Here is a 57,671-nt window from a genome sequence, read left to right as displayed (position 1 = left end):
AATTCTGCAGCCTCTAAATTGTATTTTAATTTCCGTAATTTATTTCCAGAAATAAAAGCGTGATTCATGTAGTCTTTTCTTACAAATAACTGGTTTTCAGCTTCAATTTTTATTTTATCAGTTAAACCGTTCATTTAATCGAGTAATTTATAGATAATTTGAAAAAAACTTTATTTTCGATAATTGCTATTTTTTTGTTAATAAATTATCAATCTTATGTTAAAAGATAGAGTAATATACATTAAATTGCATGTAACCCCCAAACCTATTATTTTCTTGGCTGAATAATGTCATTTTATTGATATTAATTTATGTTCCAAATTTAAAGTTTATGATGAAAAATTTACACCACCAAAAAAATATGAACTCCAATTTACTTTTGAACAGCGCCTCGATTAAATCGTTGACTCTATTTTTATTATTAAGTTTATTTTCTTTAACCAGTTTTGGTCAAACGCCTTCAGACTCTCCTTGTGGAGACCCTGCTGGAAGCGAACTCACTCCTGGAGCAACGTGTAGTTTAATTACATGGGATTCACTAACTGCTGGTGATTATTGGGATGGCTTTGATGGCTCATGTAACTCTGAAGATCGTGATGATATTTGGGGTTGGTTTGATGCAACCTCTACTTCTACAACAATTTATTATAACCCGTATCGTAGAAATGCTATTATACATTTATTTGACGCTGGCCCTTCTGCTAGTCCTACTGCATGTAGTCCTACAGCAGTCCCTGTTGCTTGTGTAGATGATAATGGTAATGGAGACAACGCAGGTGGTACGGCTGGTGAAGAAAGTCTAAACTATGGAACAATTGTTGGAAATCGATATAGAATAAGAATCCAAAGGAGAGGTTCTAGTGCTTCTATGACTGGTGAAATTTGTGTTTTTAATGATACTGTTACTCCTCCACCTGCCAATGATAATTGTAATAATGCGATAACCATTGATTGTTCAACTACAGGTCTAGCAGGAACAACCAACAATGCGACTTCATTATCTAGTGCTAATACGGGGTGTGTTTTAGGTGATGTCGGTGTTTGGTACACTTTTACTGGTGATGGTCAACAATGGACTATTACAACTACTGCATCTGGTGGATTTGATCACGAGATGGGAATTATGACAGGAACATGTGGTGGTCCTTTTACAAATATAGCTTGTGAAGATGTTGGATTCGCCAATGATCCAGAGACTTATACATTCAATACTGTTAATGGAACTGTGTATTACATGTATATTGCTGAATATGCAGATAATAGTACAACCACTGGTGATTTTACAATAGATGTGACTTGTGCTCCACCACCATCAACACCTCCAAATGATGACCCTTGTGGTGCGATAGCGCTTACAGTTAACCCAGATTATTTATGTGGTGTTGTTACTGGAGGAACCATTGCAGCAGCTACAGACACAGGTATTAATGCCTGCTTCGGAACAGAGAACAATGATGTTTGGTTTAGTTTTGTAGCAACAAGTACCGCTCACTCTATTGATTTATTAAATGTAAGTGGAGCAACAGATATGAACCATGCCTTATTTGGTCCTTTTCCAGATGGTTTACCACCAAACTGTAATGTGGCCAATGTTTCTGGCTCAAATATAATGTGCTCAGATCCTGATTCTAGTCTAACTGCGGGATTAATAATTGGTCAAACTTATTTGGTTCAAGTCAACTCTTATTTTGGAGGTGCTTCAGCGACAACATTTGACATTTGTATTGGATCTCCACCTCCACCTCCAGCTAATGATGATCCTTGTGGCGCAGTTGCTTTAACAGTAAATGCAGACTTAGCTTGCGGTGTTACAACAGCTGGGACAGTAACAAGTGCTTTAACTACGGGTATTCATTCTTGTCCTGGTGGGGAAGATGATGACGTATGGTATAGCTTTGTAGCGACGAGTACATCGCATGTTGTACAACTTTTAAATGTAGTTGGATCTGCCACAGATGTAAATCATACAATATATGGTCCATTTGCAAATGATAATTCTCCGAATTGTAATGTTCCTAATGTAACAGGAGCAGCACTTATAAATTGTTCAGATCTTAATACTAGTACTACAGGCGGACTAATTATTGGTCAAACCTATTTCGTTCAAGTATATACAGATACTACAACTGGTGGACAAAACACATCATTTGATATTTGTGTAGGAACACCTCCTACTGTTCCAAATGATGAACCTTGTGGTGCAATAGCTTTAACTGTTAATCCAGATTTCTTATGCGGTACAGTAACTTCTGGTACTGTAGAATGGGCAACCGATTCTGGTATTGATTCTTGTTTTGGTTTTGAAGACGATGACGTATGGTATAGCTTTGTAGCGACAAGTACAGCTCATAGTGTTGATTTATCAAGTGTTTCAGGGACAACACAAGACATGGCTGTTGGTATTTATGGTGGTTTTATAGCACCTGATTGCAGTGTTACCGTAGGTGATAACATAAACTGTTATGATGATCCAGATCCTGTGTCTATTAGTTTTGGTACAACCCCTGGTGAAACTTATTTTGTACAAGTCTTTACATGGACAGGAGCAGCCAATCAAACTACAACATTTGATATTTGTATAGGAACTCCTCCTCCTCCTCCAGCTAATGATGAGCCATGTGGAGCTTTCCCATTAACTTTAGGTCAATCTTGTAATGCATTAACTGGATCTGTAGCAAGTTCTACAAATTCAGGAATTGATGCATGTTTTGGAACACCTGATGATGATGTATGGTATAGTTTCGTAGCTACAAATTCTAATCTTACAGTAAGTATAGATAATGTTTTTGGAAGTGTTACTGATATGTATCATGCTGTTTATGGTGGATTTATAGCGCCAGACTGTTCAGTGGCTGTTGGTGATAATATAAGTTGTAGTGATGGTAATACATCTCAATTAACTTCTCTAACTGTTGGGCAAACTTATTTTATACAAGTTTTCACCTATACTGCAACAGGAGGACAAACGACAACATTCGATATATGTGTTACTGAACCTTGTGCCCTAACAGGAACACCTAGTCCGATACCTACAGTGTGCCCATTAATAGGTGCTGCAACAGGTTCAAACCCGTTTACAACAATACCATTTAATCCAGATCCTACAGCTAGTATTGATTGTAATACCGCTAATGTGACTCTCGAGGCATATACTAATGTAAGATTAACTACAGATTATAATGTAGAACAAATAGAAAACAATCTTGTACTTGCAGATTATAGCCCAGTAGGATTTAGTACACCACAAGTCATTACCAACGATGATGTTTGGGCTGATTCATGGACTTCAATTCCTTTCAACTTTTGTTTTTATGGGACAACTTATAATCAATTGTTAGTTGGATCTAACGGTATGATGACATTTGACACATCTAATACACCTGGTTCTGGCTGTGGATGGAGTTTTAATGATAACCTGCCTAGTACTGCAGGAGCATTGTTTAATGAAACTATTTACAGTGTTTACCAAGATTTAGATCCAAGAGGATTGACAAGCCCAATTAATAGCTGGGTTGAAGGATCTGTTGGTTGCAGAACATTTAATGTATCTTTTATTAATATTCCTATGTTTGGTGATTCATCTAGAGTGTTTACTGGAAAAACAGTATTATACGAAACAACAAACGTTATTGAAATTTATATTCACGAAAAACGTATTGAAAATGGTAATGTAGGTCCATGGAATAGTGGTAACGCTATTGCAGGGATACAAGGAAATGCTGCTGCAGGCGAAGCTTTAACTGGACAATGTAGAAATGGATTAGATGATAACTGGGAAACAACTACCGAAGCTTGGCGTTTTGTGCCTTCTGGCGCTGTCGTTACACCTACTATAAATTGGTATTCAACAGCTAGTGGTGGTACTTCTATTGGTACAGGTCCAACTCTAAATGTAACTGTACCTGATTCTTATTTTGCTGAAGCAACATTTACAACTTGTGGATCTACTGTAACTTTAACAGACGAAGTGGTAGTAACATTATCAACTAAAACTTGGACTGGAGCTTTAGACACAAATTGGTACGAAGATGCCAATTGGGTTCCTGCAGCAATACCAACTCCTGCTGATTGTGTTCTCATTCCTGACACTTCATTAGGAAGTAATCGTTACCCTATAGCTGATGTAACTAATAGACCAATACCTTTACCTCCACCATCAGCTTATGCTTTAAATCTAACTGTAGAAGCTGGTGCAACTCTTGAAGTTCTCGCGGATACTGAATTAGTTGTAACTGATTGGGTAGACTTAGAAGGTACAATTGATATTAGAAGTACAGGAAGTTTAATTCAAATTAATGATGGAGCAGTTAATGTAAACAACAACCTAGGTGCTGGTACTATAAACATGGAAAGAACAGTAGGTAGTGTGGCTCCATACGATTATATATACTGGTCTACTCCGGTTGAGAGTTTTGATGTATCAATGGTATCTCCTTCATCTACTCATATTTATGAATGGGATACAACTATTCCTGGGAATGGTGTTGGCGAATTTGGAGATTGGATTCCAGCCTCTGGAATTATGCAAACCGCAAAAGGCTATATTATTAGAAATATATCTGGGACAGCGCTGGCTAATACTCCTGTTTTTAGTGGAAAACCAAATAATGGAATAATCACTACACCTATAACTAGAGGAATATATAATGGAGCGCCTTACACTTTTGGAAGTACAACATCAGCCACACGCTATGATGATAACTGGAACCTTGTAGGAAACCCTTATCCTTCTGCTATTTCAGCAGACACATTTCTAGCAAGAAATGCTGGAGTGCTAGGTTCAGAAACAGCTCCCATCTTAAATGGAACTATTTATTTATGGAGACACAATACTGCTCCAAGTAATGGTCAAGCAGATCCTTTCTATAATGATTTTGTTTACAACTACAATCCAGGCGACTATATTGCTTATAATTCTACTGGAAGCACACCTTCAGGATACAACGGAGATATTGCTGCTGGGCAAGGATTTTTTGTTCAAATGGAGCATGGTGCACCTATTGCTAGTTCAGTTGTAAGATTCGATAATGCGATGCGTAATGAAACTTTAGATAATTCGCAATTCTATAGAACTGGGGAGCCTTCTAGCGAAACTAGAACAGAAGTTGAAAAACATAGAGTTTGGTTAGATTTAATTACACCAAGTAATACAGCTAATGCCATTTTAGTTGGTTATATCGATGGTGCTACAAATAATGTTGATAGATTATTTGATGCTCATGAATTAAGTGAAACAAATACACGTTTCTATTCAATTGTTGAAGAAGAAGAGTTTTCAATTCAAGGTAAAGCATTACCTTTTGATGATACCGATGTAGTACCTTTGGGTATAGATATTCCTCAAGAAGGTAATTACACTATTGCAATAAATACTGTAGATGGGCTATTCTTAGAATCAAGTCAAGCTATTTATTTAGAAGATATGTACAATGGAATTATACATGATTTACGTATTAATCCTTACAGTTTTAATGCTGAAGTTGGTATATATAATGATCGTTTTAGAATACGCTATAATAATGAATCATTAAGTGTTGATGAATTTAATTCAATTCTAGGCTTAGAAATATTAGCTCCTAATAACGACTATATTAAAGTGATTTCTGAAAACAGTCCTATTAATTCTGTTGTAGTTTATGATCTTTTAGGTCGAGTATTAATAGAAAAGAATACTATTAATTCATCTGAATTAAATATTGAAACTTCAAACTATTCTGATGGTCCTTATATTGTAAAAGCAATATTAGTTGATGGAAAACAAAAAATTCAGAAAGTAGTAATAAGACATTAATAATATTTTAAAAATTCCCAAAAAGACCTTGATTTTAAATAATTAAGGTCTTTTTCATTTTTATATGCTTCGCGCTCAAATGAAATATTTCTATAGGCCAACTTCCAATTTCTAAATTGAATTAATCGAAAAAGAAACTCAACAAAATATAATATATAAAAAGGAAAAATGAATAATTCTAACTGCTGTCTTAAATGAATTTTTTCATGATTAATTAAAACTTTATCCCACTTTAATTCACGATACTTTAAAAAAACAAATGGAAACACAGCAAGACCTGTGTAACCTCTTGGTACAAGATATTTAGAAATTAGAATCATACTTTAAACCTTTCAAAAATCAAACCAATTTACATTATCTTTGTTATATGAAGAAATTTGTCAAAATTGAAGAAGGCGATTTTTACTTAACTCCTGAAGGTTATAAATGTTTTACTGAGCAATACCACTTAAAAAGAGGATATTGCTGTGAAAGCAATTGTAGACATTGTCCTTATGGTTTTAATACAAAAACTAATACAGTAAAAAAATAAAGTCAGTACTAACTATGACATTTAAAGAACACATTTTAGAAGGTATTCCAGATGTTTTACCACAGCAAAAGGATTATGAATCATCTATAAATCATGCGCCAAAACGTAAAGATATTTTAACATCTGAAGAAACAAAATTAGCCTTACGCAATGCTTTACGCTATTTTGATAAAAAGCATCATTCAGAGCTTCTACCAGAATTTAAAAACGAGCTAGATACCTATGGCAGAATATACATGTATCGCTTGCGTCCAGATTACAAAATGTATGCAAGACCAATTGAAGAATATCCTGCTAAATCTAAACAAGCTGCTGCTATCATGCTCATGATTCAAAACAATTTAGATTATGCAGTGGCACAGCATCCACATGAATTAATTACTTATGGTGGCAATGGAGGTGTTTTTTCTAATTGGGCACAATACAGATTAACAATGAAGTATTTGGCTGAGATGAGTGACGAGCAAACATTGGTGATGTATTCTGGCCACCCAATGGGCTTATTCCCTTCGCATAAAAACGCACCACGAGTTGTAGTCACTAATGGGATGATGATCCCTAATTACTCTAAACCTGATGATTGGGAAAAATTTAATGCATTGGGTGTTACCCAATATGGACAAATGACAGCTGGAAGTTATATGTACATCGGCCCTCAAGGCATTGTTCATGGTACTACTATTACTGTTCTAAACGCTTTTAGAAAAATAAAAAAGGGCCCTAAAGGCAATCTTTTTGTCACTTCTGGTTTAGGTGGAATGTCTGGTGCTCAACCTAAAGCTGGAAGCATAGCTGGGTGCATAACAGTCTGTGCTGAAGTCAACCCTAAAATCACACAAGTCCGATTAGATCAAGGGTGGATAGACGAAAAAATTACAGATTTAGAGGAATTGGTTTTTCGAGTTAATAAAGCAAAAAAAAATAACGAGACAGTATCTATCGCTTACCTAGGCAACATTGTTGATGTCTGGGAAAAATTTGATGAAGCAAATATTCATATTGATATAGGAAGTGATCAAACATCACTTCATAATCCTTGGGCTGGAGGTTATTACCCTGTTGATATATCTTTCGAAGACGCAAACGATATGATGGCAGACAACCCAAAATTATTTAAGGAAAAAGTTCAAGAAACTTTACGTCGTCATACGGCTGCAATTAATAAGCACACAGCAAAAGGCACATATTTTTTTGATTATGGAAATGCCTTCCTCTTAGAAGCATCAAGAGCAGGTGCAGATATAATGGCTAAAAATGGAATAGATTTTAAATACCCAAGTTACGTACAAGACATTATGGGTCCTATGTGTTTTGATTACGGGTTTGGTCCCTTTCGCTGGGTTTGTGCTTCAGGAAAAGCAGAGGATTTAGCTAAAACCGACGCTATAGCTTGCTATATTTTAGAAACCATAAAGAAAAATTCACCTAAAGAAATTCAACAACAAATGGCTGATAATATTCAGTGGATTAAAGGCGCTCAAGAAAACAAACTGGTTGTTGGGTCGCAAGCCAGAATATTATATGCAGATGCAGAAGGTCGCATGAAAATTGCTCAAGCCTTTAACGATGCTATTAAAAGAGGTGAAATTGAAACCGTGATTTTAGGTCGAGATCATCATGATGTATCTGGAACAGATTCGCCGTATAGAGAAACTAGTAATATATATGATGGCTCTAAATTTACTGCTGATATGGCTATACATAATGTCATTGGTGATAGCTTTAGAGGAGCCACTTGGGTAAGTATACATAACGGTGGTGGCGTAGGCTGGGGAGAGGTTATAAATGGTGGTTTTGGTATGGTTCTTGATGGTACTATTGAAGCATCAAAACGTTTAAAATCAATGCTTTTCTGGGATGTAAACAATGGAATCGCAAGACGAAGTTGGGCTAGAAATTCTGGAGCAGAATTTGCTATTAAACGTGCTATGGAAGTAGAACCAAATTTAAAAGTAACTCTTCCAAACAAAGTAGATGACTCACTTTTAGACTCGTTATAAAAAAGAAAAGAAAAATGAAACAAAAAAAAAATACTCGACAACATCTAAACGGTTTTAGAGTTGTGAATAGAAAATTATTGACGCTTATCTCATCACTACTACTTATCCTTTTTTTGGTAAGCGCTTGTAGTAGTGTAAGGGTTGCATCAGATTATGACAAACAAGTAAATTTTGATGATTATAAAACGTTTGCTTTCTATAAAACAGGAATTGATAAAGCAGAAATTAACGACCTCGATAAACGAAGAATTTTACGTGCTATAGAGTCTAACCTTCTAGCTAAAGGATTTATAAAATCTGAACAACCTGATTTATTGGTTAGTATTTTTACAAAATCAAGAGAAGAAATTAATGTTTATAATAATGGCTTTGGCCATTACGGTTATGGATGGCATTGGAGTCCTTGGTATTGGAATAGTTTTAATTCTGTGTCTCGATCTACTGAAGGTGAACTATATATAGATTTGATTGATGCAAGAAAAAAAGAATTAATATGGCAAGGACAAGGCACAGGCTATCTTTCTCAAAACAAGAAAGAAGAACGAATCCAAGAGTTTGTAACTAAAATCTTGGAAAAATACCCTCCAGGCAGTCAACAGTAATAACAAAAAAACCACTCTAATTAGAGTGGTTTTTTTATGAGAGCAGAAATTTAGTTCTTAGATTTCTTTTCTAAATGTTCTTTATAGACAATAATTTGTTTATCATCCAAAACTTTAATTATTTTTTGATTAGCTTCTTCAATTAAGGGAGCTTTAGCTTCTCGCACCTTTTTAGTATCCTCATCTCCATATAACAACAACTTAAGGTTTAAGTCTAAAAGTACTTTATGCATTGCATTTTGTTGATCTGCTGATAATGAAAGAACCTCATCTAACTCTCTTACATCATCTTTAGTCTTCGTTGTAGCTTCAATCATTCTTAGTTTTGCCTTTTTTTCAATTTGATCAGAGCTTTGAGGACCATTATGTTTTTGAATTAAATTATCATGGTGTTCTTTTTTCTGTTTTTCTTCAGTATTGTCTAAGCTTCTTCTTTCTAGCTCTTGAGCTTGAGTGTGTTGCATTCCAATAAAAAAAACAGCAATTAAGCTAAAGAGTGAAATGTATTTTTTCATAATAGTTAGTTTTAAATTATTTGTAAATTATAGCATTTCAATATACAATTTTTTTTAGAAACATCAACGCCAAAGAAAAACCATATATTGCCAGCTATAAAATAAAAAAACCACTCATAATTTTGAGTGGTTTTTATAAGATTTAGAATAACTATGTTATTGCTTTGGCTTTTCTAAAGACTTTAAATATAATTGGAATTGCTCTGGAGTTAAAATAGATTTCATTCTTGTTTTAACATTTTCCATCAATGCTGCTCTTGATTTTTGGACAGCTGCAACATTATCATTTCTATTTAGAGCTTTTGTGTTTTGCTCATAATCAACTAGAACTTTGTACACATCTCTTTGTTGATCTCCAGTTAACTCCATCATTTGGTGTAATTCATGAGTTTGTTTTTTAGCAATTGCTTCAGGCATTTCTGCCTCTACAACTCTATTAGAATCTTGTGCTTGAGATTGTTGAACGCCAACAAAAAATAAAGCAATAAAGCTAAAAAGTGAAATATACTTTTTCATGGTAATTATTTTATACAGTTTAAATTTTATGTGATACAATATACAATTTTTTTATGATTCTCATTAAATTAATTACATAACGATATCATTCTTCCATTCATAAGGTTGAGGGATGTCTGTATCATCTATTAGTTGCCTAATATCAATTTCAATACCTCTACTCAAATCTGTAATAGGCACATCATTTGGCCCTCCTTCAAACGGATTTTCAGTATTCTCTCCAATCTTTTCCATGGTGTGAAATACCCAAGCAACTAATGCACTAAACGGAATAGAAAACCAAACAAAATGCCTTGCAATAAACTCTTGCAATAAATGTCCCCAAGAAGTCTGAGAGGTATGTTGTGCTAAATCCTTTATGATATCATGCCCAATAGTTTCAAAACCTGCCATAATACCAAAAGGCAATAAAATTATAAATATCCAAACAAACATATAATTAAGTGTTGCAAACTGTCTTGGATAAGGAAAGTTCTTTATACGCTCACTTTGCCCTTGAAGTGTATAAAACTCGACGAGCATATTTGCCATTTCCATATGTCTAAAATCCTCAATTAAACCCTTTTGCATTAATTCTTTTAACCGTCGTGATTGAATTCCAAGTAATTGAGAAGCCTTATTACCTTTGGCAAATACCTCTTCATACTCGGTTCGAGAAATATACGGCTTTATTGCTTCTTCAATTGGAATTGTGTCTTCGCAAACAAGAAAATAAGTGTCTTTAAATTCTGTATTAGACTTATCAGTCATAAGTTGTTCCCATGGCTTATTCATTCGCATTTGATACCGCAAAGCGGTTAACCAAGCAACATGTCGATGTACTAACTCTTTGTGAATTTGATGCAACTCATTATCTGATAATGTCTCTTTGGCGTGATCATTATTAATAAAATCTTTAACCATGATGGTCCAAGATCTTGACATATTAACAATGCCTCCCCAAATTTTACGACCTTCCCACAAACGATCATAGGAAGCATTATTTTTAAATCCAATAAGAAATGCCACTGCTGTACCTAAAACACCTAATGGCAACCAAGGCACATGTAGCCATTTCATTCCTAATACATCAAACAAAATAACTGGAATTGTTGCTAGTATAAGAAATGTTAAAATACTTCTACGTGTCCATTTTAAAACAACTTTTATGGGAAAAATACGTTTTGTATACATATTATAGATTTATTTATTGAAGATACAAAAAGCTAATAATTCAACACGTTTTCTATTTTAATTTTCACTTTTTCTGTGGAAGGAATCATCGTTTCTTCTAAAGTAGAATTTAAAGGAATCGCAGGCATATTTTCACTTCCTATAGTCATTACAGGAGCATCTAAACATTTAAAGCATTCCTCTTGAATTTTTCCAGCTAAGGCTCTAGCAAAACTATTATGAGATGGCTCTTCTGTAACGACTAAACACTTACCTGTTTTCTTAACTGAAGCCATAATCGTTTCTTCATCTAATGGGAAAAGTGTACGCAAATCAATAATTTCAATTTGATCCCTCATCCCTTTTGTAGCATTATAAGCCCAATGCACTCCCATTCCATAAGTCACTATTGTTAAAGTTTCTACATCATCTTGTTTCCAGATTTCTTGTAGCAGCCATGCTTTTCCTAAAGGTAAGACATAATCTTCACTTGGCTCTATTGAAGTTGCTCCTTCTGTTCCTTTTACTTTGGACCAGTACAATCCCTTGTGCTCTAAGATTACTACAGGATTCGGGTCGTAATAGGCTGCCTTAATCAATCCTTTTAAATCGGCTCCATTACTAGGATACGCTATTTTAATGCCTCTAATATTAGTTATCACACTTTCAACAGACGACGAATGATAAGGTCCTCCACTTCCATAAGCACCAATAGGCACACGAAGAATCATGCTTACTGGCCATTTTCCATTAGAAAGATAACAGCTTCTACTCACTTCGGTAAATAACTGATTCAGTCCAGGCCATATATAGTCTGCAAACTGCACCTCAACTATAGGTTTTAAGCCAACGGCTGACATTCCAACTGTAGAGCCTACAATAAAAGCTTCTTGAATTGGCGTATTAAACACACGATCGTCTCCAAATTTTTGCGCCAAAGTTGCAGCTTCTCTAAACACACCTCCAAGTCTGCCACCTACATCTTGACCGTAAAGTAAACACTCTTTATGTTTCTTCATCAACTCTTCAACAGCAAATAAAGCGCAATCTACCATCACGACCTTATCGTTTCCTTCTGGTGAACGCTTTCCAACTTCTTCTGTAATTGGGGTTGACACAAAATCATTAGTAAATAAATCTTCTGGTTTAGGGTCTTCGGCTTGTAATGCTTTTTGAAAATCGTTTTCTACCGTTGCTTTCGCAGAAGCTTCAATGGAATCAATCTCTTTTTTAGTGAATCCGTTATCCATTAATTGTTGTTTTATTACTGGATAAGGATCACGTGAACGTGCTTCCTCTAAATCATCTCTATACCATTCCATACGAACCCCAGACGTATGATGATTCAGCAAAGGAACCTTAGCGTGTACTAAAAACGGACGACGTTCTTTACGTATAATTTTTATGACGTTTTCGATAGCCTCATAACTTTCTATAAAGTTAGCGCCATCAATAGAGATGGCTTCTAAGCCATGAAATCCTTGTGCATATTCAAAAGCATTTTGCGCTCGCGTTTCTTCTGCATTTGCTGAAATATCCCAACCATTATCTTGTACTAGGTATAAAATTGGCATTTGCTTTAAAGCTGCCATTTGAAAAGCTTCTGCAATTTCACCTTCGGTTACTGACGCATCTCCTAAAGAACACACAACTAATGGTAAGTCTTTTATTTTTTCATCATGTAAGCCTTGTAATTCTTTATACTGCATGCCCATAGCTGCTCCTGTAGCTGGAATAGCTTGCATTCCTGTGGCTGACGATTGATGTGGAATTTTAGGCTTATCATCATCTTTTAAACTTGGATGGCAATAATACGTACGTCCACCAGAAAATGGATCATCTTTTTTAGCTAACAACTGTAGCATTAAATCGTAAGGTTGCAACCCAAACGACAATAACATTGCATCGTCACGATAATAAGGAAATGCATAATCTTGCGGCAACAGCTGCATCCCTAAAGCAATTTGAATGGCTTCATGACCTCGAGATGTAGCATGCACATATTTAGAAACTTGTTTAAAATTAGCTTCATATAATTCTGACATTGCCTTAGCAGTGCATAACTTTAAAAATCCTTTTTCTAATACTTCTTTTTTCATACTTGTCATTCCTGCAAAGGCAGGAATCTCTTTTATTTATTATATCATTCCGCCCTACGATGCGGAATCTATTATACTTTCTTCTGTACTAAATGAATCCCAAATCAAGTTTGGGATGACAGAGCTTTAATTATATTTTTCTTTGAGTATCAAATTGTTCTAAATAATCTGCAACACGTCTTAAAAAACTACCACCTAAATAACCATCAACAACACGATGATCAAAAGATAAAGACAAATACATCATGCTTCGTATTGCAATTTCATCGCCTTGTTCAGTCTCCATAACTTCTGCTCGCTTTTTAATAATTCCTAAAGCTAGGATAGCCACTTCTGGCTGATTAATTATTGGCGTTCCCATCACACTACCAAAAGTTCCAACATTGGAAATGGTAAATGTACTTCCTTTAATATCTTCAGGTTTTAAGTTATTATCTCTTGCTTTTGCTGACAAATTATTAACATCAGCTGCAAGTTCTTTTAGCTGCTTTTTATCTGCATCTTTAACAACAGGTACAATTAGATTACCACTAGGTAAAGCTGTTGCCATTCCTATATTAATATGTTCCTTTACAATGATATTTTCACCATCGACAGAAACATTAATCATTGGAAAATCTTTAACCGCTTTAGCAACAGCCTCTACAAATAGAGGTGTAAATGTAAGTTTACAATTATGTTTTTTTTGAAATGGGATTTTATTTGCGTTTCTCCAATTTACCAAATCTGTCAAATCAGCTTCTACATAAGCCGTTACATGAGGTGATGTATGTTTAGAATACACCATACGATCGGCAATCATTTGACGCATTCTATCCATTTTAACAATCTTTCCTGTGCCTTTATCAAGGTTTAGTTGTGGAATGCGATAAGCTGTTGGATCCTGTTCAGCTGTTGGCTGAACAAACTGAAATGGTCGTCCGTCGTTTATATAATTAAATATATCGCTTTTGCGCAAGCGTCCATCTTTACCTGTAGCTGGAATTCGCGCTAATTCTTCATAACTGATGTGTTGCGCTTTAGCAATTGAAATGATTAATGGTGAAAAAAACGTGTTGTTATTTTGTTGTGCAGTAGCCAGCTTCTTTACTGAAGGTTTTACTTTTTCTTTCTTTTTTGAAGTCTTCTCGACTACGTTCGAGGTGACCTTCTCTTTTGTTTCTTTATTTGCAATTGAAGCTTTGCCATCTGTTTTAATAATTGCAATAGTTTCACCAATCTTAATAGTATCATTGGCTTTATATAATATGCTTTCTATAACTCCAGAAACTGTTGATGGCACTTCAGAATCGACTTTATCTGTAGCGACTTCTAGCAGCATTTCATCTACTTCAATTGTATCGCCAACATTTTTAAACCAAGTAATTATGGCTGCTTCTGTGATACTCTCACCCAGTTTGGGCATTTTAAATTCATAATTTCCTGCGTAGGCAGGAATCTGTTTATCTTTCATTTCTAAACTTATTATAGTTTAAATTCCAGTTTATTGATATATCTGTCCAACTTGGATTCATATCTTCTATTAATTTGATTTTCCATTCTCTTTTCCACTTTTTCATTTGTCTTTCTCTAATTAAAGCATCTTTGTCATTACTATACTCTTCAAAATAAACCAGTTTGTCACAATTGTATTTAGCAGTAAATGATTTTGGCCTAATTTTCAACTTATGCTCTTTTATTCTTTCTTGAATTTCGTTTGTTATTCCAATATAAATAGTTCCATTGGGTTTATTTGTCATTATGTATATATACCAAAATTGCATTACATTTTATAATGAGATTCCTGCCTGCGCAGGAAGTTGGCTGCTTCTGTGATACTCTCACCCAGTTTGGGCATTTTAAATTCATAATTTCCTGCGTAGGCAGGAATCTGTTTATCTTTCATTTCTAAACTTTTTATAGTTTAAATTCAAATTTTGACCTTCTTTAACTTTTTATCTTAATAGATTTCGCATCAATAGTATAATGACAACTCGCTTTTTTAATGTTTGTTATTCTGTTAACTATAACCGTAATCTGCGTTAGCGATTGAAACGGCATCCTTTTTTATTTTTTTTAAAAAAGATATAGTGAAAAGCGCGACCCTTGTGGTAACGCCCAACTACTTCTTCATAAAATCCCGAAGTGTTTTATAAACATCTTCCTGCATTTTCATATTTTGAGGCACCTCTCTTAAAGGCTCGACCTCTTTTAAACTTTCATGGCAATCGGCTGGTAATTGTTGATACAATTGCGTGCCTTTTGTTTTCCAAGCAATCATTTCGTCACTAACTTCTTTAACCACTTTTGCTGGGTTCCCTACAACTAAACTACGTTTAGGGATGATTGTTTCGGCTTTTATAAATGCCATTGCACCAACAATACTTTCGTCACCTATGTTGGCATCATCCATAATGACTGTATTCATTCCAACAAGCACATTGACACCAATATTAGCACCATGAATAATGGCACCATGACCAATATGTGCACTTTCTTTTAAAGTTATTGATTTTCCAGGAAACATATGAATTGTACAATTTTCTTGGACATTAACACCATCTTCTAAAATGATTTGTCCCCAATCTCCTCGAATGGCTGCGCCTGGACCAATATAGCAGTTTCTGCCAATGATAACATTACCAGTTACAGCAGCCAAAGGGTGAATAAAGCTACTTTGATGAATGACTGGTGTATAACCTTTAAAAGAATAAACCATTATTTATAGGATTGTAATTTATCTTTTGTGAATTCAGAAAGAACTAACCGTCCGCTAATTTTTGCACGTTGGATAAGTAACTGATCCCAATCTTCTGTACCTCTCCAAAACATGGTTTTCATTTCGCTCATCGCTTTTGGATTATAGGCACATAAATTTTTAGCAAACGCTACTACTGCTTCGTCTAAAGCTTCAGTTGTTTCATATACTTCAGTAAATAAGCCTTTATTTTTAGCCCATTCTGCTGAATAAAATGTATTGGCATCAATAGCTATTTGAGACATAGCACTCAGACCTAATTTACGTTGTACTGCTGGACCTACTACAAAAGGACCAATACCAACATTGAGTTCGCTTAGTTTTATTGACGCAAACTTTGTTGCCATGCAATAATCTGTTGCCGATGCTAAACCTACGCCTCCTCCTACTGTTTTACCTTGGACTCGACCAATAATAAACTTTGGACATTTACGCATGGCATTAATTACATTAGCGAATCCTGAGAAAAATATTTTCCCTGTTTCGTCATCATTAATAGACACTAATTCTTCAAAGCTTGCGCCAGCACAAAATGTGCGATCACCTCCACTTTTTAGGACTATTACTTTTATACTTTCATCTTCTCCAGCATTTGTAATCGATCGAGCTAATTCTGACAATAAATTTCCAGGTAATGAATTATGTGCTGGATGAAAAAATTCAATATAGCCTACACTATTCTTATTGGTTAGTTTTACGTATGGTTCCATAGTTTTTATAATAATCCGAATTGGTTAAAATGATGATTTAAATGTTTACGTTCTAATAAGTATGATTCATATTTGTTTAATTCACCAAAAACTAAATTCTTTAATTTAGCTTCAGGATGTTCTTTAAAATAGTCTAAATATTCTTGTCTTGCTTCTACAAATTTCGAAATAGCTTCTGCCAAACTATCGTACTGTAAATCTGCTAGTTCGCCTTTCTTAAGTTGTGGAAAATGTGATTCTTTAGGAAACGGTTTGTAGTTGTATAAGCTATTATGAACTTTCTCTAAAATGTTTTCTGGTGTAGCCACTTCAAAATCTTGAATCTCTCCCGAAGCAATTCGGTAAGTATATTCTAAATGCTCTATCATATGTTGAGGTGTCATTATTCCCCAACTCGGTTTAGTATCCTCAGAAAGCTTATTTAAACAGTCTTGAATTTTATCTTCAGTCATTTCGACTAAAGTTGTCTGTTTCTTTTGTACCATCGTTAGTACAGTAGCTAATGCGACCAGTTCGTCGTCTGCATCAAATATTTCAGCAAACCATTTCACAATACCACTAGGATGCTCTGCAGATGCAACATCGCGATCTACTTTTTGTTTACATGTCAATCGCACATAAATGGTATCATTATGATACAATGGACGTAAGAACCTACAGTCTTCTAACCCGTAATTTGCAGAGACAGGTCCTTTATTTGGGTACACAAACAATCCTGCTGCAGCTGAAATAATAAAATAGCCATGTGCTGTTCTTTTTTCAAAAATACTCCCATCTAGTGATGTGATATCTGTATGCGCATAGAAATGATCCCAAGTCACATTTGCGAAACTTATAATATCAGAATCTGTAATTGTACGCTTATGCGTTTTCATTGACATTCCAGATTGGATGTCTTCCCAATGGTATTTAAATGGATGTTGTTCTGCTTCTTTATATTTTGCATTGGGTTGATAAATACCAGTAATTTCAGTAATCGTAGTTGGAGAACCTTGAATTGCTGTGCGCTGTAAATAGTGTTTGATGCCTCGCATCCCTCCCATTTCTTCTCCACCTCCTGCTCGTCCTGGTCCGCCATGTACTAAACTTGGTAAAGGTGAACCATGACCTGTACTTTCTTTAGCGCTTTCTCTGTTAAGCACTAGAATTCTTCCATGATGAGATGCTGCATTAACGACATAATCTTTCGCAATCTTATCGTCATTAGTCGCAATTGATGATACTAAAGACCCTTTACCCATTTGTGCAAGTTGAATGGCTTCATCTAAGTTTTTATATGGCATAATGGTACTTACAGGACCAAAAGCTTCACGTTCATGAATAATAGTATTTTGGAATGGATGATCTGCTCGTAATAAAATAGGGCTAATAAATGCACCCTTTTTAGCATCAGCACCAATTGTTTCTATACTATCTAAATTACCATATACAATTTTTGCTTCTTTAGCTAAATCATTTACCGAATTTCTAACAGCTTCAACTTGTTGATGACTCACTAAAGAGCCCATTCTTACCTCTTTTAATCTTGGATCGCCTATTGTTACTTTATCTAATGCTTTACCTAAAGATATCTGAACATCTTCAACTAGTTTTTCAGGAACAATTATTCTTCGGATTGCTGTACATTTTTGTCCAGCTTTAACAGTCATTTCTTTTCGAACTTCTTTAATAAAAAGATCAAACTCTGGTGTTCCAGGCACGGCATCTTCTCCTAAAATTGAGGCGTTTAACGAATCGGCTTCCATAGTAAAAGGTACAGATTCTTGAATAAGCCTTGGGTGAGCTTTTAACAATCTGCCTGTAGCAGCAGATCCAGTAAATGTGATTACATCCTGAGATTCGACAGTATCTAAAATGGTTTTAACCGTTCCGTTGATGATTTGTAAAGCGCCTTCAGGTAAAATTCCTGAAGCAATAATTTCTCTAGCAACAGCTTCAGCTAAATATGCTGAAGAAGGTGCTGGTAAAACTACAGCAGGCACTCCAGCCATCCAATTGACTGCACATTTTTCAAGCATGCCCCAAACTGGAAAGTTAAAGGCATTAATATGCACAGCAACTCCTCTTTTGGGTACCATAATATGATGCGCCATAAAGCGTCCGCCACGAGATAAATCGATAGCATCACCTTCTACGTGGTACGATTGGTTAGGGAATAATTTTCTAAGAGATGCGTTAGCGAAAAGGTTTCCGAAACCTCCTTCAATATCAATCCAACTGTCAATTTTGGTCGCTCCTGTTCTATAGCTTAATTCATAAAAAGCAGCTTTCTTTTTAATCAGATAAAATGCTAGTTTTTTAAGCATATTTCCACGCTCTTGAAACGTCATTTTACGAAGGACATCACCTCCTGTTGTTCTTCCATACTGAAGAATTTCTGGAACATCTAGACCTTCAATAGCAACACTAGTAAATGCTTCTCCTGTTACAGCATCTAATATTGGTATTCCTTCTTCTTTTCCTGTTGTCCAGTTTCCTTGGACATAATGTTCTACTTTTTTCATAATTAAACGCGTTCTATAATTGCTGCATATCCTTGTCCGACTCCAATACACATGGTAATTAATGCATACTGCTTATTTTGTTCTTGTAGCTCTATAGCTGCCGAAAGTGCTATACGTGCACCTGTCACTCCTAGTGGATGACCAATTGCAATTGAACCTCCATTTGGATTTAATCTTGGGTCATCGTCTGCAATTCCCCACGCTCTAGTACACGCCAAAGCTTGAGCTGCAAAGGCTTCATTAAGCTCTATGATATCTATATCATTCATGGTTAATCCAGCTTTAGCCAGAGCTTTATTTGACGCCTCGACTGGACCAATACCCATGATTCTTGGCTCTACACCAACCACAGCAGAACTTACTATTCTAGCTAATGGTTTTAGATTATATTTTTTAACCGCATCTTCAGAAGCAATGATAGTTGCAGCAGCACCATCATTTAATCCTGATGAATTTCCTGCCGTTACACTTCCTCCTTCTTTTTTAAAGGCTGCTCTTAATTTTCCTAAAACTTCAAGAGATGTTGTTGGTTTGACGAACTCATCTTTTGAAAATTGAATTGGGTCTTTCTTACGTTGCTGAATTTCAACTGTGACAATTTCTTTTGCTAAGCGTCCGTTTTCTTGTGCTCTAGTCGCTTTCATTTGACTCCAATATGCAAATTGATCTTGGTCTTCTCTGGAAATATTATACTTCTCTACTAAGTTTTCAGCAGTATTCCCCATACCATCTGTACCATATAACTCTTGCATTTTTGGGTTGATAAAACGCCATCCAAAAGTAGAATCATACATTTTTGAATCACCTCCAAATCCCGTTGAAGGTTTTGCAATAACGTAAGGGCCACGTGTCATATTCTCTACGCCACCTGAAATAAAAAGATCACCATCACCAGCTTTAATAGCACGATTGGCATGAATAATTGCGGATAACCCAGAACTGCATAAGCGATTCACGGTTTCACCAGGCACTGTAAATGGCAATCCTGCTAATAAAGAGGACATTCTTGCAACGTTACGATTATCTTCACCAGCTTGGTTGGCGCAGCCCATAATGACATCGTCGTAAGCTACTTTTGGAATGCTTGGATTACGTTTTACAATTTCTGAAATGACCAATGCACCTAAATCGTCTGTGCGAACAGCAGATAATGTGCCTTTGTAGTTTCCTATTGGAGTTCTTACTCCGTCTATGATGTATGCTTCTTTCAATTTAATTTAGTTTTATTGGTGATAATGTTTCTGGAAAAATAATCTTCCATTGTTCATCATAAATGGAAGAATAAGTAATCTCTATCTTAATTCTTTTGTTTAACCAATCCCTTAATCGTAAATGCTTTTGGTCAAAATTCTCAGCGTCTTGTTTTAATCGAAGTAAATATCGAGTCTCTTTTTCAGTAATTAACATTCCTTTTCTAATCGAAGAATGTGATATACTTTGGGAATTTAAAATAGTATCTTGTTTCAAAATGACTTCAGTATAAAAGTCATTTATATCATACCCTTTGTAAACACTATCTTTATAATGAATTTTAATTTCATTTATAAAGCCAGGTCCAATACCATTATTTTCAAGAATGAAGCTATAATCACCACCTAATTGAGTATTTCCAATTTCAAAATATGGCAACACACTTGTATATTGTTGCTTTTTAATTAATGAGGTTTGATAAAAAAACACATACAATGTAGCAAGACTGATTACAAAAGCTAGCCCACTCATTAATTTGTCTGGCTTTAATTTGATTTTTTGTTTCATTCTTCCCAATCTTTTTGAGTTCGATAAACAACACCTTTAAAAAGTGCGACCAATTCATCTCCTCGTTTGACTTCAATAATATTGAAGCCTAATTTATTTTTTACGTTTTCTATGACTGATTCTGCCACCAAATAATCACCTTCGTTTAAAGCTTCAATATGATTAATACTTGTTTCAATAGACACTGCATATTTTCCATGTGTATTGGCAGCAAAACCAAAAGCTGTATCTGCTAAAGTATAACTAATACCTCCATGTGCATAATTCATACTGTTGAGCATGTCTTTTCTAATGGTCATGGCGACTTTACAACGCCCTAATTCACATTCTAAAATCTCAATTCCCATCCATTGGCTGAACGCATCCTGAGATAACATTTTATATGGAATAGCTTCGCCTTTCATTAATAGAATGTTTTGTTTTCTTTTTTCATTTTGCGTAATAGCGGACTGCAGCGATAACGATCTTCGTGGTATTCGTTATATAGTTTATCCATTTGATTAACACACCAATCGATGCCTTTTTCGTCTGCCCAAGCTAATAGGCCTTTTGGATAATTAACCCCTTTGGTCATGGCGTTATCGATATCTTCTGCTGATGCGATGTTTAAGAACAAGGCATCTGCGGCTTCATTAATAAGCATGACCAATACGCGATTGAATATTTGTTCCGAAAGCGACGTCTCGACTGCGCTCGACGTGACAGAATCATTATCAACTCTCTTTCCATTTTCGTCATAATCATAATAGCCTTTACCAGATTTTCTTCCAAGATAACCAGCTTCTGAAAATCTTTTTTGGGTAAAACTTGGTTTGTATCTAGGATCGAAATAAAAAGCTGTAAAAACTGTTTCGGTGACTATGTAATTAACGTCGTTTCCTATAAAATCCATCAACTCAAATGGTCCCATTCTAAATCCACCCACGGTCTTCATCGCATTATCAATCGTTGCAAAATCAGCAATCCCTTCTTCATAAATTCTTAATGCTTCTCCATAGAATGGTCTTGCGACTCTATTGACAATAAACCCTGGTGTATCTTTAGCAACAGCGACGACTTTCTTCCAATCTGAAATTGTTTGGATTGATTTTTCAAGAACCGCTTTAGATGTTTGAATCGCAGGAATGACCTCAACCAACTTCATTAAAGGCGCTGGGTTGAAAAAGTGAATTCCGACACAGCGTTCTGGTTTTTGAAGCGCTGCAGCGATGGATGCTATTGATAAACTAGAGGTGTTTGATGCGATAATACAATCGTCAGCGACATAGCTTTCTAATTCTGAAAAGACTTTTTTCTTAATGTCCAAATTTTCAATAATGGCTTCAATAGTTAAATTAGAATCAGATAAATCTTTTAAATTATTAACATAAGAAATGTTATTTTGAATTCTATCTTTTTCTGAAGTATCAATACGTCCTTTTTCAATTAAACGCGATAAGATTTTTTCAAGACTTGCTTTTGCCTTATCTAATGCTACTTGGTTGGTGTCGTATAATTTCACTATACAACCAGCAGTTGCAGCTACTTGTGCAATACCACTTCCCATGGTTCCACTTCCTATTATTCCTATATTCATTTTTTTTGTTTTTATGTTCATTTTGTCTTGAAACAAAACGAACCAAAAATTCAAGTTGAAAGTGAGGAATTTTCAATCTCTTATTGAGCTTGAAAACCAAAAATAAAATCTAAATTTCTTCCAAGGCTTCAGAAATTCTTAACGATTTGATTTTTATATTCTTCATTTCAACATTTATTTCAATGCTTCACATTGATTTAGTCTTAAATCTTAAAGCGAAGCGCTCTAATTTCTATATTCTTTATTTTCCTTTAAATTCTGGCTTACGTTTTTCTATAAATGCAGCTACACCTTCTTTATAATCTTCACTTTGTGCGGCTTCTATTTGCAGTTTAGATTCTAAAGCTAATTGTGATTCTAAATCATTGCTCATTGATTGATTAAATAATTCCTTAATTAGACCTAACGCTTTAGTTGGCATATTTGCCAGTTTTATAGCAAGTTTATTAACGTCTTCTTCAAAACTTTCTAAAGGAATCATTTTATAAATCATCCCTAAACGTTCAGCTTCTTCAGCACCAATTTTATCCCCTAGCATTGCTAGAGCTAATGCTTTTTGAAATCCGATGAGTCTAGGCAAAAAGAATGTTCCTGCGCTGTCAGGTACTAAACCAATCAAACTAAAGGCTTGTATGAAGCTCACTTTTTCATGTGCTACAACAATATCGCAAGCTAATGCAATATTTGCTCCAGCGCCAGCAGCCACGCCATTAATAGCACCAATAACTGGTTTTTTTATGGCGCGAATTCTTGTAATAATTGGATTGTAATGTTCTTCTAATATTTTTTTGAATCCAGGGTTTAATTCTGGATCTGTGACTTCTTTTAAGTCTTGTCCAGCACAAAACGCTTTACCATTTCCTGTAAGCACAATGGCTCTAACATTATTATTAGTTTCACAATCATCTAATATTTTTTGTAGACTTAACGCCATTTCACGATTGAAACTATTAAACACTTCTGGTCTGTTGAGCGTGATATACGCTACTTTGTTTTCAATTTTAAGCTGAATGCTTTCCATATATTTTTTTTATTGTGGATTCCGCATCAAGTGCGGAATGACAAATTCTTCAATTCAAATTTTATGTCAACCTTTAGTAGGTCATTTTTTTTCATGCTTTTGCATGATACTTTTATTTCAATTTCGCGTTAAGGATTGAGGCTTTGTTGGAGCTCCTTGAAAAGAGCGACTGCCGAAAGCCTGACCCTTGGGTAACGCTATACTTATTTTAAACATTTAAAATAGTCGAATGGCTCTAAGCAATCATCGCACTGAAATTGTGCTTTGCATGCCGTTGAACCAAACTGACTGACTAATCGTGTGTTTGTTGAACCACAATTAGTACATTTTACGATGCGTTTTCCGTGAAGCAAAACGTCTTTATCGGCTTCGGCACTCAAAGGCGCAGCTATACCGTAATCTTCTAAAGCTTTTCGTCCTTTTGGGGTAATCCAATCGGTTGTCCAAGCTGGTGACAGGATTAATTCAATTTCTGAATTATAACCTGCTTCTTTTAGTGCTTTTTTAATATCATCACCAATCACATCCATAGCAGGACAACCACTATAAGTTGGTGTTATTTGCACTTTTACAATATTATTTTCGATGACAGCAGAACGCACAACACCCATTTCCATAATTGACAATACTGGAATTTCAGGGTCTGAAACTTGCTCCAGAATTGGAATTAGTATTTGATCGATATGCTGTTCTGTTGTTGTCATATTTTGAGCCTTCTCTAGCACATTCGAAGAGACCAACTCTTTCGTATTAATTTATTACCATTCCATATTTGGATAAGTACGTTGCATATATTGCAAATCAGACAATAAGTACCCTAAATGCTCTGTGTGAACACCTTGCTTCCCTCCTTTTTGGAAATATTTTGATTCTGGTGTTTTTAGACTAGCTTCATGTAATAGCTCAGAAACTTTAGTGTAATATGTTTCTTTTAGTTTGATTACATCGACGCCAATACCTTCTTCAACCATTTGTTTATCAGCTTCGGTTTGATGAAATAATTCGTCTGTGTAAGTCCATAAACCATCAATCGCGTCTTGCATTTTTTGATGACTTATTTCTGTTCCGTCTCCTAATCTTTTAATCCAATCTGAAGAAAAACGCAAATGATAACTCACTTCTTTAATGCATTTATTTGCTATAGCTGAAAGCGTTACATCTTTACTTTTCTGTAATTCGTTTAAAAACAACATATGATACATATCAAACAAAAACTGGCGTGCCATGGTATAAGCAAAATCTGTATTAGGTTGTTCCACTAACAAAACATTTACATACTCACGCTCTTTTCGAAGCATGGCAATATCGTCTTCTGTTCGGCCATCACCTGCAACTTTTGAAGCATATTGATAATAACTACGCACTTGACCAAATAGGTCTAGTGATATATTTGTACAAGCAATATCAGTTTCAAGGCTTGGTCCATGACCGCAAAGTTCTCCTAATCGTTGACCGAGAATTAGACTATTGTCTGCTATTCCGAGGATGTATTTATATAAATTTTCGTTTTTCATTTTAATTATTTCATTTGATGAGATCCTGAATCCAATTCAGGATAACAAACCAAAGATTTATTACATGTATTTTACTTCGTCTGGTAAATCGTAAAATGTTGGATGACGATAGATTTTATCTTGAGCAGGTTCGAATAATTCACCATTATGCTCAGGATTAGATGCTGTAATATTTTTAGATTCTACAACCCAAATACTTACACCTTCATTACGTCTTGTATAGACATCGCGTGCATTTTCTAAAGCCATGTCTGCATCTGCAGCATGAAGACTTCCAAAATGACGATGTTCTAATCCGTTTTTACTTCTTACGAAGACCTCCCAAAGTGGCCAGTTTTTTGTTGCCATAATTTCTAATGCCTGCGAAAGCAGGTATCTTGTTAATTCTATTTCTATTTTTTATTTTTATCTCTATTTATTTTGGCTTGAATTTTTGCTTCGCAAAGCTTCTTCTACATTGCCTTATTTAATTTTCTATCAGCTTGCTTTTCGGCATGTGCCATAGCTGCATCACGAACCCATTCTCCGCGTTCCCATGCACCAACTCTAGCTTTCATACGTTCTTTATTACATGGTCCATGACCTTTAACGACTTGCCAAAATTCGTCCCAATTAATCTCACCAAAATCGTAGCTTCCTTTTTCTTCATTCCATTTTAATTCAGGATCAGGAATGGTGAGTCCAATTAAATCAGCCTGAGGTACTGTTTGATCTATAAACTGCTGACGTAATTCATCATTAGATTTACGTTTTAGTTTCCATTTCATAGATTGCTCTGTATGTACAGATTCAGCATCCGTTGGACCAAGCATCATTAAAGAAGGCCACCACCAGCGGTTTAAGGCATCTTGTGCCATCTCTTTTTGTTCAGGTGTTCCGTTTGCCAATTTAATCATGATTTCATAGCCTTGACGTTGATGAAAACTTTCCTCTTTACACACACGAATCATCGCTCTTGCATAAGGTCCGAAAGACGTATTACACAATGGCACTTGATTAATAATCGCTGCACCATCAACCAACCAACCAATTGCGCCCATATCTGCCCAAGTGATTGTTGGGTAGTTAAAAATACTCGAATACTTCGCTTTACCAGAATGCAATTGCTCGTACAATTCTTCACGAGAAACCCCTAAAGTTTCACAGGCTGAGTAGAGGTATAATCCATGTCCAGCTTCATCTTGCACTTTTGCCAAAAGCGCTACTTTTCGTCGTAATGAAGGTGCTCTGGTAATCCAGTTTCCTTCTGGAAGCATGCCTATAATTTCGGAATGTGCATGTTGAGATATCTGTCTAATGTGTGTTTGACGATATTTTTCTGGCATCCAGTCTTTAGGTTCAATTTTTTCGTCACGTGCAATACGTGCTTCAAATTGTTCTTCAAGATTTTTTATTTGTTCTTCACTCATAATTTAAAGCTTTAAGCTATTTGTTTTAGGCTATACACCTAAAGCAATTGGTTATTTGCGTTAAGGATTGCAGCGGCATCCTTTTTTTACTGGATTCTTGCACAGGCAGGAATGACAGTACAAAAAGATACAGCGGAAAGCCTGACCCTTTAGGGTAACGCCCATATTTTAAACGTCAAAATTGACGACTACTTTTTCACTTGTTGGAACCGCTTGACAGCTCAATACAAAATTTTGAGCCACTTCCTTTTCTTCAAGTGCATAGTTAATTTTCATCTTTACCGATCCCTCAACCACTTGGCATTTGCAGGTGCTACAGACACCTCCTTTGCAGGCGAAAGGCAAATCGGCTCCAGCATTTAGAGCGCCATCGAGGATATTATCTGAATCCTCATCCATAATAAAATGGAACTCTGTTCCGCCATCAATGATAGTCACTTCAGTTCCATCAGCTTTTTCTTCAAGAACCTCAGCGATATGTTTATTTTCCTCTTCTGAACTTCCAGAGAAGAATAACTCGTAATGTATTTTTTCTTTATCTAATCCTGCTGCTTGCAGCTCGTCACGAATTAAGAAAATCATGTCTTGAGGTCCGCAAATAAAAGCGTGATTAGTATCTTCGATATCAATAAATGTTTTGGTAAGAACGGCTAGTTTCTCTTTATCAAATCGTCCGTTTAAAAACGGAATGTCTCGTTGCTCTTTAGTCAAGAAATAGAAGACTTGAAACCTTCCAAAAAACTCATTTTTAAGCTGTTCTATCTCCTCTTTAAAGATAATAGATTTCACTCTACGATTCAAGTAAAACAATTTAAAAGTGCTCTTAGGCTCGCTAATTAAATGTGTTTTAATGATGGATAACATAGGCGTGATGCCACTACCAGCAGCAAAGGCGATATGATTTTTAGCAACTTCTGGCTCACATTTGACATAAAATTCGCCATGAGGTGGCATAACTTCGAGTGCGTCGCCTTTTTTAAGTTCATTAAATGCGTAATTAGAAAACACGCCTTGACGAATTGTTTTAACAGCCACCTTCCATTCATTATCTAGAGGACTCGTACACAACGAGTAACTTCTTCGAATATCTTCGCCATTTATTTCTTTACGAAGCGTTAAGTGTTGCCCTTGAATAAACTTAAAGGTTTCTTTTAAATGCTCAGGAATATCGAAAGTGATGACGACTGTATCTTTAGTTTCCTTATAGATATCTGCAACTTTTAAACTATAAAAATCTGCCATATTGAGTTTAAATCATTTTAACTAACACTTGTTAGTTTGAATGACAAATTTACGAAAATATTTGAAACTATTTACTTATTCCTTGGATTAAGACTTTGCTTAAACTTTGTGCTAATTGGTCTTGGTTTAAATCTTCTTTTTTTGGGATCCAAATATAAAGTGAGCGTAGTGTTGAAAGCATTGAAAACAACATGACATCTGGATTATCGTTTAAGATTTCTTTATTTATTATTCCTGCTTTAATAATATTTCTGAAATTATCTTCGTAGTCTGTTCTTAATTTTAAATAATAATTTAACTGATCTTCAAGATGCATCCAATCGTTATTTAAGGATGCCATGCCATAAATGTTTTGACTAGAAATTTTTATATGTAAGGCAATTATTAAGCTTAATTTATTTAGACTACTTTCATTTAAAGCCTTAATGATTTCCATACCATCTGTAAATTCTTCAGCGAGTGAAATAATAATTTCTTTAAGGATTTCCTGCTTAGAGTTGATGTGATTATAAAGACTTGCAGCTTTTATTCCCATTGCAGTAGCAAGGTCTCGCATGGTTACAGCACTATAACCTTTCTCTTTAAAAAGCTTAGCTGCAGTTTTTATGATTTCGTCTTTACGTGTTTCTGCTTTCATTTACAATTTTATTCTATGCAGTTCATCGACTTTCGAGATGGACGTTTCATTATATTGAAGTGTCCATCCTAAAGAATTGGTAAGAATATAAAATTTAGACAGTTCACTTATCAATCTATTTTTAGCATTCTTTTTTAAATCTGAAGCTTCCAATTTTTTTATTAACGATGCCTTGACCGTCTCTTTAATATCGTTATAATCTTGAGCTTCAAAAGGATTAAAAAAGTCGGATTGGATATCGTAATATTCTAAATCTGGACTTATATTAATTTCCTCTTGAGGCACACTAAGAATGGTTAATGTTTTATTAAGCTTATCGACTTTAAATTCTATTTTACTTAAATCATAAGCAATAGTTACTTTGGCATTCACAACCACTAATGCTTTTTTATCTGAAGTAAAATACGCTCCAAAAATTTCTTTAGAATTCTTGTAATTAAAAACTTCACTAAAATGCCCTTCTGTAACCACAAGCTTACCTACATTATTAATTTGCTCTTGAATTAATGTGGAGCTTTCTTGAAGCACTATTTTATGCTCTTGTGCTTCTCCACAATATTTAAACGTAAAAAGAACGACTAAAGTAATAATGACACCAAAAAGAATTTTACGCATGTTTCAATTTTTAGGTAAGTTATAAAAATTGAACTAAATAATGTTATTCTTCTTTGCTTTTTGAACAGCTTCTAGCTTGTTATGTACTTGTAGTTTTTTATAAATATTCTCAATGTGTTTTCTAACTGTTCCTACTGATAAAATTAAGTTGGCAGCAATTAAATTATAGCTTAATCCTTTACTCAACTGTTCTAAAACTTCAACTTCTCTGTTGGTAAGTTTAATTTCTTCCTTTTCGGAAGTATTTTCAATTTCCATAGGATTGCGAAGCAATTTCAATGTTTTTAAAGCGATAGAAGGATTCATTGCTGCACCGCCATTTAAAGTTTCAAGAATACCTTTATGTAATTCTTTAGGATTAATTTCTTTTAACAAATAACCATCTGCTCCCGCTTTTATGGCATTAAAAATATTCTCGTCGTTATCAAAAACCGTTAACATAATTATTTTAATATGAGGATATTTTTGCTTGACAATTTCTGTGGTTTCAATGCCATTAAGAATTGGCATTTCTATGTCCATTAAAATTAAATCTAAGTTATGATTTTCCTGAAGTTTTGCGATGAGTTCTGAACCATTTGACGCTGAGAACTTATAATTTAAATCTTCAAAAAAAGATAGTTTTTCTTTAACTGTATTAATTAGAAAAGAATTATCGTCTACTATAGCTATTTTAATATTCATGACAAAGATTTCTACTAATTTAAAAATTTTATAAGTCTTAAGTAATACGACAAACTACGTATTTAATAATTTTTCGACCTTAATTGTTGTGCCAGCATTAGGTACAGATTCTATAAAAATTTGAGCATCAATATCGTTTGCTCGTTTTTTCATATTATTAATTCCATTTCCGCGTTTGGTATGTTCTAAATCAAAACCTTTTCCATTATCTAAAATAGAAATACTTAATTTATTTTTTATGGTATTGATATAAACTTCAATTTTTGAAGCTTCAGCGTATTTAATGGCGTTATTTATAGCTTCTTGAATGATTCTGTAAAAATTCATACCATCTACTGATGTGAGTTTAAGTTCTTCCTTAGTGTTTTCTTCAGCTTTAAACTCAAATTTAATGGCTTCTGAAACTAAATTCGCTTGATCTACAAAATTCGAAATTCGAGATTGCAAGTCTTCAAAAGTAATTTCACTTTTATTCATCGCCCAAATGGTGTCTCTCAGCTCATAAATTGTAGATTTAGTAAATGAACTAATTGTACTTAGTTTTGCATCTAATTTTTTAGGCAGTTCAAAACCATATTTTAGGTTGTCTATTGAAGAAATTATAAAAGTGAGTTGTGCGCCAATGTTATCGTGCAAATCTCTTGAAATCCTTAAGCGTTGTTCTTGCAAGCGGTTTTGAGTCTCAATTTTGGCCAGCGCATCTTTTAGCGCATTCTCTTTTTGAAGTTGTTTGTTTTTTAATTTTTGTTGATTGTAGAATAAATAGCCTAGAAACCCTAAAATAAGTGCTAAAGTGATTAACCCAAATATTTGATATTTACGCTGTTGCAATGTTAAATTTTGCTCGGCTATATTGGTGCGTTGCGTTAAAATTTCTCTTTCTTTTTTTTCGGTTTGATATTCAATTTCTAATTCGGCTATTTTACTATTAGTCGCTACATTTGTAACACTATCTTTTAGTTTATTAAAAATGATGATATACTTTAAGGCATTCTTGTAATCTTTTAAAGAATCATAGCTTTTATACAAATATTCGGCTGCATACTTTTTTAGAGGATAGTATTTATAATCGCTAGATAATGTATAGGCTTCGTCAAATTGATTAGCGGCTTTTGAAAATTCTTTTTTTGCGAAAAACAAATCCCCTAAATAAAGCTTAGAGTCTGTAACACCATAAATATCATTTCTTTTTTCTCTAATTCGTAATGAGCTGTCTAAATACTTTTCGGCAAGAATAAATTTTTTAGTATTTAAATATACATTAGCAATATGTGAATAATTAAAAGGAATGCTAATACTGTCTTTAATAATTTTTCTAAACCTTAGAGACTTATTATGATAGTATAGTGCGCTATCCCATTGCTTTTTCATGCCATGTAAAACTCCAAAATTATCGTACGACTCATATAAATTGGTGGACGCGTCTTTGTTGTTTTTTAAAATATTAATTCCTTTTTGCAAATAAGCAAATGCTTTTTCAAAATCTCTATGTTTTAGTTTCCAACCTAAATCGCTATAGAGCTTACCCACTTTAATTTGCGCGCCAAGGTTTTCATATATTCTAATCGCATTTAAAGATAAGCTTAATGCTTCTTCGTTTTTAGATGTAAAATGCAATGCTAATATTTTCTGACTTAAAGCATCAGCAAGCAGCAGACTGTCGTTTAACTCTTTGGAGAGTAATATTGCTTTGTCTGCAAGTTTCTCAAAAACACTAATATTCTTTACTGCTTCATCATAAGGAATATTAATAATTGCTTTAATTTGATCCTCTTTTGGTATATTAGAAATAGAAATTGAAAAGCTATCTAACGACAATTTTTCTTGAGCAAGACTTGAGAAAAAAAAGCAAAAAATTAAAACCGTAAAAAAATGTTTTTTTAAAATCACTTCACCAAAATAATTAGGAATTTAAAAGATAGTAATATATTATTTTACTTCAATAGTAAAGCATAAAAAAAGCATCTATAACAAAAGCTTAAATGAATAAGATTGTCGTCGATGCTTTGATATATTTGATTAATAGCAATATGAATGTAGTATAAAAAATTAATTTACAACTAATTTTTCGACAAAACGATTCCTAAAAAAGATTAAGCGTAATAAAACTAAATATTACGCTCAATCAACAAATCTCAACAACAAGATTATGCCTTATTGAGATTTTAAGCTGCAGTTACTCTTAAAAATAACTGAAACTACTCTTATTTTTAGTTCGTTTGTTTAAGTTATTTGTTTGTTAAGGTCAAATGAACCATCAGTAATGTTTTTAACAGAATTATCTCCACCAACATTTTTACACATAAAATTAAATGTTCCTTTAACTTTAGTATCTGTTTCTTCCGAAATATTAATTTCACCTAGCACAGAATCTTCATATGGTGATTGCCATATTTCTGTAGTAGGACTTGAAGGGTTAGAAACATCTGTTTCAGAATAAGACGCAGAAATATTAATATTAGCTCCAGAAATCTCATAGGTTCCTACACCTTCATAACCAAAAATTGTGATAGTGATGGCCTCACCAGAACTGTTAGAGCCAATAATTACTAGATTTTGTCCTGAATTAGCAACAGTAGCAGAAGATGATATCTCCATAGAGTTAAAATCAGAACCATCAACTTTAGCATTAATTGTCCCTGAAGCAGCACTTCCTCCACTTCCTCCATCGTCATCTTTAGAACATGATGATAACGAAACTAATGATAAGGTCATCACTAATAACATAAATTGTTTTAAATTTCTCATTGTTGAATATTTTATTGATTTATAATGGGTCAAAACTGCAACAAAATCGAAATGCAAACAATACGATGAATTACGTATATTTAGAATACGATATGAGAAAATTTAGATTGAAGGTCTTTTTGCTTCTGCTTTAATTGTTGAATAAATTGTAGATGAGCCTCCGATTTTAAATTAAAAGGCTTATGCTGAATTCCTTTTTGAATAGACTCAACATCGCTCATTATTTTTTGAGCTTCGGAAGAAATCCAGACGCTTTGAAACTTCTCCCAAATATAATTAACAGCCACATCGTTAGGGTGAATCATGTCCTCTTTATAAAAACGATAATCACGAAGTTCATCCATCATAATTTCATAAGATGGGAAATAATGAAGACCTCTCGACTGCGCTCGAAGTGACAATAATTGATGAATTGCTGTAATTAAATGGGCTTTACTTCTCGTATTTTCTACAAAGCCATCTTTTAAATGACGAACAGGAGAAACCGTAAAAACAATAGACGCTTTACTATTCACTTCTCTGATTTTAGAAGTAATACTTTGAAGCAACGCAATAATCTCATCAACTGAAAGTAATTCTTTAATAAATTGTTTTTGGGGAACTTTATGGCAATTGGCGACACTAAAGCCACTTTTAATATGTTTATAAACCCATGCTGTCCCTAAAGTAATGACAATATGTGTTGCGCTAAGAATTTGGTGGTTAGCGGATTTAATTTGTGTATTCAAGTGCTGCAGAAGCTCATCCTTTGAACTGCTGCTTAATTTTGAATGCGCTTCAAAACAATGCCATTGTTCGTTATGAAAAAAAACATCTTCTTCTGAATATACTTTTCCTTCTATGGCGTTTGTAATTAAACATTCTAAAGCTTTAGGGTGAAAAAGAATACCTAGAGGATTTAAGACATTTTGAAACTTATAGTACTCTATTTTTTTTCCTATATTTTCTACAAAGCAAGAACCTAATAAAAGAATATTTGAATGATAATCTATTAGATTATTTAACTGTTTTTTTAATGGTATTTGCGTTTGAAGTTTCAAAATTTACTTTAAATAGTCTTTTGCTGCTTCTAAGGCTTCATCAATACCTTGTGGGTTTTTCCCTCCAGCAGTTGCAAAGAAAGGCTGACCTCCTCCTCCTCCTTGAATATGTTTTCCTAAGTCTCTAACTACAGTTCCAGCATTTAAACCTTTTTCTGCTACTAATTCTTTAGAAATGTAGCAAGACAGAATTGCTTTTCCATTGATTTCTGCACCAAACAATAAAAATAAATTTTTATACTGACTGCCTAGCTCAAAACAAACATCTTTTATTCCTGAAGCATCTAAGTCCAATTTTTTAGCCAAAAATTGAATGCCATTAATTTCAGCTAATTCGCTTTTAAGTTCCGCTTTTATATTTTTGGCTTTGTCTTTTAATAAGCTTTCAATTTGTTTTTTAAGGGCTACATTTTCGTCTTGAAGATTTTGTAAAGCCTTAACAGGCTCTTTGGCATTATTTAGCAAGTCTCGCATTTCAAAATAAGCTCTATTATTTTCGAAATAAAAATCCTTAACAGCATCATTCGTTATCGCTTCAATACGACGAATTCCAGCAGCAACAGCACCTTCAGAAACAATCTTAAAATGCCAGATATCTGCTGTGTTTTTCACGTGAGTTCCACCACATAATTCTATAGATTGTCCAAAACGAACAGCACGAACTGTGTCGCCATACTTCTCACCAAACAAGGCCATTGCACCTTCATCTATGGCTTGTTGCATAGGTATATTACGTTGCTCTTGTAAAGGCAATTTCCCTTCAATCCTTCTATTTACAAAATTTTCTACATCGCGTAATTCTTCAACCGTTAATTTAGAAAAATGTGAAAAATCAAAACGCAAGTATTTAGAGTGCACTGCTGAGCCTTTTTGTTCTACATGCTCACCTAAAACTTCACGTAAAGCTTGATGTAATAAATGTGTTGCTGTATGGTTACACTCTGTTCTCCTGCGTTGTTTCCCATCTACAGAAGCTTTAAAGACTTCGTTAATATGCTTAGGTAAATTTTTAGCAAAATGAATAATTACGTTATTCTCCTTTTTAGTATCTATAATATAAATCACATCGCCATGGGCATCTTCCAAATAGCCTTTATCACCAACTTGCCCTCCACCTTCAGCATAAAATGGAGTAATATTAAATACCAACTGATACATTTCGCCATCTTTTTTAGACGTTACTTTTCTGTATCGTGTAAGTTTTACTGAAGCTTCTAAAGTATCATAACCAATAAATTCTTGCTCTTCATCTTCAATTAAAACCGTCCAATCATCTGATTTTAGTTCTGATGCCTGCTTGCCTCTTTCCTGTTGTTCTTGTAACTTCTTTTTAAATTCGTCATCGTTATAAGTAAAGCCTTTTTCACGTAGGATCAGTTCAGTTAAATCTTCTGGAAAACCATAAGTATCTTTTAATTCGAAGACCTTTGAACCTGGAATTTCTTTAGATTTAGAATTTTCTACTATACGATCTAAAAGAATTAAACCTTGATCTAAAGTTCTTAAAAATGAAGCCTCTTCTTCTTTGATTACATTTTCAATAAGTTGTTTTTGTGATTTCAATTCTGGAAATGCCTTTCCCATTCTATTTACAAGCACATCAACTAGTCGATATATAAATGGTTCTTTTTTATCTAAAAAAGTAAAGCCATAGCGTACTGCGCGACGTAAAATTCTTCTAATAACATAACCAGCACCTGTATTACTAGGTAATTGGCCATCTGCAATAGAAAAAGCAACAGCACGTACATGGTCTGAAATGACACGAATAGCCACATCTACCTTATCGTTTTTGCCGTAATTCTTATCTGTTATCGTTTCAATTTCACGTATAATGGGTGTAAAAACATCAGTATCATAATTAGATTGAACACCTTGTAATACCATACATAAACGTTCAAAACCCATTCCTGTATCAATGTGTTTATTAGGCAGACTTTCTAGTGAGCCATTCGCTTTTCGGTTGTATTGCATGAAGACTAAATTCCATATTTCTACCACCTGCGGATGGTCCATATTCACTAAAGACTTTCCATCTACCTTAGCTTTCTCTTCGGCAGAACGAATATCAACATGTATTTCGCTACAAGGTCCGCAAGGGCCTTGATCACCCATTTCCCAGAAATTATCTTTCTTATTGCCTTTTAGAATTCGATCTTCAGAAATGTATTGCTTCCAAATATCAAAAGCTTCCATATCCATTTCTAAATTATCGGCATCGTTACTCCCTTCAAAAACAGTAACATAAAGTATATCTTTATCAATTCCGTAAACATCCACTAACAATTCCCAAGCCCAAGCAATCGCTTCTTTTTTAAAGTAATCACCAAAGGACCAATTCCCTAGCATCTCAAATAAAGTATGATGATACGTATCGTAACCCACTTCCTCTAAATCGTTATGTTTACCAGACACTCTAAGGCATTTTTGAGAATCTGCAAGTCTATTATTTTTGGGTTGGGCATTACCTAAAAAATATTCTTTAAAAGGCGCCATTCCAGAATTCACAAACATTAATGTTGGGTCGTCTTTTAACACCATTGGTGCAGAAGGCACAATACTATGTTTTTTTTGCTCGAAAAAATTTAAAAATTTAGAACGAATATCTTGAGACTTCATCTATATAAAATGATTACAGTTTTTGTTAAATTATATTTATTGCAAAACAATTTTTATCTTTACTCAACATTTTTTTTATAAAGTGTTGGGCAAGTCAACTTTCAATTAAACAACTGTCAAAAATAATGTAATAATATTTTTGTAGGTTTGATCGTTTTAGAATAAAAAATTGAATATGAGTTTTATTCATAATACATGCAAAAATAGTATAAATTAAGTAATGAGTAAGGTAAAATATTATTATGATTCTGAAACTCTGTCTTATAGAAAGATAGAGCGTAAAAAACGAAAGACTTTTAAGTATATTCTTTTGTTTTTATCAGCGTCAGCATTATTTGGTTTCTTCTTTGTTTTTATAGCTAGTCAATATTTTGAATCGCCAAAAGAAAAGGCCTTGAATAGAGAGCTTCAAAATTTAAAACTCAATTTTGAATTATTGAACAAAAAGTTTGATGAAGCTGAAGCTGTACTATCAAGTGTTGAAGACAGAGATAATAATATTTATAGGCATTATTTTGAAGCCAATCCTATTCCAGAAGAGCAACGAAAAGCTGGTTTTGGAGGTGTTAATAGATATAAAGAATACCAAGGTTACGATAATTCTAAACTTATTATAGAAAGTAATAAGCGTATTGACAAGTTACAAAAACGCATTGTAGTACAATCTAAATCCTTAGATGAGATTGCCATTCTTGCTGCAGAAAAAGAAAAATTATTAGCTGCCATTCCAGCTATTCAACCTGTTAGAAACGAAGATTTAACACGTATGGCTTCTGGTTATGGCATGCGAACAGATCCATTTACTAAAGCAAGAAAAATGCATTGGGGAATGGATTTTACAGCACCTCGAGGCACACCTGTTTATGCTGCTGGAGATGGTGTTGTAAAACGTGCTGATGCTAGTGCATCTGGCTATGGTAAACATATTAGAATTGATCATGGTTTTGGTTACATGAGTTTATACGCGCATTTATACAAGTATAATGTGAGAAAAAATCAAAAAATAAAACGTGGTGACTTAATTGGTTTTGTAGGGAGTACAGGACGAAGTGAAGCTCCTCATTTACATTATGAAGTCTTTAAAGACGAGCAGCGCATTAACCCAATAAACTTTTACTATGGTAGTTTAACTGCCGAAGAGTTTAACACCTTATTGGAACATGCATCATTAGAAAATCAATCCTTAGATTAGATGTATTTAGAATTACCCGAAAAACGATATTATGGAATTGGCGAAGTCGCTAAAGCATTTGGTGTTAATACTTCATTGATACGCTTCTGGGAAAAAGAATTTGATGCCCTAAAGCCTAAAAAAAATGCGAAAGGCAATCGTAAATTCACTCCAGAAGATATTAAAAACCTTAAACTCATCTTTCACTTAGTAAAAGAAAGAGGATTTACTTTAGAAGGTGCGAAAATTCATTTAAAAGAAGAAAAACAAAAAACCTTATCTAATTTTGAAATCATTAGTAAATTAGAAGGTGTAAAAGAGCAACTTATTAAAATAAAAGAACAACTTTAAAACCAACTGATTATGAAAAAATGGCTTATTCCATTAATAGTCCTAGGACTTATTGCTTTTGCATTATTTTCTTGGGGAAAGAATTTTAACAATACCGCAGTAAATCTAAAAGAATCTGCTACCAAAACTTGGGGAAATGTTGAAAGTAGTTATCAAAGGCGAAATGATCTTATTGGCAACTTAATTAAAACGGTTCAAGGTGCAGCAGATTTTGAACGTACAACGCTAAGAGAAGTCATTGAAGCACGCGCAAAAGCAACCTCAACGACTATTGATGCTAGTAATTTGACTGCTGAAAATATGGCACAATTTCAACAAGCGCAAAGCGGTTTAAGTGGTGCTTTGTCTAAATTATTAGTTTCTGTAGAACGTTATCCTGAACTTAAAGCCAATCAAAATTTCTTAGAGCTACAAAGTCAATTAGAAGGTACTGAAAACCGAATTAATGTGGCAAGAGACCGTTTTAATGAAGCAGTAGAACCTTACAACAAGCATATAAAAACCTTCCCAAATAGTTTATTAGCTGGGTTTTTAAATTTTGATGCTATGGATTACTATAAAGCTGATCCAGGCAGTGAAAATGCGCCTGATGTTGACTTCGATTTTAAATAAAAATCATGCACTATTGTATTGAGGAATTTTTAAGTACCATTGAAGAACAAGAGGTTGTTGAAGCTATTAGACTGGCTGAAAAAAACACCTCTGGTGAAATTCGTGTACATTTAGAAAACACTTTTAAAGGCGATATTAAGAGTCGTGCTTTAGAAGTGTTTTCTATTTTAAAAATGCATAATACACGATTACAAAATGGGGTTTTAATATATGTGGCTGTTCAAAACAAAGCCTTTGGTATTTATGGAGATAAAGGCATTAATGATCGTGTAACACCTGACTTTTGGATAAAAACAAAAACAATCATTGAAAATCATTTTAAATCTGGAAATTACAAACAAGGCTTAGTCGATGGCATTTTACATGCTGGAGAGCAACTCAAAAAACACTTCCCAATAAGTGGTTCAGATAAAAACGAATTAACTAACAAAATTTCTAAAGGGTAATGTACAAGCCAAAATTCATACTCCTACTTATACTCTGTTTAGTTAGTTTTCAAGCCATTACTGCACAGTTTGATATTCCAAAAACACCTGAATTTCAAACAAGTGTTTATGATTATATTAACCTATTATCATCTACAGAAAAATCTAACCTAGAAAACAAGTTAGTAAAATATTCAGATACTACATCCACTCAAATTGTAGTCGCAATCATTTCAACTACAAAAGGAGAAAACATTATGTACTTAGCTACACAATGGGCTCACAAATGGGGCGTTGGTGGTAGTAAAGAAAAAGATAATGGGATTTTTATTTTACTTGCACGAGACGATAGAAAGATTGCTATTGCGACTGGTTATGGTGTTGAACACCTTTTAACAGATGCTATGTCTAGACGTATTATTGAACGTGACATTATACCTTACTTTAAGAAAAACGATTATTATGGCGGATTAAACAGAGGTGCAGATGCTGTTTTTGAGGTCATGTCTGGAGCATATCAAGGCTCTAGACTAAATCAGCCAAGTGATTTTCCTGTTGGCTTATTATTTTTTATCATCATTATCTTTTTAGTTATCCTTATTGCGATTTCCAAAAAAAGAAATGGCGGAGGAAATGGAGGACATCGATCTGCTGGTCATAGCATCTTAGACGCTATCATCTTAAGCAATTCTGGACGTGGCGGTTACCGTAGAAGCTCTGGAGGTTTTGGAGGTGGTGGCTTTGGCGGAAGCTCGGGCGGCGGCTTTGGTGGTGGCTTCGGCGGCGGCGGTTTTGGAGGTGGAGGCGCTTCTGGCGGCTGGTAATCTACACCAATTTAATCAAAATAAAATACGTCATTCCCGCCTGTTTCTCCTTTTTTACCCAGACTATTAAATTTCCAACTAAACCCAACCATGAAGTACTGCTCTAAGACTTTACTCTGTGAATCCTGAATATAATCTTCTGTTGCAGTACGGCTCGCATTTGTATTTTGTCCTAATAAATCATAGGCTTTTAAAGTAATACTACCTTGGTCTTTTAACACCGAATAAGCCAAAGTAGAATTCCAAAACCAAGCGCTTTTCTGGAAACCATCAGCAACATTGGGATTGTAATTATATTTAATATTATTTCGCCACTCTAACTTTTTAGGTAAAAATGTAGCTGTTTCAATATCTAAAGAGTGATATAAGAAGTCTCTATTCTCAAAAGCATCAATATCATATTTATTTTTAGTAATAGAGATGCTATATCTTGGTTTAATCTCCATAACATCTTTCCATGTTAAGGTTAAGGTTACTCTTGGAGAGATTGAAGTGACATGACTCGCATACTTTACATCATTATTAAAGTTGATGTTTTTATTATAGTTTCCGTAGGCACCAAAACTATACTTAAACGTTCTTAAACTGTCTATTTTATTTTTCTTGCTATAATTAAAACCGCCACCAATTCTTCTTCCTCCATTTACATTTGCATAAGTAGTTTCTCTTACAAAATCTTCATTCACTGTCGTTTTAGAGACAATTTGATTCTTATTAAAACTCGCATTAAAATTAAAATAAAAACCTGTTCCTTTTTGAAAGTCGAAGGCATTATAGCCTGCATACACATTATGTCGTGTAGTGGGTTCTAAATTTGGGTTTCCAACTATCGTATTTAAAGGGTTAGACACATTTAGAAAAGGTTGCAATTGCGATAATTGTGGTGAATCATTACTTAATCTATAATTCATATAAAACGAAGATTTTGGACTAAATCTATAATTAATATATGAACTCATTTCTAAGGCTTTAAAATTGCGTTCAATATTTAAAGCTGGTCTTAAAAAATCTTTATTTTCTAGGGTTCTAAATACATAGTTCGCACCAATTCTTCCTGAAAATTTTTCTTTTCTAATATTTAAAGATATTCCTGGTGTACTCTCCTCATCAATATATTCAAAATCTGTACTTAAATCGGTATTGAATATATCATAGGCATCTGTGACATCATTTCTATCAAATGTACTTTTAACATCTGTTCGTTTATCGCTTTTAAATTCATAATCTAAATTCAAAAAAAGGTTTTTAGCAATTATTGGCAACCTATAAGTAACTTCAGTTGAAAACCTATCAAGCTTGTTTTCTCCATCAGTAAACTGATCTCTAATAATATCTTCTGGAGTATCGCCATAGATATTTGTTTCAGAGTTTAAAAAATCATCGGTTAATGTAGTATTAAACTCATTATTGATTTCAAATTTTATGTAAGCACCATTGCTTCCCATTTTTTTAGTAAGTTCTATTTTATTGCTAAAATTATTTCCTACAGATTCTACAAAAGAAGTAGTGGTTGACTCATTGGTTAACGTATTGAATTCATCTAAAGAGGCTTCATTTCTGTTAAAACGCGTTTCACTTTTAAAGTATCTAAACGAAGGTTCTATATTTATCAATAAAGTTGAATCTATTTCAATATCAAACGCAACATTAGCACTATGACTATCGCTATCATTTTGCGAATTCGAATTTGAATTTGTAAAATAACTCCCATCAGATAAAATATTTTCTCGCTCTGTAATTGTTTCATTATCTGAGCGACTTCCAGAATAAAAATAATCTGCAGAAACATCTACTTTTTCGCTTAGCACATCTGCATAATTTAAACCAGCATTTTTAGAGATTGTAATACCTTCTCCTCCTCCAAAACTTCTTCCATCTATTGAAAAGGATCCATTGCTTGACATAGACATACTGTAGCCTCCACCAAACATTTTACGAATTTCACCAAAGCTAAATCCTGGTGAATTTATATTATTACCACCAACCAAAACACTAACGCGTTGATCATTATCAAAACGATTAAGCATGCCTGCAAATTCATATACTTTTTGTGTTCCTGCTCCTGCTGAAACACGTCCAAAAACCCCTTTATTATTTTCTTCCTTAATGGTAAGGTTAATCGTTTTATTATCCTTATCACCTTCTTCACCAGTGTAGGCCTCAGATTTTGTTTTAGTATCAACGACTTGTATTTTTTCAATGATATCTTTGGTCAAATTTTTAGTAGCTATGGTAGGATCATTTCCAAAAAAAGGCTTACCATTAACTAAAATTTTATTGACTGGTTTTCCATTTACTTTTATGCTTCCATCCTCTTCCACTTCAACACCTGGAAGCAATTTTAATAAATCTTCAACGGTTGCATCTTTCTTCGTTTTAAACGATTTGACATTAAACTCTAAGGTGTCTTTTTTAATGGTGATTGGCGCTTGGGATTTGATAGTTACTTCATCTAAACTATTTGTACTTACTGTAAGTGGTAAGTTATTTAGATTTATTTCTAAAGCACTTAAATCTATCTTTTTATAATAGGTTTGATACCCAACATACGACACAAATAAATTTGCAGTCTTATCTGAAGTTTTCCCCTCTAAAGAAAAGCCTCCATCTTTATCTGAAATAGTATAAGTAATTAAAGCACTATCTTTTACACGCTCTAAATATATGGTTGCAGATTCTAATGGACTCTGGTCTTCTTCAGCAATAATAGATCCAAAAATCTTAAAGTCTTTAGATTGTGAAAACGAAAAAGTTACGCATAAAAGTGCGACGCAGAAAAATAGTTTCTTCATGACTTGATTGATGATTATCAGATCTGTTTAACAACGAAGATAAATTGTTTTTCGTATGAATTTTCTTAAAAAAATGATAAACTTATGTGAAAGGTTTTTTTATTTCTTGCGCATATATACACTTACTGGCACACCATGAAAATCAAAATGCTCTCGCAATTTATTTTCTAAAAAACGCTTGTAAGGTTCTTTTACATATTGAGGTAAATTACAGAAAAAAGCAAACTGTGGTTGAGGTGTTGGCAGCTGCATGATGTATTTAATTTTAACAAATTTTGCTTTGTAAGCAGGAGGCGGCTGATTTTCTATAATTGGCAATAAAACTTCATTTAGAACACTTGTTTTTATACGCTTGCTTCTGTTTTTATAAACCTCAACAGCAGTTTCAATAGCTTTATATATTCGCTGTTTATTCAGCACAGAAATAAATACAATTGGCACATCAACAAAAGGTTCTATTTGTGATTTAATATAGCGTTCAAATTCTTTTATGGTTTTATTGTCTTTTTCAACTAAATCCCATTTATTCACTAAAATCACTATTCCTTTTCGGTTGCGTTCAGCGAGCCAAAATATATTTTGAACTTGACCATCAAAGCCACGTGTTGCATCTAAAACAATAAGACACACATCACTATGTTCAATAGCTCTAACACTTCGCATGACAGAGTAAAACTCTAAATCTTCTTTGACTTTAGATTTTTTACGAATTCCCGCAGTATCAACTAGGTTGAATTCAAAACCAAAACGGTTATATTTTGTATCAATAGAATCCCTCGTCGTTCCTGCAATATCGGTTACAATATATCTGTCTTCTCCAATTAATGCGTTAATAAATGATGATTTTCCCGCATTTGGTCTTCCAACTACAGCAAAACGAGGAAGTGCTTCTTTTACTTCTTCCTCTTCTTGTTCTGGCAAAGCTTCAACAAGTGCATCTAATAAATCTCCTGTTCCGCTTCCATTAATACTAGCAATTGTAAAATATTCACCTAAACCAAGACTGTAAAATTCAACAGCATCTTCGGCACGCTTCCCATTATCTACTTTATTAACCACCAAAAAAACAGGCTTATTCACTTTACGCAATAAGGTCGCAACATCTTCATCCATTCCAGTGACACCAGCCTCAACATCAACCATAAAAATAATAGCATCAGCTTCGTCAATCGCTAATTCTACTTGTTTATCAATTTCGGCTTCAAAAACATCATCACTTCCTTTAACATAACCTCCAGTATCAATAAGTGAAAACTCTTTACCATTCCAATCACTTTTACCATAATGCCTGTCTCTAGTCACTCCACTTACTGCATCAACTATGGCTTCTCTACGCTGAATTAAACGATTAAAAAAGGTTGATTTACCAACATTTGGACGTCCTACTATAGCTACTATATTGCTCATATTTTTTGTTTTAATCTGCATTACATATCCTGTAAGCGTCTGCAAAGGTAGTATTTAGTTATAGAAAAACTGTACATTTAAATATTAAAACATTTTAAAATGTCAATTACAAACGAAATAATACTTAGACCACGTTTTAAATTTGATGTAAATCATGACAATCAAGAACTTTTAGAACTCTTTGAAAACACCAAAAATGCTCAAACCCATTTTATAGTTTCCCGAATAGACGAGCATATTTTTATAAAAATCCCTAAAAAAAATCAACATTTTTGGTCGCCACAATTACATTTAGAAATTAACAAAAATGACTTTAAAAACAACAGTACTATATACGGTTTATTTGGGCCTAACCCAACGGTTTGGACCATGTTTATGTTCTTTCATTTTATAGTTGCAGGACTTTTTATTGGGTTTTCAATTTGGACTTATACCAACTGGTCTTTAGACACTAGTTTTGAGCTGCAACTCAGCCTTGCTTGTTTTATGATTATTATTTGGTTTGCACTTTATTTTGCTGCAAGAATAGGAAAGAAAACAGGAATAGACCAAATGCATCAACTTCATAAATTTATGAGGGACACACTAAGAAGTAAAGGTATTCATACTGCAACCTAAATATAGTTACTGGTTATAGCCAAAGCGTTTTAACTGTTTTTGATTACTTCTCCAGTTTTTATTGACTTTCACATAAAGTTCTAAGTGAATTTGTTTCCCAAAGAATTTTTCTAAATCTTTTCTAGCTTCCACTCCCACACGTTTTAATGCAGCACCTTTATGCCCAATGATAATTCCTTTTTGAGTATTTCTTTCAACCATAATAACAGAACGTACACGAATAATTTTTTCTTCCTCAAAAAACTCTTCGGTATCAACTTCTACAGCATAAGGGATTTCCTTTTTATAATGCATAAGTATTTTTTCACGAATAGTTTCATTTATAAAAAAACGCTCAGGCTTATCAGTAAGCTGATCTTTAGGGTAAAATGCTGGAGATTCTGGAAGTAATTCTATAATGCGATTAAAGACTTCTTTAACATTAAATCCTTCAAGTGCTGAAATTGGAAAAATCTCTGCATTAGGAACTTTGACACTCCAAATTTGGACTTGCTCTTCTAGTTGGTTTTGATCTGAAGTGTCAATTTTATTTAACAATAATAAAACTGGAATTTTAGAATTAGTAATTTTATTAAAAAACGCTTCGTCTTTTAATTCTTTTTCACCTATCTCGACCATGTAAATCAAAACATCGGCATCTTCAAAAGCAGATTTTACAAAATCCATCATTGAAGCCTGTAACTGATAGGCTGGTTTAATAATTCCAGGAGTATCGGATAAAACCACTTGAAAATCGTCTCCATTAACAATACCAAGAATTCTATGGCGAGTTGTTTGAGCCTTAGAAGTAATTATAGACAATTTCTCGCCTACAAATGCATTCATAAGTGTAGATTTACCAACATTTGGATTACCTATAATATTTACAAAACCTGCTTTGTGCATGACTACTATTTAAGCTACAAAGGTAAAGTAAAAAGTTTACTAGATAGAAGTTTATATCTTATTATTAATAAGTGATTTATAAAAAAACATACGCTTTTACTTACATATTTAAGAGACTATCATATAATGTAAAGCACCTTATATGGTAAAACCGTAATTTTATCGATTTTTTTTGTTAAACGCTATATGTAATCATAACTTTAAATTCCCTTATTTTAGATTTATATCATTAAAACTTAACCTCATTAATTTATAAATCCTAATTATTTACATATAACTAGGATTATTTATTATTCTGTTTTGGTATCAAAATACTAGATAACCAATTAGAATGACCATACGTAAAATTACGTTTTTAATTTTATCTCTTTTAACAGCCCTAACTTTTGGATTTACTCCAAATCTGGTCGTTGAACTAGATTGTAGTATAGAAACATCTGTAGCTACTAAAACATATGCTCCTCCTACCATTACCTGCCCAGGTAATGTTACTGTAGGATGCCCTCACCTTGTACCTTCATTAACACCAACAACTTATGATGACGTTGGTGTCGTATTACAAACATATACGCTATCTGGTGCTACTACTGGTTCTAGTCCCTCAACTGGAATAAATGATGCTAGTTCGGTAACATTTCTATCTGGCGTCACTACAGTTACTTATTATGTAGAAGATGCTGATGGTGGTTCAGATTCATGTAGCTTTAATGTTACAATTACAGATGTTACCCCTCCATTACTACTATGTCCTGATGATTTATCGGTTAGTAACGATCCTGGAGAATGCCACGCAGTTCTTAACAGTTTAGGTTTTGCTACTGCTTGGGATAGTTGCTCTGGTATTTCTATTACTAGAACAGGAATTCCTGCAGGAAATGAGTTTCCTCCTGGAACAACTGTTGTTACATGGATTGTTACTGATGCAGCAGGAAACTCAACTAATTGTACGCAAAATGTTACAGTAACAGATACAGAACCACCATCTCTTGTTTGTGGTCCAGACGTAATTGCTAATACTAGCATCGGTGCATGTGATGCAAATGTCACTGTTCCACCTCCAACAGTTGTTGATAATTGTGGTGCTGCAGGTGCAACAATTACTAATGATTATAATTCAGGGGGAGCTGATGCAAGTGGCATCTATCCAATTGGTACAACTACTGTAACTTATACTGCTACAGATTCAAATGGTTTTATCACAACCTGTTCTAAAGACATTATTGTTTCAAACAATCAGAGTCCTACCATTACATTAAATGTTCCAGGACCAATAACTTTAGAAGTGTGCTCTATATATAGCGAGGGTGGTGCAACGGCGAATGACCCTTGTTTGGGTGATTTATCTGGCTTAATTAATATTGACACTTCAGCATTAATGATAAATGGTGCTGGAGAAATAACTGCTGTAGGAACGTTCAATGTTATTTATAGTATACCCGGATATCCTGGTTCAGATGAAACATTAGTGGTAAATGTTGTCGATACCACAGCTCCAATTATAACCCTTATTGGCCCTGACCCATTAGTTATTGGGGATTGTTCAACATACACAGAACTCGGAGCTGTTGTAGATGATGGATGTATTGGTAATATTGCTTCTACGAATTTGGTGATCACCGGAACTGTAGACACAACAATACTTGGCACTTACACTTTAACTTATAGCGCAACTGATGATAGTGGAAATGTTGCAACCTCAATAACAAGAGATGTAACAGTAGTTGACAGTTCTGGACCAATTATCACTCTACTTGGAGTTGATACCGATGGGAATGGATTTGTTGATGACCCTATTTATTTAGAAGCTTGTGACACCTATGTAGACCCAGGAGCAACAGCAATAGACCCATGCTTCGGAGTTGATTATACTTCTAGCATTGTGATTGATGATTCAGCAATTGATAATACCGTATTAGGGTCTTACTTTGTAACCTATGAAGCAGCTGATGCTTTAGGAAATACCTCGTTTCCAGTAATTAGAGAGGTTATTGTTATAGACACAACTCCTCCAGTTATCACTTTAAATGGCGACAATCCATTAGTTATACAAACCTGTGACACGTATATTGAACCAGGTGCTACAGCAACGGATTGCTCTGGGGATTTAACATCTAGTATCATTATTGATAATTCAACAGTAGACACAAGTACGATTGGAACTTACTATGTAACCTATGATGTTTCTGGTGGAATTTCCGGAGCTCCAATAAATACTGTTTATTGTTATGATGATAATGAAACAATGACTTGGAATTTCGATGGCACAGGAACATCTCCATTGAATGTGTTTTTTAATGCTGGACAATTTCAAACATGCTGTGATTCTATCATTATTTATGATGGAATTGACAACACTGGAACCGTAATATATAATGATGGCTTAGCAGACATGACGGGTGTTTCAGTTGATGCTCCTTCTGGCTCAGTATTTATCGAAATAATTAGTGATGCGTCTACAAGTTGTGTCTCTAATGGATTTATTCCACTTGATTTTGACGTCACAGAAGTAGCTTCACATGCGACTCAAGAAATTCGAGAAGTACAAGTAGTAGATACTATTCTACCTACAGTTATTTGTCAAGACATAACTCTTCAACTTAACCCTGTAACCGGAACAGCTAGTATTACTCCTGCTGATTTAGACAATGGGTCTTCTGATAACTGCCCAATTAATTTAACGATTTCACAATCTGATTTTGATTGTACTAATATAGGTGCCAACACAGTAACTTTAAGCGCAACAGATTCTGGAGGAAACACCGCAACTTGTGATGCTATAGTTACCATAACTGACTTAAGTGATAATGCATCCGTTATCATTTCAGAATCCGCAACATTAATTTGTGAAAATGACTCAGTAACATATACAGCAACACCTTCAAATGCAGGCACACCTTCTTATCAATGGCAGGTTAATGGCGTACCTGTGCCTGGTGAAATTGGATCGACTTTTACATCTACAACATTAGCTGATGGAGATGAAATAACTGTTTTAATAACTTCTAGTTTATCAGCATGTGCTGGTCCTGTTGTAAGTAACAGCCTCTTTATTGCTGTTAGCGATTACAATCCTCCTGCTGAAGCTGGTCCAGATGTATCTAATTCAGTTTGTACAAATACAACCGTTACACTAGCGGCAGACCCCGTAACTGGAAGTGGCGCTACAACTTTATGGACAGTAACTTCGGGGCAAACCTCTGGATTTAGTTTTTCTGATCCAACAAGCCCTACATCTACTTTTACTGGTGATGTAGGAGAAACTTATGTGTTAACTTGGAGTATAGATAATCCAGATCCTTGTGTAGACACTTCAGATTCTATGACCATAACTTTTGTTGGTTGTAATGCCATTGATTTTGATGGTGTAGATGACAATATTACATTTAGAGACTCTTACAATTTTTCATCCGCTTTTTCTATTGAAATTTGGGCAAAAACAGATATTAACTCTGCTAATGTTCAAACTATTTTTTCTAAACGAGAAGCTAATGATTTATTAGACGGTTATGATTTAAGGGTTGTAAATAATATTGTTTCATTTAATTGGAATAACGGTCAATCTTTATCTTCGCCTTACGCTATCGCATCCAACACTTGGTATCATATTGCAGTAACCTATAATGGTAGTGTTTATACCTTATATATAGATGGTGTTGAAATGAATAGTACAACAGGCAGTCTGCCTATTTCAAACACAAGTGATTGTGTAATAGGTGCTATGGATCAAAAATTAATACCTCCATTTAGGCCACTAAATTATTTTAGTGGAACACTTGATGAATTACGCGTCTGGGATAAAGCATTAACTGTAAATGAAATTCGTGCAATGATGAATCAAGAAGTTGAGGACAATTCTGGGCCATTAAGAGGTTCTGTGGTTCCTATAAACATTGGAAGCTTAAATTGGATTGATCTTTACGGGTATTATCAAATGAATCAAGCCACTGATATTTTTGCTGGAGAATTATTATCTAATGGAAATTCAGGTATAAATGGTAGATTAAGAAACATGGTAACGGATCAAGCAGAATCTGCACCATTACCTTATTTATCAACCAGAAATGGTGGATTCTTTAGCCCAATTACTTGGCTATATGGCAATGTACAACAGCTCCCAAACAGTATAAGTATAGATGGATCAACTCCTATTGACTGGAACATTGTTAGAACATCTCACAATGTTATTGCAAGGGATAATGATATCATTTTATATGGATTAGATATTATTAATAATAAATTTACTGTTGATAATTCTGATGCATTAGATGGCCAAAGTTTACGCTTAACACAGTATTTAAAAGTCGATGGTGTATTAGACCTAGTAGGCGAATCTCAATTAATTCAAGACACAGGAAGTATTGTCGACGATTTAAGTTCTGGAGTTTTAGAACGCGATCAACAAGGCACTACTAATCTTTATAATTATAATTATTGGAGTTCCCCTGTAAACAATGGAACAAACACCTATACTATTGGCTCGGTATTACATGATGGCACTACAGCGACTAACCCTCAAAACATATTATGGACAACCAGCCATGACGCAGCAGGAACCACCAACCCTATAACATTAAGCAACAGATGGTTATACAGCTTTGAAAACTATCCTATTGATTCCTATGCGAGTTGGGTTCAATTAGATGAAAATTCTTCACTAAATGTGGGTCTTGGATTTACAATGAAAGGAAGCGGAAGCGCCACTAGCGAACAAAACTATGTTTTTATTGGAAAACCTAATAATGGAAATATTACAACACCAATTGTTGCTGGAAACCAAGCCTTAATAGGAAACCCATACCCTTCAGCTATCGACGCCCATGAGTTTATAAATGATAATAGTAGTAGTACTCTTGGAACTTTATACTTCTGGGAACATTACGTATCAAACAATTCACATGTCTTAAGTGATTATGAAGGTGGTTATGCCAGCTACAATTTATCAGGAGGTAATGGTGCGATTTCACCTGCCTTAATAAGTGGACTTGGCTCTCCTGCAAAAATTCCTGAACGCTATATTCCTATTAGTCAAGGATTCTTTGTCGAATCAAATGCTACTGGTGGCACTATTCTTTTTGAAAACGATCAGCGTATTTTTGTTAAAGAAGCAGTAACTGGTGCTGCTGATAACGGCTCAGTATTTATTAGATCAAGTCATCGAAACCCTTCCTCTGAAGAGCCTTTAATAAAACGCCTTAGACTTAACTTTAAAACTCCAGAAGGTGCGGTTAGACCTTTATTACTTGCTTTTATTCCTAATGATTTAGCTACAGATGGTATCGACTATGGATACGATGCTATAAACACTGAGATGTTTCCAAATGACATGTCATGGATGATAAATAATATAAAACATGTTATTCAAGGTGTTGGCCATTTTGATGAAGATAAACGATATCCTCTAGGGATGTTTTTAAATTCTTCTGGATCAGTCGAAATTTCATTGCAAGAACTTGAAAACTTTGATGAGGATATTAATGTTTTTGTATATGATGCATTATTAGATTCTTATACTACTCTAAATGATGAATTAACTTTTACCAGTCACTTAGAGCCTAATGAATACCTTAATAGATTTTATATTACTTTCACAGACGACAACTCCTCATTGTCAGTTGAAGACGAAACTCTACAACAAGTTATAATAAATTATCTTCAAGATTCTAGTGAAATATATATTAAGATCCCACCTTCTATTGATGCACAACAAGTCTATCTTATTAATATACTAGGCCAAAGATTAAAGTCTTGGGACAATACTAATACATCAATGACTAATGAGTTTACCATACCTGTAAAGAATGTATCTGAAGGTGCTTATGTAATTAAAGTGGAAACTTCAATAGGTATAGTTAACAAAAAAGTAATAGTTAAATATTAGGAATACATTATGTTTTTAAGTAAACAAAAAAACGAATTATAAAAAAATGTTAAAATTTAATTTTAAAAATGTATATTTGAAAACATATAAATAGTTGAAGTTCAACTAACATTTATTACATATTATCGAAAACTAGCTTGATATATATAATAAATTAATTTGTATTTCTAACTTAGACAATCTGTGATTCAATAAAATTCTTTGTTTTTTCATGGATTCATATAAAAGATTTAGTCCCCCTTTTCTTTCATAACTTACTTCTAATTTAAGGTATTTGAAACTTATTCAGTTTCAAACATGCTATTTTATTAACTAACTAATTTAAATTATGAAAAAATTTACATTATTACTTTTTGTGCTGCTTGCCGTCTCCTGGCAATCGTATGCACAGGATCATTCTACGGTCGCGCTTGCGCAACCATTGGTGATTGATTCAAACTGCGTAGGTACTAGTGGAGGTGCAAACTCCGGAGACCCTACAGGATTTGATAATACAGACGGAAACGTTTGTTCTGCAAGCTATAGTGGTGGTGACGATTACATTTTCTCCTATGTAGGAAATGGAAGTGCACTTCAACTAGACTTAACAACATCAAATACCTGGTCAGGTATGATGGTAACTGAAGGAACTCCAACTGGAGGAACTTGTGTTGGCAGCGCTAATAGTAGTACTAGTTCAAAAAGCCTGTTAACAATTGGTCTAACAGCTGGTGTGACGTATTACATTCACATTTCGACATACCCAACTCCTCAGAGTCCGGGTCAATTCTGTCTTAATGCTGCAGAAGTTGCTCCGGCAACACCACCTGCTAATAACTTTTGTATCGATGCAGAAGTAATATCAGTTAATACCGATGAAAGTTGTTCAGTAGTGACTTCTGGAACCATTAATTTGGCATCAGACTCTGGTGAAGACTCAACTACTTGTTCTGGTACTGAAGATGATGATGTATGGTATTCTTTTGTGGCATCAAGTTCTACTCATACGATAGACTTACTTAATGTTTCAGGTTCAACAACCGATTTATTCCACTCAGTGTGGGAAGGTGCTTGTGGTGCTCTTACTAATTTATCATGTAGTGACCCTAATTCTAGTATAGCTTCGGGTCTAACTCCTGGAAACACTTATTTACTTAGAGTTTACTCTTGGACAAGTACAGCTGGACAAGACACAACTTTTGATGTATGTATAGGTACGCCTCCAGCGCCACCTGCTAACAACACAATTGATGGTGCAGAAGTTTTAACAGTTAATGCAGACCTTAATTGTACAGATACAACTTCAGGAACAATTGAAAATGCAACTGCATCTGGTGAAAACACTACTGCTTGTGGTGGTACCGAAGATGATGACGTATGGTACTCTTTTGTTGCTTTAGGTGAAACACAAAACATTTCACTACTTAATGTTGCTGGTTCAACAACTGACTTATACCACTCAGTGTGGGAAGGGACTTCTGGTTCACTTACAAATTTATCATGTAGTGATCCTAACTCAAGTACAATAACTGGTTTAACTATTGGGAACACATATTTACTTAGAGTATATTCTTGGACAAGTACATCTGGTCAAGACACGACTTTCGATGTATGTATCACTACTGAACCTGCTTTTGTAGATGTTTGTGGTGGAGCATTCACTAGTACTCCTGGTGCAACCGTAACTAATGGTTCTCCAGTTATAGACAATTTAACAGTTGCATTATCGCCAACTGATATTATTTCTGACTTAGATGTAGCAATTAACTTACCTCACACTTTTACAGGCGATGTTGATATTACTCTTACAAGTCCAAATGGTACTGTTGTTGAACTTACTACCGATAATGGTGGTGGTGGAGACAACTACGAAAATACTGTTTTTGACGATGATGCTGCGACTTCTATTGTTGGTGCAACAGCTCCATTTACTGGAACTTTTAGCCCTGAAGGAAATTTAAGCGATTTTAATGGTGAAATATTTGATGGGACATGGACTCTAACCGTAGAAGATGATGCAGGCGGTGACGACGGAACATTAATTTCTTGGTGTTTATTCCCTACTGTAATTACTCCTCCAGATTGTGCAATTACTGATATTGCAGCTGGAGCTCAAGCACCTTGCTCTTATGATGGTGTAACTTCTACATATTCTCAAGATATTGTTGTAACCTATAACGATGCTCCTGCTACAGGAAGTTTAGATGTAAACGGTCAGTTATTTCCTATAACAGGAAGCCCACAAACTGTAACTCTTACAGGCTTATTGGCTGATGAATTAGATGTTGATGTAAATGCAGTATTCACGGACTTATTATTATGTTCTTATGCTGAGACTGCAGTTTTTACTGCTCCAGGTGAGTGTATCCCTCCTATAGATTGCTCAACATCAGAAGTTAGAAACACAACTTTCTGTTATGGAAATTCTGATGACACTACGTCTTGGAGTTATTCAAGCTCAGATGGTGGTCCTTTATTAGTATCATTTAATGCTGGACAAATGGAATCTTGCTGTGACGATATTGAAATTTATGATGGTACAGACGACTCTGGAATAGAATTATTTAATGCTGGATTAACTGATATGACTGGCGTTACAGTAATTGCTAACTCTGGATCTGTATTCATGAGAATGGATAGTGACAGCTCAGTAAGTTGTGAAGCCAATGGATATGTGCCTTTAGATTGGGATGTATCTTGTTTTGTTGCTCCTGCGTGTACGATTACAGATGTAACTGCTGGAACACAATCACCTTGTGATGAAACAACTATAACTTACTCTCAAGATATTATTATTACATATAATGATGCACCAGCTTCTGGTACACTAGATGTGAATGGTCAATCTTTTACTATTGAAACAAGTCCACAGACAGTAACTTTAACAGATTTACCAGCTGATAGCCAAATCGTTGATGTTAATGTAAGTTTTTCTCAAGAGGCATTCTGTACTTTTGAAGCATTAGCGCTATTCCAAGCGCCTGAAGATTGTACTCCTGTACCAACAGACGATTGCGGTGCATATACAAGTACAGATCAATATGCTATTGACGATGCAAATGATCCTGTAAGTACTATAGTAGTAACTGGTACTGGAGGAAACGTAATTGATGATTTAAATGTCGCAATTGCTATCGATCATACATATATTGGTGATTTAGATATCACTTTAACAAGTCCAGAAGGAACGGTTGTAGATCTTTTCTTTGACCAATGTTTTGGTGATGATAATTTGAATATCATCTTAGATGATCAAGGTACTCCTGTAGATTGTACTGGAACAGGACCGCTTATTGGTGTTTTTCAACCAACAGGAAATTTAAGTGATTTCTTATACGATGTTTTTGATGGTACTTGGACATTAAGTATTGTTGATGATGCTGGTGGTGATGACGGAACTTTACTTTCTTGGTGTTTATTACCAACTTTAGTTCCTCCTCCTGCTTGTCCTAACCCTGTTTCAACTGAAGGTGCAGCAACTTGTTTAGGTGGTGGTACTGCTCTATTAGAAGCATTCACAACTTGTGAAGCTGGAGATACTTCAGGAAATGTATCAGTTACTGATGCTGGTGGAGAATCTGGTCATGGTACTGGTTTTGGTACTGGTGGAGACTCTTATGCAGATAACGAAGCTTACAGAATGGATATGGATGTTACTTTACCTCCTGGTGCAGTAGTTCAAAATACTACGGTATATGTTGAATATACAAGTACCTTCCCTACAGAGTTTAGAATTCAAGTAACCCCTCCTAGTGGTGCTGTTCAAACAGACTTAGCACCTGGATCTTCAGGTAACTTTATAGGTGATTTCAATAATATAGATTACCCTAGTGTAGATGGTACATGGACATTCAGATTCATGGACACATATAATGATGGTGGGACTACTGTAGATGCAACTGTAACAAATATGACAATCGTTGTAGACTATATAGTATCTGGTGGTACTCCTGAAATACAATGGTATGCTGATGATGTTGGAGGAACAATACTTGCTACTGGTGATACATTTGACCCTGTTCCATTCTTACCGAATGGTGACACAAATACTCCAGGTGTATATACTTTCTATGCAGCGTGTTCTACTCAAAATGAATGTCGTACAGCAACTGAATTTGAAATTCTTGAATTACCAGAAATAGTAGTTCCTGACAATATAGTGGCATGTGGCCCTGTAGAGTTAGAAGAACTAGATGAAGGTGGTTATTTCACTGAACCTGATGGAGATGGTGAAGAATATGAAGGTGGTGATATAATTGAAGAATCTGTTGTTTTATACGTCTTTGCTGAAAGCTTTACTACTCCAAATTGTACTGCTCAAGGAAGTTTCTCTATAATTATTGGAGATACATACCCTACAACCACTGGCGCTGAAATTTGTGCTGGCGATGCTAGTCAAACAGTTAGTGCTTCTGCTGCTTGTGGAATAGGTCTTCAAGAAACTTCAATATCGTATTCTGGTTCTGGTGGTACTTCTGGTTTAAACCCAACAACTGGTACTGGTACTGATACTTATGCAGACAATACTCCTATTAATATTACTGTACCTGCATTACCAGCTGGAGCAGTTGCAACAGGAACTAGTGTTCAAATTTCTTTTGAAACTAATGGTGGTTCTTATCAAAGTGAACTTAGAGTTGAAGCAACACCTCCATCTGGAGCTGTGCAAACTGACTTAGCACCAGGTACTGGGCTAGGTGGTACAACTTTAGATGCCGACTTAGGATCTTGGGGTTCTGATAGCCCTGTTGGAGATTGGACTTTTAGATTTAAAGAAAGTTATAATGACGGTGGCACTACAGTAGATGCTAATATTACTGATATTACGATAACAGTAACATATTTAGTTGAAGATGTTGGTGTAATAAACTGGTATACTAATGCTACTGGTGGTTCATCAATTGCTTCTGGCAATACTTTTGACCCTATTGCATTTTTACCTAGTGGTAATACAGATACTCCTGGTATTTATACACTTTATGCTGCTTGTTCAACAGCTCCGGCTTGTCGTACGGCTGTAGATTTCACAATACATCCACAAACTGTAGCTATTGCTCCAGAAGATGTATTAACATGTGATTCTTATAACTTACCTGCAATTATAGCTGATGGTGCATATTACACTGGTCCTAATGGAACTGGTGACGCATTAGCTGTTGGTGCTGCAATTACAGAAACTACAACAGTTTATGTATTTGCTGATAATGGAAACTGTACTGCTGAAGATAGCTTTGTTGTAACAATTGACAACGATCTTCCAAGAATAGAAACGGTTTCTGTATGTGCTGGTGATACTCAAGCATTTGAAGTCTCAACTGTTTGTCCTGAAACTATGCCAAGTGCTAGTGCTACAGGTTCTGGTGGTGAATCTGGTTTAAATCCTGGCGGAACAGCTAGTGATACTTATGCTGATAATACACCTATAAATATTACTTTCCCAACACTTCCAACGGGTGCTATCATAACAAATACAGAAGTTATGATATCTTATACTACCCTTGGCGGATCTTGGAGAAGTGAAATGCGTGTTGAAGCAACACCTCCATCTGGAGCTGTGCAAACCGATTTACAACCTTCTACTTTAACTAGTGGTGGTACAATTACTGATGCTAATATTGGTTCTTGGGGAGCAGATGATCCTTCTGGGGATTGGACGTTCAGATTTAGAGAAACTTATAATGATGGAACAAGCTCTGCTGATGCTAATATTACAAACATCACGATAACTGTTTCTTATGATATTCCTGGTAATATTCTTTGGTACGCAACTGAAACTAGTACTGAGGTTATTGGTACAGGTTCTTCTTTCGATCCTGCAGCTTACTTACCTGGTGGAAATACAAATACTATTGGTTCTTATACTTTCTATGCAGAATGTGTAGCATTACCTGGTTGTCGTAATCCTGCCGTATATGAAATCTATGGACCAACTATTTCGTGTCCAGAGGACATTGAAGTAGATACGGATTTAGGTGAATGTGGTGCTGTAGTTGAATTCACTATTGACGCTGATGCTAACTGTCCAAACTCTGTAATTACTCAAACAGAAGGATTACCTTCTGGTACAATGTTCCCTGTTGGAACAACTACCAACACGTTTGTAGTTACTGATGCTGGTGGTAACACTGCTACTTGTAGCTTTGATGTAACTGTTGATGATAATGAAGCGCCTAACGTTAATTGTGCTGCTATTACTGTTGTATTAGACGGTAATGGTGAAGTTAATGTAACTGCTAGTCAATTAGATGATAATTCCTCTGATAACTGTGGTATTGCTTCATATACTATCGACGGAAATAGTTCTGCTGACTTTACATGTGCGGATACTGGTGGGGATTTAAGTGATTTAATTATCTCTCAATATATTGATGGACCAGATGCTAACGATTGTATAGAAATATATAATGGTACTGGTAATACTGTTGAACTTACTGGTAACTACAGTATATCTATTTATTTTAATGGAATTACAACACCACAAGTTTGGCCTCTATTAGGATCTATCGCTAATGATGATACCTATGTAATCTGTCAACAGTTCTCTGATGCTGAAGCTACTGGTAATGTGGATTTAATTAATGGTATTATGTGGAATGGTAATGATGCCGTATCATTAGATAACAATGGTAATGCTATTGACATCTTAGGTATCATTGGTAACAATCCTGGTTTAGACTGGAATGCTGGTGGAAACTCTACTAAAAACAC

Annotated in this window: 44 protein-coding genes (1 of these 44 running past the window's edge); 12 read left to right on the top strand and 32 right to left on the bottom strand. The window is 34.6% G+C overall.

Features of this window, described 5'->3' with window-relative positions:
- Positions 1–134: the start of a 1-aminocyclopropane-1-carboxylate deaminase/D-cysteine desulfhydrase gene (locus tag ACFS5M_RS12115; RefSeq protein ID WP_183490341.1), read on the bottom strand. Its footprint begins 757 nt before the window's first position; 134 of the gene's 891 nt are visible here — the first part of the coding sequence; its start codon is at positions 132–134; its stop codon lies off the left edge, out of view.
- Positions 135–403: 269 nt separating this feature from the next.
- Here ACFS5M_RS12115 and ACFS5M_RS12110 point away from each other — a divergent pair, with 269 nt between their 5' ends.
- Positions 404–5,791 (top strand): T9SS type A sorting domain-containing protein, encoded by a 5,388-nt coding sequence (locus ACFS5M_RS12110; protein ID WP_183490338.1) that lies wholly within the window; start codon positions 404–406, stop codon positions 5,789–5,791.
- On the opposite strand, the gene ACFS5M_RS12105 is transcribed toward ACFS5M_RS12110, so the two are convergent.
- Positions 5,788–6,111, bottom strand: a complete 324-nt coding sequence (locus tag ACFS5M_RS12105; protein WP_183490335.1) for a hypothetical protein — start codon at positions 6,109–6,111, stop codon at positions 5,788–5,790. The genes ACFS5M_RS12110 and ACFS5M_RS12105 overlap by 4 nt on opposite strands.
- A gap of 47 nt (positions 6,112–6,158) precedes the next feature.
- Here ACFS5M_RS12105 and ACFS5M_RS12100 point away from each other — a divergent pair, with 47 nt between their 5' ends.
- The 3 genes from ACFS5M_RS12100 to ACFS5M_RS12090 are packed head-to-tail and all read left to right on the top strand — an operon-like array spanning position 6,159 to position 8,925.
- Positions 6,159–6,323: a DUF5522 domain-containing protein gene (locus ACFS5M_RS12100; protein ID WP_183490333.1), complete on the top strand. Its 165-nt coding sequence runs from the start codon at positions 6,159–6,161 to the stop codon at positions 6,321–6,323.
- Between the two features lie 14 nt (positions 6,324–6,337).
- The gene (locus tag ACFS5M_RS12095; protein WP_183490331.1) at positions 6,338–8,323 is read left to right on the top strand and encodes a urocanate hydratase; all 1,986 of its coding nucleotides are present in this window, start codon (positions 6,338–6,340) and stop codon (positions 8,321–8,323) included.
- A 14-nt stretch (positions 8,324–8,337) separates the two neighbouring features.
- Positions 8,338–8,925, top strand: coding sequence for a DUF4136 domain-containing protein (locus tag ACFS5M_RS12090; protein WP_183490328.1), 588 nt, complete (start codon positions 8,338–8,340; stop codon positions 8,923–8,925).
- Positions 8,926–8,975: 50 nt separating this feature from the next.
- On the opposite strand, the gene ACFS5M_RS12085 is transcribed toward ACFS5M_RS12090, so the two are convergent.
- From ACFS5M_RS12085 to alaS, 27 genes are all read right to left on the bottom strand, one after another.
- Positions 8,976–9,440: a hypothetical protein gene (locus ACFS5M_RS12085; protein ID WP_183490326.1), complete on the bottom strand. Its 465-nt coding sequence runs from the start codon at positions 9,438–9,440 to the stop codon at positions 8,976–8,978.
- Between the two features lie 156 nt (positions 9,441–9,596).
- Positions 9,597–9,956, bottom strand: a complete 360-nt coding sequence (locus ACFS5M_RS12080) for a hypothetical protein (protein ID WP_183490323.1) — start codon at positions 9,954–9,956, stop codon at positions 9,597–9,599.
- 72 nt (positions 9,957–10,028) lie between these two features.
- The gene (locus tag ACFS5M_RS12075) at positions 10,029–11,129 is read right to left on the bottom strand and encodes a bestrophin family protein (RefSeq protein ID WP_183490320.1); all 1,101 of its coding nucleotides are present in this window, start codon (positions 11,127–11,129) and stop codon (positions 10,029–10,031) included.
- Between the two features lie 32 nt (positions 11,130–11,161).
- A complete protein-coding gene (locus ACFS5M_RS12070) occupies positions 11,162–13,207 on the bottom strand; it encodes an alpha-ketoacid dehydrogenase subunit alpha/beta (RefSeq protein ID WP_183490317.1) in 2,046 nt (681 codons plus the stop codon).
- Between the two features lie 130 nt (positions 13,208–13,337).
- The gene (locus tag ACFS5M_RS12065) at positions 13,338–14,660 is read right to left on the bottom strand and encodes a dihydrolipoamide acetyltransferase family protein (protein WP_379898950.1); all 1,323 of its coding nucleotides are present in this window, start codon (positions 14,658–14,660) and stop codon (positions 13,338–13,340) included.
- Entirely contained in the window at positions 14,650–14,970 is a 321-nt protein-coding gene (locus ACFS5M_RS12060; RefSeq protein ID WP_183490314.1) for a GIY-YIG nuclease family protein, read from the bottom strand. Before ACFS5M_RS12060 ends, ACFS5M_RS12065 begins: the two co-directional genes overlap by 11 nt.
- Positions 14,970–15,092, bottom strand: a complete 123-nt coding sequence (locus ACFS5M_RS12055; protein WP_379898947.1) for a hypothetical protein — start codon at positions 15,090–15,092, stop codon at positions 14,970–14,972. Before ACFS5M_RS12055 ends, ACFS5M_RS12060 begins: the two co-directional genes overlap by 1 nt.
- 216 nt (positions 15,093–15,308) lie before the next feature.
- The gene (locus tag ACFS5M_RS12050; protein ID WP_183490311.1) at positions 15,309–15,905 is read right to left on the bottom strand and encodes an acyltransferase; all 597 of its coding nucleotides are present in this window, start codon (positions 15,903–15,905) and stop codon (positions 15,309–15,311) included.
- Complete coding sequence (locus ACFS5M_RS12045) at positions 15,905–16,654, bottom strand: enoyl-CoA hydratase/isomerase family protein (RefSeq protein WP_183490308.1); 750 nt, start codon at positions 16,652–16,654, stop codon at positions 15,905–15,907. The genes ACFS5M_RS12050 and ACFS5M_RS12045 overlap by 1 nt, the downstream gene beginning before the upstream one ends.
- A 5-nt stretch (positions 16,655–16,659) precedes the next feature.
- Complete coding sequence (gene paaZ / locus ACFS5M_RS12040; RefSeq protein ID WP_183490305.1) at positions 16,660–19,158, bottom strand: phenylacetic acid degradation bifunctional protein PaaZ; 2,499 nt, start codon at positions 19,156–19,158, stop codon at positions 16,660–16,662.
- A gap of 2 nt (positions 19,159–19,160) precedes the next feature.
- Positions 19,161–20,369 carry a 3-oxoadipyl-CoA thiolase gene (gene pcaF / locus ACFS5M_RS12035; protein ID WP_183490303.1) on the bottom strand — a complete coding sequence of 403 codons (1,209 nt, stop codon included), beginning with the start codon at positions 20,367–20,369 and terminating at the stop codon, positions 19,161–19,163.
- A gap of 1 nt (position 20,370) precedes the next feature.
- Positions 20,371–20,916 carry a hypothetical protein gene (locus ACFS5M_RS12030; protein WP_183490301.1) on the bottom strand — a complete coding sequence of 182 codons (546 nt, stop codon included), beginning with the start codon at positions 20,914–20,916 and terminating at the stop codon, positions 20,371–20,373.
- Positions 20,913–21,320 (bottom strand): PaaI family thioesterase, encoded by a 408-nt coding sequence (locus ACFS5M_RS12025; RefSeq protein WP_183490299.1) that lies wholly within the window; start codon positions 21,318–21,320, stop codon positions 20,913–20,915. Before ACFS5M_RS12025 ends, ACFS5M_RS12030 begins: the two co-directional genes overlap by 4 nt.
- Complete coding sequence (locus ACFS5M_RS12020) at positions 21,320–22,492, bottom strand: 3-hydroxyacyl-CoA dehydrogenase NAD-binding domain-containing protein (protein WP_183490297.1); 1,173 nt, start codon at positions 22,490–22,492, stop codon at positions 21,320–21,322. The genes ACFS5M_RS12025 and ACFS5M_RS12020 overlap by 1 nt, the downstream gene beginning before the upstream one ends.
- 241 nt (positions 22,493–22,733) lie before the next feature.
- Positions 22,734–23,513 (bottom strand): enoyl-CoA hydratase-related protein, encoded by a 780-nt coding sequence (locus ACFS5M_RS12015; protein ID WP_183490295.1) that lies wholly within the window; start codon positions 23,511–23,513, stop codon positions 22,734–22,736.
- Between the two features lie 203 nt (positions 23,514–23,716).
- Complete coding sequence (paaD, locus tag ACFS5M_RS12010) at positions 23,717–24,217, bottom strand: 1,2-phenylacetyl-CoA epoxidase subunit PaaD (protein ID WP_183490293.1); 501 nt, start codon at positions 24,215–24,217, stop codon at positions 23,717–23,719.
- Positions 24,218–24,271: 54 nt separating this feature from the next.
- On the bottom strand, positions 24,272–25,027 hold the full coding sequence (paaC, locus tag ACFS5M_RS12005) for a 1,2-phenylacetyl-CoA epoxidase subunit PaaC (RefSeq protein WP_183490290.1): 756 nt from the start codon (positions 25,025–25,027) through the stop codon (positions 24,272–24,274).
- Positions 25,028–25,087: 60 nt separating this feature from the next.
- Positions 25,088–25,375 (bottom strand): 1,2-phenylacetyl-CoA epoxidase subunit PaaB, encoded by a 288-nt coding sequence (gene paaB / locus ACFS5M_RS12000; protein WP_183490287.1) that lies wholly within the window; start codon positions 25,373–25,375, stop codon positions 25,088–25,090.
- 104 nt (positions 25,376–25,479) lie between these two features.
- On the bottom strand, positions 25,480–26,436 hold the full coding sequence (paaA, locus tag ACFS5M_RS11995) for a 1,2-phenylacetyl-CoA epoxidase subunit PaaA (protein ID WP_183490284.1): 957 nt from the start codon (positions 26,434–26,436) through the stop codon (positions 25,480–25,482).
- A 168-nt stretch (positions 26,437–26,604) separates the two neighbouring features.
- On the bottom strand, positions 26,605–27,678 hold the full coding sequence (gene paaE / locus ACFS5M_RS11990) for a 1,2-phenylacetyl-CoA epoxidase subunit PaaE (protein ID WP_183490281.1): 1,074 nt from the start codon (positions 27,676–27,678) through the stop codon (positions 26,605–26,607).
- A 67-nt stretch (positions 27,679–27,745) separates the two neighbouring features.
- A complete protein-coding gene (locus ACFS5M_RS11985; protein ID WP_183490278.1) occupies positions 27,746–28,315 on the bottom strand; it encodes a TetR/AcrR family transcriptional regulator in 570 nt (189 codons plus the stop codon).
- Positions 28,316–28,930, bottom strand: coding sequence for a DUF4230 domain-containing protein (locus tag ACFS5M_RS11980; protein WP_183490275.1), 615 nt, complete (start codon positions 28,928–28,930; stop codon positions 28,316–28,318).
- A gap of 33 nt (positions 28,931–28,963) precedes the next feature.
- Complete coding sequence (locus ACFS5M_RS11975) at positions 28,964–29,614, bottom strand: response regulator (protein WP_183490272.1); 651 nt, start codon at positions 29,612–29,614, stop codon at positions 28,964–28,966.
- A gap of 54 nt (positions 29,615–29,668) precedes the next feature.
- On the bottom strand, positions 29,669–31,432 hold the full coding sequence (locus tag ACFS5M_RS11970; RefSeq protein WP_379898938.1) for a tetratricopeptide repeat-containing sensor histidine kinase: 1,764 nt from the start codon (positions 31,430–31,432) through the stop codon (positions 29,669–29,671).
- Positions 31,433–31,837: 405 nt separating this feature from the next.
- Positions 31,838–32,362: a DUF6252 family protein gene (locus tag ACFS5M_RS11965; protein ID WP_183490269.1), complete on the bottom strand. Its 525-nt coding sequence runs from the start codon at positions 32,360–32,362 to the stop codon at positions 31,838–31,840.
- Between the two features lie 80 nt (positions 32,363–32,442).
- Positions 32,443–33,402 (bottom strand): GSCFA domain-containing protein, encoded by a 960-nt coding sequence (locus ACFS5M_RS11960; RefSeq protein WP_183490266.1) that lies wholly within the window; start codon positions 33,400–33,402, stop codon positions 32,443–32,445.
- A 3-nt stretch (positions 33,403–33,405) separates the two neighbouring features.
- Entirely contained in the window at positions 33,406–36,021 is a 2,616-nt protein-coding gene (alaS, locus tag ACFS5M_RS11955; RefSeq protein ID WP_183490263.1) for an alanine--tRNA ligase, read from the bottom strand.
- 220 nt (positions 36,022–36,241) lie between these two features.
- On the opposite strand from alaS, the gene ACFS5M_RS11950 reads away from it, so the two are divergent.
- Genes ACFS5M_RS11950 through ACFS5M_RS11930 form a run of 5 tightly spaced genes read left to right on the top strand, consistent with a single transcriptional unit; the run spans position 36,242 to position 39,404 of the window.
- The gene (locus ACFS5M_RS11950) at positions 36,242–37,213 is read left to right on the top strand and encodes a M23 family metallopeptidase (protein WP_183490261.1); all 972 of its coding nucleotides are present in this window, start codon (positions 36,242–36,244) and stop codon (positions 37,211–37,213) included.
- Entirely contained in the window at positions 37,214–37,543 is a 330-nt protein-coding gene (locus ACFS5M_RS11945) for a MerR family transcriptional regulator (protein ID WP_183490257.1), read from the top strand.
- Positions 37,544–37,555: 12 nt separating this feature from the next.
- On the top strand, positions 37,556–38,155 hold the full coding sequence (locus ACFS5M_RS11940) for a LemA family protein (RefSeq protein ID WP_183490254.1): 600 nt from the start codon (positions 37,556–37,558) through the stop codon (positions 38,153–38,155).
- Positions 38,156–38,160: 5 nt separating this feature from the next.
- A complete protein-coding gene (locus tag ACFS5M_RS11935; protein ID WP_183490251.1) occupies positions 38,161–38,601 on the top strand; it encodes a TPM domain-containing protein in 441 nt (146 codons plus the stop codon).
- Positions 38,601–39,404, top strand: coding sequence for a TPM domain-containing protein (locus tag ACFS5M_RS11930; RefSeq protein ID WP_183490249.1), 804 nt, complete (start codon positions 38,601–38,603; stop codon positions 39,402–39,404). Before ACFS5M_RS11935 ends, ACFS5M_RS11930 begins: the two co-directional genes overlap by 1 nt.
- Before the next feature lie 11 nt (positions 39,405–39,415).
- Here ACFS5M_RS11930 and ACFS5M_RS11925 read toward each other — a convergent pair whose 3' ends face one another.
- The gene (locus ACFS5M_RS11925; RefSeq protein WP_183490246.1) at positions 39,416–42,196 is read right to left on the bottom strand and encodes an outer membrane beta-barrel protein; all 2,781 of its coding nucleotides are present in this window, start codon (positions 42,194–42,196) and stop codon (positions 39,416–39,418) included.
- Between the two features lie 99 nt (positions 42,197–42,295).
- A complete protein-coding gene (der, locus tag ACFS5M_RS11920; RefSeq protein ID WP_183490243.1) occupies positions 42,296–43,603 on the bottom strand; it encodes a ribosome biogenesis GTPase Der in 1,308 nt (435 codons plus the stop codon).
- A gap of 99 nt (positions 43,604–43,702) precedes the next feature.
- Here der and ACFS5M_RS11915 point away from each other — a divergent pair, with 99 nt between their 5' ends.
- Complete coding sequence (locus tag ACFS5M_RS11915; protein WP_183490240.1) at positions 43,703–44,221, top strand: GTP-binding protein; 519 nt, start codon at positions 43,703–43,705, stop codon at positions 44,219–44,221.
- 6 nt (positions 44,222–44,227) lie between these two features.
- Here the strand turns inward: ACFS5M_RS11915 and era are convergent, their stop codons facing one another.
- Positions 44,228–45,106: a GTPase Era gene (era, locus tag ACFS5M_RS11910; RefSeq protein ID WP_183490238.1), complete on the bottom strand. Its 879-nt coding sequence runs from the start codon at positions 45,104–45,106 to the stop codon at positions 44,228–44,230.
- Positions 45,107–45,437: 331 nt separating this feature from the next.
- On the opposite strand from era, the gene ACFS5M_RS11905 reads away from it, so the two are divergent.
- Together ACFS5M_RS11905 and ACFS5M_RS11900 are read left to right on the top strand one after the other, a co-directional pair.
- A complete protein-coding gene (locus ACFS5M_RS11905; RefSeq protein ID WP_183490234.1) occupies positions 45,438–50,984 on the top strand; it encodes an immunoglobulin-like domain-containing protein in 5,547 nt (1,848 codons plus the stop codon).
- Positions 50,985–51,312: 328 nt separating this feature from the next.
- A partial coding sequence (locus ACFS5M_RS11900; protein ID WP_379898929.1) for a proprotein convertase P-domain-containing protein occupies positions 51,313–57,671 on the top strand: 6,359 nt, incomplete at its 3' end.

It is taken from the genome of Lacinutrix iliipiscaria (genome assembly GCF_042686125.1).
GTDB classification, from domain to species: domain Bacteria; phylum Bacteroidota; class Bacteroidia; order Flavobacteriales; family Flavobacteriaceae; genus Oceanihabitans; species Oceanihabitans iliipiscarium.
Note: the sequence above shows the minus strand (reverse complement) of the source record. Positions and strands in the feature narration are given on the sequence as shown.

Coding starts and splice junctions, on each gene's coding strand:
- ACFS5M_RS12105 (WP_183490335.1), bottom strand. CDS start 6,111: ATGATTCTAATTTCTAAATATCTTGTACCAAGAGGTTACACAGGTCTT.
- ACFS5M_RS12100 (WP_183490333.1), top strand. CDS start 6,159: ATGAAGAAATTTGTCAAAATTGAAGAAGGCGATTTTTACTTAACTCCT.
- ACFS5M_RS12095 (WP_183490331.1), top strand. CDS start 6,338: ATGACATTTAAAGAACACATTTTAGAAGGTATTCCAGATGTTTTACCA.
- ACFS5M_RS12090 (WP_183490328.1), top strand. CDS start 8,338: ATGAAACAAAAAAAAAATACTCGACAACATCTAAACGGTTTTAGAGTT.
- ACFS5M_RS12085 (WP_183490326.1), bottom strand. CDS start 9,440: ATGAAAAAATACATTTCACTCTTTAGCTTAATTGCTGTTTTTTTTATT.
- ACFS5M_RS12080 (WP_183490323.1), bottom strand. CDS start 9,956: ATGAAAAAGTATATTTCACTTTTTAGCTTTATTGCTTTATTTTTTGTT.
- ACFS5M_RS12075 (WP_183490320.1), bottom strand. CDS start 11,129: ATGTATACAAAACGTATTTTTCCCATAAAAGTTGTTTTAAAATGGACA.
- ACFS5M_RS12070 (WP_183490317.1), bottom strand. CDS start 13,207: ATGAAAAAAGAAGTATTAGAAAAAGGATTTTTAAAGTTATGCACTGCT.
- ACFS5M_RS12065 (WP_379898950.1), bottom strand. CDS start 14,660: ATGAAAGATAAACAGATTCCTGCCTACGCAGGAAATTATGAATTTAAA.
- ACFS5M_RS12060 (WP_183490314.1), bottom strand. CDS start 14,970: ATGCAATTTTGGTATATATACATAATGACAAATAAACCCAATGGAACT.
- ACFS5M_RS12055 (WP_379898947.1), bottom strand. CDS start 15,092: ATGAAAGATAAACAGATTCCTGCCTACGCAGGAAATTATGAATTTAAA.
- ACFS5M_RS12050 (WP_183490311.1), bottom strand. CDS start 15,905: ATGGTTTATTCTTTTAAAGGTTATACACCAGTCATTCATCAAAGTAGC.
- ACFS5M_RS12045 (WP_183490308.1), bottom strand. CDS start 16,654: ATGGAACCATACGTAAAACTAACCAATAAGAATAGTGTAGGCTATATT.
- paaZ (WP_183490305.1), bottom strand. CDS start 19,158: ATGAAAAAAGTAGAACATTATGTCCAAGGAAACTGGACAACAGGAAAA.
- ACFS5M_RS12030 (WP_183490301.1), bottom strand. CDS start 20,916: ATGAAACAAAAAATCAAATTAAAGCCAGACAAATTAATGAGTGGGCTA.
- ACFS5M_RS12025 (WP_183490299.1), bottom strand. CDS start 21,320: ATGAAAGGCGAAGCTATTCCATATAAAATGTTATCTCAGGATGCGTTC.
- ACFS5M_RS12020 (WP_183490297.1), bottom strand. CDS start 22,492: ATGAATATAGGAATAATAGGAAGTGGAACCATGGGAAGTGGTATTGCA.
- ACFS5M_RS12015 (WP_183490295.1), bottom strand. CDS start 23,513: ATGGAAAGCATTCAGCTTAAAATTGAAAACAAAGTAGCGTATATCACG.
- paaD (WP_183490293.1), bottom strand. CDS start 24,217: ATGACAACAACAGAACAGCATATCGATCAAATACTAATTCCAATTCTG.
- paaC (WP_183490290.1), bottom strand. CDS start 25,027: ATGAAAAACGAAAATTTATATAAATACATCCTCGGAATAGCAGACAAT.
- paaB (WP_183490287.1), bottom strand. CDS start 25,375: ATGGCAACAAAAAACTGGCCACTTTGGGAGGTCTTCGTAAGAAGTAAA.
- paaA (WP_183490284.1), bottom strand. CDS start 26,436: ATGAGTGAAGAACAAATAAAAAATCTTGAAGAACAATTTGAAGCACGT.
- paaE (WP_183490281.1), bottom strand. CDS start 27,678: ATGGCAGATTTTTATAGTTTAAAAGTTGCAGATATCTATAAGGAAACT.
- ACFS5M_RS11985 (WP_183490278.1), bottom strand. CDS start 28,315: ATGAAAGCAGAAACACGTAAAGACGAAATCATAAAAACTGCAGCTAAG.
- ACFS5M_RS11980 (WP_183490275.1), bottom strand. CDS start 28,930: ATGCGTAAAATTCTTTTTGGTGTCATTATTACTTTAGTCGTTCTTTTT.
- ACFS5M_RS11975 (WP_183490272.1), bottom strand. CDS start 29,614: ATGAATATTAAAATAGCTATAGTAGACGATAATTCTTTTCTAATTAAT.
- ACFS5M_RS11965 (WP_183490269.1), bottom strand. CDS start 32,362: ATGAGAAATTTAAAACAATTTATGTTATTAGTGATGACCTTATCATTA.
- alaS (WP_183490263.1), bottom strand. CDS start 36,021: ATGAAGTCTCAAGATATTCGTTCTAAATTTTTAAATTTTTTCGAGCAA.
- ACFS5M_RS11950 (WP_183490261.1), top strand. CDS start 36,242: ATGAGTAAGGTAAAATATTATTATGATTCTGAAACTCTGTCTTATAGA.
- ACFS5M_RS11945 (WP_183490257.1), top strand. CDS start 37,214: ATGTATTTAGAATTACCCGAAAAACGATATTATGGAATTGGCGAAGTC.
- ACFS5M_RS11940 (WP_183490254.1), top strand. CDS start 37,556: ATGAAAAAATGGCTTATTCCATTAATAGTCCTAGGACTTATTGCTTTT.
- ACFS5M_RS11935 (WP_183490251.1), top strand. CDS start 38,161: ATGCACTATTGTATTGAGGAATTTTTAAGTACCATTGAAGAACAAGAG.
- ACFS5M_RS11930 (WP_183490249.1), top strand. CDS start 38,601: ATGTACAAGCCAAAATTCATACTCCTACTTATACTCTGTTTAGTTAGT.
- ACFS5M_RS11925 (WP_183490246.1), bottom strand. CDS start 42,196: ATGAAGAAACTATTTTTCTGCGTCGCACTTTTATGCGTAACTTTTTCG.
- der (WP_183490243.1), bottom strand. CDS start 43,603: ATGAGCAATATAGTAGCTATAGTAGGACGTCCAAATGTTGGTAAATCA.
- ACFS5M_RS11915 (WP_183490240.1), top strand. CDS start 43,703: ATGTCAATTACAAACGAAATAATACTTAGACCACGTTTTAAATTTGAT.
- era (WP_183490238.1), bottom strand. CDS start 45,106: ATGCACAAAGCAGGTTTTGTAAATATTATAGGTAATCCAAATGTTGGT.
- ACFS5M_RS11905 (WP_183490234.1), top strand. CDS start 45,438: ATGACCATACGTAAAATTACGTTTTTAATTTTATCTCTTTTAACAGCC.